Source organism: Halomonas sp. AOP27-A1-41 (assembly GCF_052378605.1).
Taxonomy (GTDB): domain Bacteria; phylum Pseudomonadota; class Gammaproteobacteria; order Pseudomonadales; family Halomonadaceae; genus Vreelandella; species Vreelandella citrativorans.
This window is the reverse complement of the sequence record NZ_JBQSXT010000007.1, coordinates 1-55997: the sequence shown is the minus strand read 5'-3', so window position 1 is coordinate 55997 and position 55997 is coordinate 1. Positions and strand designations below refer to the sequence as shown.

Annotated in this window: 55 protein-coding genes (1 of these 55 running past the window's edge); 34 read left to right on the top strand and 21 right to left on the bottom strand. The window is 56.3% G+C overall.

Annotated features, from left to right (window positions below; genetic code table 11):
- Positions 1–570, top strand: partial view of a DMT family transporter gene (locus ACT3TC_RS06755; protein ID WP_444639560.1) — the 3' portion only. Its footprint begins 318 nt before the window's first position; the window shows 570 of its 888 coding nt (coding positions 319–888); the start codon falls outside the window, past its left edge; its stop codon occupies positions 568–570.
- Positions 571–658: 88 nt separating this feature from the next.
- On the opposite strand, the gene etfB is transcribed toward ACT3TC_RS06755, so the two are convergent.
- The 7 genes from etfB to ACT3TC_RS06720 form a co-directional block, all read right to left on the bottom strand.
- Positions 659–1483 (bottom strand): electron transfer flavoprotein subunit beta, encoded by an 825-nt coding sequence (gene etfB, locus ACT3TC_RS06750; RefSeq protein ID WP_192526875.1) that lies wholly within the window; start codon positions 1481–1483, stop codon positions 659–661.
- On the bottom strand, positions 1473–2750 hold the full coding sequence (gene etfA, locus ACT3TC_RS06745; RefSeq protein WP_444639559.1) for an electron transfer flavoprotein subunit alpha: 1278 nt from the start codon (positions 2748–2750) through the stop codon (positions 1473–1475). The genes etfB and etfA overlap by 11 nt, the downstream gene beginning before the upstream one ends.
- The gene (locus tag ACT3TC_RS06740) at positions 2747–4768 is read right to left on the bottom strand and encodes a (Fe-S)-binding protein (RefSeq protein WP_444639558.1); all 2022 of its coding nucleotides are present in this window, start codon (positions 4766–4768) and stop codon (positions 2747–2749) included. Before ACT3TC_RS06740 ends, etfA begins: the two co-directional genes overlap by 4 nt.
- Before the next feature lie 84 nt (positions 4769–4852).
- The gene (dgcA, locus tag ACT3TC_RS06735) at positions 4853–6925 is read right to left on the bottom strand and encodes a dimethylglycine demethylation protein DgcA (RefSeq protein WP_193054054.1); all 2073 of its coding nucleotides are present in this window, start codon (positions 6923–6925) and stop codon (positions 4853–4855) included.
- 11 nt (positions 6926–6936) lie between these two features.
- Positions 6937–7470, bottom strand: coding sequence for a DUF5943 domain-containing protein (locus ACT3TC_RS06730; RefSeq protein WP_192526879.1), 534 nt, complete (start codon positions 7468–7470; stop codon positions 6937–6939).
- A gap of 96 nt (positions 7471–7566) precedes the next feature.
- Entirely contained in the window at positions 7567–8544 is a 978-nt protein-coding gene (locus ACT3TC_RS06725; RefSeq protein WP_172116829.1) for a dipeptidase, read from the bottom strand.
- Between the two features lie 197 nt (positions 8545–8741).
- A complete protein-coding gene (locus ACT3TC_RS06720; protein WP_444631024.1) occupies positions 8742–9878 on the bottom strand; it encodes a GlxA family transcriptional regulator in 1137 nt (378 codons plus the stop codon).
- A gap of 344 nt (positions 9879–10222) precedes the next feature.
- Between ACT3TC_RS06720 and mscL the strand changes: the two genes are divergently transcribed.
- Positions 10223–10738, top strand: coding sequence for a large-conductance mechanosensitive channel protein MscL (mscL, locus tag ACT3TC_RS06715; RefSeq protein WP_444631023.1), 516 nt, complete (start codon positions 10223–10225; stop codon positions 10736–10738).
- A gap of 78 nt (positions 10739–10816) precedes the next feature.
- Here the strand turns inward: mscL and ACT3TC_RS06710 are convergent, their stop codons facing one another.
- The 4 genes from ACT3TC_RS06710 to hemC are packed head-to-tail and all read right to left on the bottom strand — an operon-like array spanning position 10817 to position 15310.
- Positions 10817–12079 (bottom strand): heme biosynthesis HemY N-terminal domain-containing protein, encoded by a 1263-nt coding sequence (locus tag ACT3TC_RS06710; protein WP_444639557.1) that lies wholly within the window; start codon positions 12077–12079, stop codon positions 10817–10819.
- Positions 12076–13530 (bottom strand): uroporphyrinogen-III C-methyltransferase, encoded by a 1455-nt coding sequence (locus ACT3TC_RS06705; protein ID WP_444639556.1) that lies wholly within the window; start codon positions 13528–13530, stop codon positions 12076–12078. Before ACT3TC_RS06705 ends, ACT3TC_RS06710 begins: the two co-directional genes overlap by 4 nt.
- A gap of 17 nt (positions 13531–13547) precedes the next feature.
- Positions 13548–14369, bottom strand: coding sequence for a uroporphyrinogen-III synthase (locus ACT3TC_RS06700; protein ID WP_444639555.1), 822 nt, complete (start codon positions 14367–14369; stop codon positions 13548–13550).
- Positions 14366–15310, bottom strand: coding sequence for a hydroxymethylbilane synthase (gene hemC / locus ACT3TC_RS06695; protein WP_172116837.1), 945 nt, complete (start codon positions 15308–15310; stop codon positions 14366–14368). The genes ACT3TC_RS06700 and hemC overlap by 4 nt, the downstream gene beginning before the upstream one ends.
- A gap of 294 nt (positions 15311–15604) precedes the next feature.
- Here hemC and argH point away from each other — a divergent pair, with 294 nt between their 5' ends.
- From argH to ACT3TC_RS06660, 7 genes are read left to right on the top strand one after another with little or no spacing between them, the layout of a single operon-like run.
- The gene (argH, locus tag ACT3TC_RS06690) at positions 15605–17008 is read left to right on the top strand and encodes an argininosuccinate lyase (protein WP_444639554.1); all 1404 of its coding nucleotides are present in this window, start codon (positions 15605–15607) and stop codon (positions 17006–17008) included.
- On the top strand, positions 17005–17127 hold the full coding sequence (gene lptM / locus ACT3TC_RS06685; RefSeq protein ID WP_087110450.1) for an LPS translocon maturation chaperone LptM: 123 nt from the start codon (positions 17005–17007) through the stop codon (positions 17125–17127). The genes argH and lptM overlap by 4 nt, the downstream gene beginning before the upstream one ends.
- A gap of 23 nt (positions 17128–17150) precedes the next feature.
- Entirely contained in the window at positions 17151–18422 is a 1272-nt protein-coding gene (lysA, locus tag ACT3TC_RS06680) for a diaminopimelate decarboxylase (protein WP_444639553.1), read from the top strand.
- Positions 18422–19255: a diaminopimelate epimerase gene (dapF, locus tag ACT3TC_RS06675; RefSeq protein WP_193054045.1), complete on the top strand. Its 834-nt coding sequence runs from the start codon at positions 18422–18424 to the stop codon at positions 19253–19255. Before lysA ends, dapF begins: the two co-directional genes overlap by 1 nt.
- 33 nt (positions 19256–19288) lie before the next feature.
- Entirely contained in the window at positions 19289–19999 is a 711-nt protein-coding gene (locus tag ACT3TC_RS06670; protein ID WP_087110456.1) for a DUF484 family protein, read from the top strand.
- Positions 19992–20903: a tyrosine recombinase XerC gene (locus ACT3TC_RS06665; protein WP_444639552.1), complete on the top strand. Its 912-nt coding sequence runs from the start codon at positions 19992–19994 to the stop codon at positions 20901–20903. Before ACT3TC_RS06670 ends, ACT3TC_RS06665 begins: the two co-directional genes overlap by 8 nt.
- Positions 20900–21640 (top strand): HAD family hydrolase, encoded by a 741-nt coding sequence (locus tag ACT3TC_RS06660; RefSeq protein ID WP_444639551.1) that lies wholly within the window; start codon positions 20900–20902, stop codon positions 21638–21640. The genes ACT3TC_RS06665 and ACT3TC_RS06660 overlap by 4 nt, the downstream gene beginning before the upstream one ends.
- Here ACT3TC_RS06660 and yihA read toward each other — a convergent pair.
- Positions 21629–22282, bottom strand: a complete 654-nt coding sequence (gene yihA, locus ACT3TC_RS06655) for a ribosome biogenesis GTP-binding protein YihA/YsxC (RefSeq protein WP_444627356.1) — start codon at positions 22280–22282, stop codon at positions 21629–21631. The genes ACT3TC_RS06660 and yihA overlap by 12 nt on opposite strands.
- Positions 22283–22620: 338 nt before the next feature.
- Between yihA and ACT3TC_RS06650 the strand changes: the two genes are divergently transcribed.
- The 8 genes from ACT3TC_RS06650 to dtd all read left to right on the top strand — a co-directional run bounded on the left by ACT3TC_RS06650 (position 22621) and on the right by dtd (position 29201).
- Entirely contained in the window at positions 22621–23250 is a 630-nt protein-coding gene (locus ACT3TC_RS06650; RefSeq protein WP_444639594.1) for a c-type cytochrome, read from the top strand.
- A gap of 97 nt (positions 23251–23347) precedes the next feature.
- Positions 23348–23980 carry a thiol:disulfide interchange protein DsbA/DsbL gene (locus ACT3TC_RS06645; protein ID WP_172116845.1) on the top strand — a complete coding sequence of 211 codons (633 nt, stop codon included), beginning with the start codon at positions 23348–23350 and terminating at the stop codon, positions 23978–23980.
- A 27-nt stretch (positions 23981–24007) separates the two neighbouring features.
- Complete coding sequence (locus ACT3TC_RS06640) at positions 24008–24832, top strand: endonuclease/exonuclease/phosphatase family protein (RefSeq protein ID WP_444631017.1); 825 nt, start codon at positions 24008–24010, stop codon at positions 24830–24832.
- Between the two features lie 135 nt (positions 24833–24967).
- Positions 24968–25516 carry a TRAP transporter small permease subunit gene (locus ACT3TC_RS06635; protein WP_087110472.1) on the top strand — a complete coding sequence of 183 codons (549 nt, stop codon included), beginning with the start codon at positions 24968–24970 and terminating at the stop codon, positions 25514–25516.
- Positions 25516–26931, top strand: a complete 1416-nt coding sequence (locus ACT3TC_RS06630) for a TRAP transporter large permease (protein ID WP_444639550.1) — start codon at positions 25516–25518, stop codon at positions 26929–26931. The genes ACT3TC_RS06635 and ACT3TC_RS06630 overlap by 1 nt, the downstream gene beginning before the upstream one ends.
- A gap of 8 nt (positions 26932–26939) precedes the next feature.
- Complete coding sequence (gene thiD / locus ACT3TC_RS06625; protein ID WP_444639549.1) at positions 26940–27761, top strand: bifunctional hydroxymethylpyrimidine kinase/phosphomethylpyrimidine kinase; 822 nt, start codon at positions 26940–26942, stop codon at positions 27759–27761.
- A 111-nt stretch (positions 27762–27872) separates the two neighbouring features.
- On the top strand, positions 27873–28718 hold the full coding sequence (locus ACT3TC_RS06620) for a universal stress protein (protein ID WP_444639548.1): 846 nt from the start codon (positions 27873–27875) through the stop codon (positions 28716–28718).
- A 45-nt stretch (positions 28719–28763) separates the two neighbouring features.
- Positions 28764–29201, top strand: coding sequence for a D-aminoacyl-tRNA deacylase (gene dtd, locus ACT3TC_RS06615; RefSeq protein ID WP_172116848.1), 438 nt, complete (start codon positions 28764–28766; stop codon positions 29199–29201).
- A 34-nt stretch (positions 29202–29235) separates the two neighbouring features.
- On the opposite strand, the gene ACT3TC_RS06610 is transcribed toward dtd, so the two are convergent.
- The gene (locus tag ACT3TC_RS06610) at positions 29236–31194 is read right to left on the bottom strand and encodes an ATP-binding cassette domain-containing protein (protein ID WP_444639547.1); all 1959 of its coding nucleotides are present in this window, start codon (positions 31192–31194) and stop codon (positions 29236–29238) included.
- A 30-nt stretch (positions 31195–31224) separates the two neighbouring features.
- Here ACT3TC_RS06610 and ACT3TC_RS06605 point away from each other — a divergent pair, with 30 nt between their 5' ends.
- The 7 genes from ACT3TC_RS06605 (at position 31225) to ACT3TC_RS06575 (ending at position 37594) form a co-directional block, all read left to right on the top strand.
- Positions 31225–31797, top strand: coding sequence for a TIGR02444 family protein (locus ACT3TC_RS06605; RefSeq protein WP_172116850.1), 573 nt, complete (start codon positions 31225–31227; stop codon positions 31795–31797).
- Between the two features lie 168 nt (positions 31798–31965).
- The gene (locus ACT3TC_RS06600; RefSeq protein ID WP_444639546.1) at positions 31966–32979 is read left to right on the top strand and encodes a TRAP transporter substrate-binding protein; all 1014 of its coding nucleotides are present in this window, start codon (positions 31966–31968) and stop codon (positions 32977–32979) included.
- Positions 32980–33261: 282 nt separating this feature from the next.
- Positions 33262–33840: a TRAP transporter small permease gene (locus ACT3TC_RS06595; protein WP_192526888.1), complete on the top strand. Its 579-nt coding sequence runs from the start codon at positions 33262–33264 to the stop codon at positions 33838–33840.
- 30 nt (positions 33841–33870) lie between these two features.
- Positions 33871–35154: a TRAP transporter large permease gene (locus ACT3TC_RS06590; RefSeq protein ID WP_444639545.1), complete on the top strand. Its 1284-nt coding sequence runs from the start codon at positions 33871–33873 to the stop codon at positions 35152–35154.
- A gap of 21 nt (positions 35155–35175) precedes the next feature.
- Entirely contained in the window at positions 35176–35619 is a 444-nt protein-coding gene (locus tag ACT3TC_RS06585) for a universal stress protein (RefSeq protein ID WP_172116854.1), read from the top strand.
- A 220-nt stretch (positions 35620–35839) separates the two neighbouring features.
- On the top strand, positions 35840–36520 hold the full coding sequence (locus tag ACT3TC_RS06580) for an FKBP-type peptidyl-prolyl cis-trans isomerase (RefSeq protein WP_192526890.1): 681 nt from the start codon (positions 35840–35842) through the stop codon (positions 36518–36520).
- Positions 36521–36523: 3 nt separating this feature from the next.
- Positions 36524–37594 (top strand): alpha/beta hydrolase-fold protein, encoded by a 1071-nt coding sequence (locus ACT3TC_RS06575; RefSeq protein ID WP_444639544.1) that lies wholly within the window; start codon positions 36524–36526, stop codon positions 37592–37594.
- A 10-nt stretch (positions 37595–37604) separates the two neighbouring features.
- On the opposite strand, the gene ACT3TC_RS06570 is transcribed toward ACT3TC_RS06575, so the two are convergent.
- Entirely contained in the window at positions 37605–38111 is a 507-nt protein-coding gene (locus tag ACT3TC_RS06570; RefSeq protein ID WP_444639543.1) for a hypothetical protein, read from the bottom strand.
- Between the two features lie 105 nt (positions 38112–38216).
- Between ACT3TC_RS06570 and ACT3TC_RS06565 the strand changes: the two genes are divergently transcribed.
- On the top strand, positions 38217–39131 hold the full coding sequence (locus ACT3TC_RS06565) for an AEC family transporter (protein WP_444639542.1): 915 nt from the start codon (positions 38217–38219) through the stop codon (positions 39129–39131).
- A 276-nt stretch (positions 39132–39407) separates the two neighbouring features.
- Here the strand turns inward: ACT3TC_RS06565 and trmB are convergent, their stop codons facing one another.
- The 3 genes from trmB to thiS form a co-directional block, all read right to left on the bottom strand.
- Positions 39408–40151: a tRNA (guanosine(46)-N7)-methyltransferase TrmB gene (gene trmB / locus ACT3TC_RS06560; RefSeq protein ID WP_444639541.1), complete on the bottom strand. Its 744-nt coding sequence runs from the start codon at positions 40149–40151 to the stop codon at positions 39408–39410.
- An 8-nt stretch (positions 40152–40159) separates the two neighbouring features.
- The gene (locus ACT3TC_RS06555; protein ID WP_087110513.1) at positions 40160–40951 is read right to left on the bottom strand and encodes a thiazole synthase; all 792 of its coding nucleotides are present in this window, start codon (positions 40949–40951) and stop codon (positions 40160–40162) included.
- A gap of 65 nt (positions 40952–41016) precedes the next feature.
- Entirely contained in the window at positions 41017–41217 is a 201-nt protein-coding gene (thiS, locus tag ACT3TC_RS06550; RefSeq protein WP_193054032.1) for a sulfur carrier protein ThiS, read from the bottom strand.
- Between the two features lie 161 nt (positions 41218–41378).
- Between thiS and ACT3TC_RS06545 the strand changes: the two genes are divergently transcribed.
- Positions 41379–41756, top strand: coding sequence for a DUF423 domain-containing protein (locus tag ACT3TC_RS06545; RefSeq protein ID WP_444639540.1), 378 nt, complete (start codon positions 41379–41381; stop codon positions 41754–41756).
- Between the two features lie 22 nt (positions 41757–41778).
- Here the strand turns inward: ACT3TC_RS06545 and ACT3TC_RS06540 are convergent, their stop codons facing one another.
- A complete protein-coding gene (locus ACT3TC_RS06540; RefSeq protein ID WP_444639539.1) occupies positions 41779–42828 on the bottom strand; it encodes a LacI family DNA-binding transcriptional regulator in 1050 nt (349 codons plus the stop codon).
- 378 nt (positions 42829–43206) lie between these two features.
- Here ACT3TC_RS06540 and ACT3TC_RS06535 point away from each other — a divergent pair, with 378 nt between their 5' ends.
- From ACT3TC_RS06535 to ACT3TC_RS06515, 5 genes are all read left to right on the top strand, one after another.
- A complete protein-coding gene (locus ACT3TC_RS06535) occupies positions 43207–44262 on the top strand; it encodes a sugar phosphate isomerase/epimerase family protein (protein WP_444639538.1) in 1056 nt (351 codons plus the stop codon).
- Positions 44263–44284: 22 nt separating this feature from the next.
- The gene (locus ACT3TC_RS06530; RefSeq protein WP_444639537.1) at positions 44285–45463 is read left to right on the top strand and encodes a Gfo/Idh/MocA family protein; all 1179 of its coding nucleotides are present in this window, start codon (positions 44285–44287) and stop codon (positions 45461–45463) included.
- The gene (locus ACT3TC_RS06525) at positions 45460–47001 is read left to right on the top strand and encodes a sugar ABC transporter ATP-binding protein (RefSeq protein WP_444639536.1); all 1542 of its coding nucleotides are present in this window, start codon (positions 45460–45462) and stop codon (positions 46999–47001) included. The genes ACT3TC_RS06530 and ACT3TC_RS06525 overlap by 4 nt, the downstream gene beginning before the upstream one ends.
- The gene (locus ACT3TC_RS06520; protein ID WP_192526899.1) at positions 46985–47977 is read left to right on the top strand and encodes an ABC transporter permease; all 993 of its coding nucleotides are present in this window, start codon (positions 46985–46987) and stop codon (positions 47975–47977) included. Before ACT3TC_RS06525 ends, ACT3TC_RS06520 begins: the two co-directional genes overlap by 17 nt.
- A gap of 120 nt (positions 47978–48097) precedes the next feature.
- Positions 48098–49066 carry a substrate-binding domain-containing protein gene (locus ACT3TC_RS06515; RefSeq protein WP_444639535.1) on the top strand — a complete coding sequence of 323 codons (969 nt, stop codon included), beginning with the start codon at positions 48098–48100 and terminating at the stop codon, positions 49064–49066.
- A gap of 109 nt (positions 49067–49175) precedes the next feature.
- Here ACT3TC_RS06515 and ACT3TC_RS06510 read toward each other — a convergent pair whose 3' ends face one another.
- Positions 49176–49589, bottom strand: a complete 414-nt coding sequence (locus ACT3TC_RS06510) for a PaaI family thioesterase (RefSeq protein ID WP_444639534.1) — start codon at positions 49587–49589, stop codon at positions 49176–49178.
- A 67-nt stretch (positions 49590–49656) separates the two neighbouring features.
- Positions 49657–51831, bottom strand: a complete 2175-nt coding sequence (locus tag ACT3TC_RS06505; protein WP_444639533.1) for a malate synthase G — start codon at positions 51829–51831, stop codon at positions 49657–49659.
- 182 nt (positions 51832–52013) lie between these two features.
- On the opposite strand from ACT3TC_RS06505, the gene ACT3TC_RS06500 reads away from it, so the two are divergent.
- Both ACT3TC_RS06500 and ACT3TC_RS06495 read left to right on the top strand, forming a co-directional pair.
- A complete protein-coding gene (locus ACT3TC_RS06500) occupies positions 52014–53009 on the top strand; it encodes an alpha/beta hydrolase (protein ID WP_444639532.1) in 996 nt (331 codons plus the stop codon).
- 28 nt (positions 53010–53037) lie between these two features.
- Positions 53038–53616: an NADPH-dependent FMN reductase gene (locus ACT3TC_RS06495; protein WP_444639531.1), complete on the top strand. Its 579-nt coding sequence runs from the start codon at positions 53038–53040 to the stop codon at positions 53614–53616.
- Positions 53617–53750: 134 nt separating this feature from the next.
- On the opposite strand, the gene ACT3TC_RS06490 is transcribed toward ACT3TC_RS06495, so the two are convergent.
- The gene (locus ACT3TC_RS06490) at positions 53751–54923 is read right to left on the bottom strand and encodes an MFS transporter (RefSeq protein ID WP_444639530.1); all 1173 of its coding nucleotides are present in this window, start codon (positions 54921–54923) and stop codon (positions 53751–53753) included.
- An 89-nt stretch (positions 54924–55012) separates the two neighbouring features.
- Between ACT3TC_RS06490 and ACT3TC_RS06485 the strand changes: the two genes are divergently transcribed.
- Positions 55013–55924 (top strand): LysR family transcriptional regulator, encoded by a 912-nt coding sequence (locus tag ACT3TC_RS06485; protein ID WP_444639529.1) that lies wholly within the window; start codon positions 55013–55015, stop codon positions 55922–55924.
- The last annotated feature ends 73 nt before the right edge of the window (positions 55925–55997 follow it).

The following is a 55997-nucleotide window of genomic DNA, read 5'->3' as shown; positions in this document are numbered from 1 at the left end:
GCCCTGTTTTCACGGGTGTTTCTCAAAGAGCGTGTCGCTTTGCGCACGTTGGTTGCGATCGCCGTCTGCATGCTGGGCATGAGTTTGGTCTTTATGGGCGAGGGCGCTCACGGCATGCTGGTAGGCAATCTTTATGCGCTGGCGGCGGCAGCGGCGATTGGCGGTAATTTGACGGTGCTGCGCCGCTTTCCGAGCATTGATCGCATCGTGGTGATTGCTGGCGGGGGCTTGCTTTCTGCGGCAATCGCGCTGCCTTTGGCTTCGCCGTTTGCGCTGGATGCCCCACGCTATGGCGTCCTCGCGGTGATGGGGCTTATTCAGATGCCGCTGGCCACCGTGCTGATCAACAGCGCTACCCGCTATCTGCCGTCGACGGAAGTGGCGTTGTTCTATCTGGTTGAAACCGCGCTGGGTACGCTTTGGGTATGGTGGTTGTTGGGCGAACAGCCCACAGCCTCAACGCTTGCGGGCGGGGCAGTGGTGATCAGCGTGCTGATGGTACATGCGGGGATTGGCCTGCATTTGGAAAGGCAGCGCCTGCGGCTATACCCGGGCTTTATGGGGAAGTAGTACGTTTGACGTTTGCCGCTTGTGAACCTGGACTAAAAAGCCCGCCGAGAAGGCGGGCTGACAGTATCGTTATCATGAAGCAGTGCGCCTAACGCAGTACTCCTTCCTCCTTGAGCAGTTTGAAGATCGCTTCGGCACCCTGTTCTGGGGTGACGTCGTTAAGCGTCTGCCCACCACCACCGCCGGACTTGGCAGCGGCGGCTTTGAAACGGTCACGCGCCGATGATGACTTAACGATCTTAAGCCGCTTGGGACGCTTGCGCGCTGGCTGGAACTGCCAAGTGCTTAGTGCTTCATCAAGCTCGCTGGCCGCTTTTTGATGGGCTAACTCGCCGCGCCTGGCGGGGCCAAAGGCACTTTGGCGGGCAGCGGGCGCGCTGCTGTCCACCGTGGCAAGCGCCGGTAGACGAATGCGCAGGCGCCGCCGCTTGCCGCGCGGCAATGCTTGCAGCACCGTGATCACCCCCTGCTCGACCTTTTCTACCGCCGCTAGACCGGTAATGATCGGCCAGCCAAGCGCCTCGGCCAGTAGGTAGGGCGTTACACCCGAGGCTTCGCCGGTTTCGGCGCGAGTACCGGTCAGCACCAACTGCGGGGCGCTGGCGCGTAACGCGTTGGCCAGCGCGGGGATTACATCGGCGTGGGGTTGCTGCTCGATCAAGCCAACAGAGTTGATACCCATGCCGAGATAGCCGCGGATGGCCTCTTCATGATCGCTATTTTGCTGGCCGGCATGTAGCAGGCTGACCGAGGCGTTTTCCAGCGTCAGGGCCATTTCTACCGCTCGGGCATCCTGGTCGGCGCGGCGTGCGCGCGCGGTCAGTGGGTGTTGGCCTACCGAAACCAGTACAGCGACGTTCAGCGCGTTGGCGGTTGATTGCTTGGCACTTTTGTTACTGACATCATGCGGCATCGCGATTCTCCTGCTGTTCAGCGCGGTACTGCTCAACCCGTGTAACAAGGGCAGCGAGTATCTGGCTGGCATCGCCGATCACTGCCAGGTCGGCACGTTTGACCATATCGCAGCCTTCATCGAGGTTGATCGCCACCACCTTCTCGCAGCTCTGAATGCCCTGAAGATGCTGGATAGCGCCGGAAATTCCTACCGCTACATAAACGCGGGCAGAGACCCAGGTGCCGGTGGCGCCCACTTGGCGGTCACGCGGCATAAAGCCGTCATCCACCACCACCCGTGAGGCGCCTTTGGTGGCGCCGAGCACCTCGGCAGCGTGATGATAGCTATCCCAGCTTTTCACGCCATTGCCAGCAGAAAGGATAAATTCTGCTTCCGCGAGCGATACGCTGGCCGGGTCCACCGCGACTTCGCCCATGTCCTCAATGCGGCCGAGTATTTCGGGAAGCCCGTTAGAAAGTGTGATCGGCTCAGCCGCGTGGCGGGTTTCGCTGACCGGGTCGGCGCACTCGGCCAAGGCCAGTACGATACGGGGCAGGACGCGGGTAATGTCGTTTCTACCTGCCGCACCACGTGCGGTACAGCGCCAGCCGGTTGCGCTTTCAGTGTCTGCCTCGACCTGCCAGACCTGAGCGGCCGGGCGCTCGCCAAGCCTTGTGGCGAGGCGCCTGCCGAGCTCACCGCCAACGCTTGAGTCGGGTAGCAGCCAGTAGCGGGGCATCATTTCACGATCTACGCTCTGCAAGGTGGCGACGCTAAGCTCCGGCAGGTAGCCCGAGAAACGCTCGCCTTCCAAGTGTAGTAGCCGGTCAATACCCGCCTCGTCAAAGGTGGTTTCTTTATGCTCGCCAAACACCACGGCCAGTACGGCACCAGGCTGGGCCGGGTCGGCATCGGCTAGCTGGCGGGCAAGCCCTAACAGATCACGGTCGTGGGAGGAAAGGCGCCCACCAGCCATATCCGGTACGACCGCCACCATAAAGGCGGGAGTGTCGATAGTGACCGGCGTCCTCGTATCCTTGGCCTCAACGCTGCGCCCTGGCGCCTGTGCCGCCTGCTGGACGCCGCTACGATCAATGCGCCGAATGCCGTTGGGACCGATGAAGCCGACCGCATGGGGGTTGCGGCGCATCACGCCGTTAGGCCCCATCCATTCGCTGGCTACTGCGCCGCCACCCAGTTCGGCGAGCATCTCAAGATGTTGCGGGTGCAGGCGGTTGCGGGCGATCCACTCTTTTCGAGGGTCACGACGAACAAACTCGCTCATGGCATTACCTCCAGGGTGGCGCGCGGTGATGCTGGCGCGGGCTTACTTTGGGTCGCCTTTTCGTCAGGCGTTGTGATGATCAACGCGTCGGCGACCAGTTCGGCGATATCCTTGATGTCAGCGCGGGGTTCTACCACGCCTTCAAGCATCGCAGTGCACTGTGGGCAGCCTACCGCGACCAGGTCAGCACCGGCTTCGCGAACATCTTCCATACGCATATCGGGAATCCGCTGCTTGCCAGGAATATCGGTGATCGGTGCGCCGCCACCGCCACCGCAGCAGCGCGAGCGATAGCCAGAGCGAGCCATCTCCTTAACCTCAATCCCTAGCGCCTTGAGCACCGCGCGTGGGGCTTCGTATTCACCGTTATAACGGCCCAGGTAGCAGGGGTCGTGATAAGTCACGTTGCCGCCTTTCCAGGCTTTGAACGTGAGCTTGCCGTCGGTGACGAGCTGGTTGATATAGGTGCTGTGATGGAAAACCTCATACCGGGAAGGCATGTCGGCGGTGCTGAGATCGGCGTACTCGTTTTTCAGCACGTGGAAACTGTGCGGGTCACAGGTAACGATGCGTGCGAAGCGGTACTGGCTCAACGTCTTAATGTTGCGCCGCGCCAAACTCTGGAAAGTAGCCTCATCGCCCAGACGGCGGGCGACATCGCCGCTATCACGCTCTTCATTACCCAGTACGGCGAAGTCGATCTCGGCAGCACGCAGCACACTGATAAACGCGCGCAGCGTGCGCTGGTTGCGCATGTCAAACACGCCATCGCCCAGCCACAGCAGCACCTCGGCTTCGCGCTTGTCGGCCATCAGCGGCAGATTGAGGTCTGCCGCCCAGTGCAGGCGTGAGTCAGGTTCGAAGCCGCCGGGGTTGTCGGTCGCAATCAGGTTGTCTAGCACTTCGGCGCCCTTATTGGGCGTATTACCGTGCTCCAGGGTCAGAAAGCGGCGCATATCGACGATGGCATCAACGTGCTCAATCATCATAGGGCACTCTTCAACGCAGGCGCGGCAGGTCGTGCAGGACCACAACGTTTCGGCATCCACCAATGCGCTACCCGTGCGGGCAACAATCGGGTCGTGGGGGCTGCCGCCATGCTCGCCGACCGGCTTGCCGGGGTAGGGCGAGCCTGCATAGTGGGCGTCGGTGCCGCCTGCCATGCCGACCACCATGTCCTGAATCAGCTTCTTGGGGTTGAGCGGCTGGCCGGCGGCAAAGGCCGGGCAGACGGCTTCACAGCGCCCACACTGAACGCAGGCATCAAAGCCTAACAGCTGGTTCCAGGTGAAGTCAGCCGGTACCTCAACGCCGAGCTTGGCACTTTCGTCATCCAGCGCCAACGGTTTGAGCCCGGTTGAGCGGTGCTCTCCGCCAGCGCGCTTGGAAAAACGCTCGGGGCGGCGATGGAAGGCCAGGTGCAGGGCGCCGGCAAAAGCGTGTTTCATCGGCCCGCCCCAGGTCATGCCGAAGAACATCTCGCCAAGGCCCCAAGTGATGACACCGGCCAGCACCAGTGCAGCCAGCCAGCCTGCTCCGCTTTGGAAAAAGCCTTCTGGCAGAATACCGGCAGTGGGCAGCGTCACCACGAACATGCCGATGGAGAACGCCATTAGGCTCTTGGGCAGGCGCATCCACGGCCCTTTGGAAAGCCGTGAGGGTGGCGGGCTGCGCCGCTTGGCAACCACTAAACTACCCAGGAACATGCTCACCGTGGCGGCCAGCAATACCCAGGCCAAGATAGTGCTATCAAGCCCAAAGCCATGCACCACAATCGCCAGTAATGCGGCCAGCACAAAGCCGCTCGCGGTGGCCACGTGGGTATGGGAGATGAGTTTATCCCGCTCGACAACGTGGTGTAGATCCACCAGGTAGCGCCTGGGTACCTGCATCAAGCCGCGGATAATCGGTGCAGGAGAGGGCCGCCCCTGGCGCCACAGACGCACACGGCGCACAGCTCCAATGGCAGCCAGTAACAGCGCAGAAAACAGCAGTATCGGTAGGAGGGTATCAAGCATGGCGTCTCTCCTCTCAGAGACACCGTAAGTACGAAATGTCATGAGCCTGATGGCCCATGACATTCAGCTTACAGCGTTAGTGGGTCAGAAGTCCTTGCATAACCGCAGCGCGTCATAAATGGCGGCATGCGTGTTGCGTGGCGCGGTGCAGTCACCCAGACGGAACAGCACGAAGCCATCGCCGCTTTCAGACAGACAGGGCTGAGGCTTGATCGCGTAGAGCGCTTCGATATCGGTCTGGCCCTTGTTACGCGACTGCTCCTTGAGGCTGTAGTAGAGGGCTTCATCCGGGCGCACGCCGTTTTCCACCACCACCTGATCCACCACCCGCTCTTCTAACGCGCCGGAGTACTCGTTTTCAAGCACCGCCACCAGTGAGTCGCCTTCGCGATATACCTTATGCAGGGCGAGATCCGAGGTCATGATCACCTCTTTCTCGTACAGGCTGCGGTAGTAGGTCGGGAAGGTGGTGCCACCCACCGCGGCACCCGGCTTGATATCGTCGGTAACGATCTCGACCTTTGATCCCTTGTCTGCCAAGTAGTCGGCCGCTGAAACGCCGGAGAACTCGCAGATAGTGTCGTAGACTAGTACATTCTTGCCCGGCGCTACGCTGCCGCTAAGAATGTCCCAAGTGCTGACCACCAGGCTCTTGCCCAGGTCGCTGTCGTAACCCCACTCCGGTACCTGGGAGAGGAACGGCTGCCCTCCGGTGGCCAGAATTACTATGTCCGGGCGCAGATCAGCAATGGTCGCTTCGTCGGCACGGGTATTCAGGCGCAGGTCGATCTCAAGGCGTGCCAGCTCCAGCTGGTACCAGCGAGTGATGCCAGCAATCTGATCGCGCTGGGGGGCTTTCGAGGCCAGAGTGATCTGACCACCGAGCTGATCCTGGGCTTCAAACAGGGTGACATCATGACCGCGCTTGGCGCATACGTGTGCCGCTTCCATGCCCCCCGGGCCACCGCCCACGATGACTATCTTGCGTTTGGGGCCTTCGCTTTTCTCGACAATATGCGGCAGCCCCATGTATTCACGTGCGGTCGCGGCGTTCTGAATACACAGCACGTCGAGTCCTTGGTACTGCCGGTCGATGCAGTAGTTGGCACCTACGCACTGTTTAATCTGGTCGATCTGGCCCATCTTGATTTTGGCGATGATGTGCGGGTCGGCAATATGAGCACGGGTCATGCCTACCAGGTCCACGTAGCCACCTTCAAGAATACGCTGGGCCTGATTGGGGTCCTTGATGTTCTGGGCATGGATGACCGGCACATTGACCACTTCCTTGATGCCTGAGGCCAGGTGCAGGAAGGGCTCCGGCGGAAACGACATGTTCGGAATGACGTTGGCCAGGGTGTTGTGGGTATCACAGCCAGAGCCTATCACGCCGAAGTAGTCGATCATGCCGGTGGCGTCATGATAGGCCGCGATGCGCTTCATTTCCTCGTGGTCGAGGCCATCGGGGTGGAACTCGTCCCCGGTAATGCGCAGGCCCACCACGAAGTCATTGCCCACCTCGGCGCGCACCGCCTTGATCACTTCCATGCCAAAACGCATGCGATTTTCGAAGCTGCCGCCCCACTCATCGGTGCGCTTGTTGACGCGCGGGCTCCAGAACTGATCAATCAGGTGCTGGTGTACGGCAGAGAGCTCAACGCCGTCGAGACCGCCTTCCTTCGCCCGGCGCGCGGCCTGGGCGAAGTCACCGATAATGCGCCAGATCTCTTCTACTTCGATCGTCTTGCAGGTCGAGCGATGCACTGGCTCGCGAATGCCCGACGGCGATACCAGCGTCGACCAGTCGAAGCCATCCCAGCGTGAGCGACGGCCCATGTGGGTGATCTGGATCATGATCTTGCCGCCATGCTTGTGCACGGCATCGGCCAGGTTCTGAAAGTACGGGATGATGCGGTCGGTCGAGAGATTGACCGAACTCCACCAGCCCTGGGGGCTGTCGATGGAAACAATCGACGAGCCGCCGCAGATGCACAGGCCGCAGCCGCCCTTGGCCTTCTCTTCGTAGTATTTGACGTAGCGGTCTGTGGTCATGCCGCCGTCGGTGGCGTGCACCTCGGCGTGGGCCGTACTGACCACACGGTTACGAATGGTTTGGTTGCCGATTTGGATCGGCTTGAACAGTGCCTCAAATGCCATGGCAGCGATCCTCAGTTCTTGGGCGTGACAACAAACAGGCCGTACTCACAGCCCTTTTCGGCGCCGCTTTGGGTCTGTTCGGCAACCGTGCGCAGCGAGCTTCCACGCGCACTCAGAATCTGGTCCATGGCACCGGCAAACCAGCCGGTGAACATGTACTCGATTTTACGGTCCACTTTGCCCATCTGATACACGAAGGCGCTGTGTTCAAGGCGCACGCGGGCCGTGCCTGCATTCAGGTCAATCTCTTCAGTCACGAAGATGCCCCAGCCGCGCTGCGAAAGACGCTTCATGTAGTGCTCGAACACGTCCACGCCTTCCATACCGTGGAGTTCGGCCTCTTTTTCACACCAGTGCCAAGCGCTTTTATAGCCCGCTTGGTAGAGGATGTCGGCGTATTTTTCAGCACCTAGGGCCTCTTCAATGGCGACGTGGTTGTTGACGAAGAAGTGGCGCGGGACATACAGCATCGGCAGCGCGTCGGTTGTCCAGATACCGGTTTCGCTGTCGACGTCAATCGGGAGCTCGGGGGCGGTTTTGGTCACGGTTGTATTCCTTACACTTATATTTATTCAAAAGACATTGAGTTATTCAGTGGCTTCCAGGATCTCGTCGAACGGCAGTACAGGCTGTGCATGTACTTATTCGCCCCACACATCCTTCAAGGTTCTAACCCAGTTCTCGCCCATGATTTTTCTGACCTGAGATTCGCTCAGGCCGCGCTTGAGAAGCGCCTCTGTCAAGTTGGGGAATTCGCCGATAGTACGGATACCTTCGGGATTAATGATCTTGCCGAAGCTGGTCAGGCGGCGGGCATAGCCCTTGTCGTGGGTCAGCCACTCAAAGAAGTTCTGGTCATGGCCTTGGGTGAAATCGGTGCCGATACCGATGGCGTCTTCACCCACGATGTTCATGATGTACTCAATCGCTTCGCAGTAATCGTCGATGGTCGAATCAACGCCCTTCTTGAGGAACGGGGTGAACATGGTGACGCCGACAAAGCCGCCGTGGTCGGCGATGAACTTGAGCTCTGCATCCGACTTGTTGCGCGGGTGTTCCTTGAGTCCGGAGGGCAGGCAGTGGGAGTAGCACACCGGCTTTTTGGACTCAAGAATGACTTCTTCAGAGGTCTTGGCGCCTACGTGGGAAAGATCGCACAGCATACCCACACGGTTCATTTCGGCAACGATCTCGCGGCCAAAGCCGGACAGCCCGCCGTCACGCTCGTAGCAGCCAGTACCGACCAGGTTTTGGGTGTTGTAGCACATCTGCACAATGCCTACGCCGAGCTGTTTGAAGATCTCGACATAGCCGATCTGATCTTCAAAGGCGTGCGCATTCTGGAAACCAAAGATGATTCCGGTCTTGCCCTCTTCCTTGGCGCGCATGATGTCGGCGGTGGTACGCACCGGGCGAACCAGGTCGCTGCACTCTTCCATCAGTTTGTTGGAGGCGACAATATTGTCCACCGTTGCCTTGAACCCCTCCCAAACCGAGACAGTGCAGTTGGCTGCCGTCAGGCCGCCACGGCGCATGTCTTCCAGCAGTTCGCGATTCCATTTGGCAATGATTAGGCCGTCAATGACGATGGCGTCCTGGTGTAATTCGGCAGGGTTCATAACGTGGCTCCTGAATTGTTTATGTAGGGAGCATAGCGCTGAGGTGGTGCCTATCTGCTCTTGGAAACGACGATGGAAATTCCAAAAGCGTCATCATGAGAAATGCAGGCACAGGAAGCCTGGTGAATAAGCAGAAAACACGGTACAAAAAAAAGAGCCGCCTTGCGGCAGCTCTAGTTCAGCGGTGGTACACCCGTTTAGCCAAGCGGAACGCTGGCAAAGGTGGGTTCGCCTTGGGCATAGGCCAGAGCCAGCAGCGCGCTTGATGCCGGCTCGTTGCTGACAGGTTCTGCTCCCCAGCGCTTCAGCAGAGGAGGAATTTTTTCCGGCGCTTTTTGGCGTGTATGGATGCCCAGGCGCTCATCGCGTGGCGGAATACCAAAACATTCCCGATAGCACTTGGAAAAATGCGGGGTAGAAACAAAGCCGCATACCGAGGCAATCTCAATGATCGAGAGAGGCGTTTGTTTGAGCAGTTGGCGCGCCCTGACCAGGCGCAGCTTTAGGTAATACCTGGAAGGCGAACAGTGTAAGTAACGCTGGAACAGTCGCTCCAGCTGGCGGCGGGAAACATCGACATAGCTTGCCAACTCATCAAGCTCAAGCGGCTCTTCAAGGTTGGATTCCATCAACGCGACGATTTCCAGCAACTTGGGCTGCGTCGTACCCAGCACGTGTTTTAACGGCACACGCTGCTGATCCTGCTCGTTACGCATACGCTCATAGACGAACATTTCGGAAATACCGGCGGAAAGCTCCTTGCCGTGATCGTGAGCGATCAGGTTGAGCATCATATCCAGCGGCGCCGTGCCGCCCGAGGCAGTGAAACGGTTACGGTCAATGGAAAACAGCCGCGTCGTCAGGACGATTTTCGGAAAGGCTTCCTGAAGAGAGGCCAGGCACTCCCAATGAATGCTGATTTCATAATGATCCAGTAAGCCCGCCTGACCCAGCGCCCAGCTACCGGTACAGATAGCACCCAAGCGTCGCAGCTGGCGCGACTGAGCCTGTAGCCATTGAATATGCTCACGGCTAACGCTGTGCTGAGGAGCGACCCCGCCACATACGACTACCCAATCAAGTGAGAGCGGCGCATGGATAGAGGCGTCCGGCGTCACATTAAGGCCGTCGCTGGCGCGCACCGGTGCACCGTCCTGAGTCAAGGTATACCAGCGGTAAAGCTCTCGCCCCGCCAACTGGTTTGCCATACGCAGTGGTTCAATCGCTGACGCCAGCGAAATGAGGGTGAAGTTGTCCAGCAGCAGAAAACCGAGCGTTTGCGGTATGTGCGAGTGACCTACTGGCATGGTTTTTTGGGATTGATCGGTGGTCATGGTCTTTACCTCTATCACCTAACATCATTGATGTTCTTTTTATTATCGTTCTATGTCGCTGGTGTCTTGTTGTGAGCCCCTGCGCTAGATACGTGCTGCTTGCCTGCATATTGGCACGAATGACGCTTATACTGACAAAGCAATCTGAAAGGCAACTCAACGGGTGTCGCAAATAGAATGCTTGAGGTCGTTTTAAAGGCGGTAAATACCGATACTAAGCGGGTGTCAGTGATTAGCGAAACGTTTTTTCAACATTCAGTGTCGTTTTAATAAGTCATTGAACCCAAAGGCTTTGCACGAAAAATCGCTATAAGCTCATAACCTGAATACGCAAGGAGGCATCAATGGCCAGGTTTTTCAAGGAGTTCCGCGAGTTCGCCGTTAAAGGCAATGTGGTAGACATGGCGGTGGGCATCATTATCGGCGGCGCGTTTACACTGATTGTGCAGAGCCTGGTAAAAGATGTCATGAATCCGGTGATCGGCCTGTTGGTCGGCGGTATCGACTTCTCTAACCTGTTTGTCGTGCTTCGAGAGGGAGCAACGTCAGCGCCGTACCCCACACTTGCGGCGGCTCAGGAAGATGGTGCGGTGACCCTCAACCTTGGCCTGTTTATCAATGCGGTCGTCAGTTTTACGATTGTTGCCTTTGTGGTCTTCATGCTGGTGAGGACTATCAACCGCTTAAAGCGTGAAGAGGTAGAGGCGCCCAAAAGTCCGGTCGAAAAGCCCTGCCCCTACTGCTATATGACGGTGCCTATCAAAGCGACCCGCTGCGGACACTGTACGTCAGAGCTGCCCGTACCCACGCAAGCTGAAGAGCAGTCTCTAAAAGAGGCAACGTCTCCACCGCAGGCGTGACGGGAAACGCTATTCAGGACGACTCAATGGCATAAAAAAGGGGCGCCTCGCAGGGCGCCCCTTTTTTCGTCGCGTACCTTAAGCGCGTTTTTTGGCCGCTTTCGTATCCGATTTTTGGCTGTCGCTGGCATCGCTGGGTTGGGGGAGCGAAGGCAGTGACTGCGCTAGCATTTCTACGCTGTGGCGGTAGTAAAGCTGGCTTTTATTGTGTTCGCCAAGGCTTGCGTAGAGACGCGCAAGCTCGGCGCACACCTCTCCATTGGGACGCTGGCGCTGGCTGGCCTCAAAGTACTCCAGGGCTTTTTCCCACTTGCCGGTACGCAGGGAGAGGCGGCCACAGGTTAGCAGTAGCTCGGGGTCATTGGGGCGCTCTTGCAGCCACTTTTCAGCTTTTGTCAGTTGGCGCGCCGCATGCACGTTAAGCAGGCCATAACGCTTCACCAACCGGGCATCCCAGTGATGATCCAGCGAGTGGTTTAGCAGACGCTCGGCGATGCTCTCTTCGTTCGACTGGACCAGCGCATCGGTATACAGCACGACCAGTTCGGTGTTGCCGCGCAGGTACTCGGGCATGTCTGCCCAGAGGCCGCGAACACGCTCGATATTACCGGGATTTTTAGCTTCAAACAGAATCAGCTCACGGTACGCCTTGAATTCAAGCTGCTCGCGCTCCTGCTGGGCAATCAGCTTTTGGGCAGCCAGGCGTGGCAGCAGCCAGCGCAAGCCCTCCCAGTCGTTGACGCTCAGGTGTACCTGCTTGAGCAGTTTCAGTACCTGCGGGTGGTCGCTTAGTTTTCTGTCCAGGCGATTCAGAATTGCCAGCGCCTCTTCAGGCTGCTGTCGATCAATCATCAGCTGCGCCTGCATCAAGCCAATGGCCGTGTCGGCGCCTTCGGTGGTGAGCTGGGCCTGGTTCAGGTGCTCTTGAGATTTAGTGTGGTTACCCTGGTAGTGTGCTGCCAGGGCGGCCGACAGGTAGTTAACTAGCGGCGTGCTGGAGTCATTGGCGGCGTGGACCAGGGTTTTTTCGGCTTTTTTCCAGCGGCCTTCCGTCAAGGCGACCAAACCACGCACGGTACGCTTCATGGCACGGCGATTACGCGCACGGCTGTTCCAGGTACGGAAACGGCCCACAGGACGAAGGATGCCGGTCAGCAGCCGCAGTGCAAAATGCACCACAATAAATGCGGCCAGCAGCAGAATCAGGCCAAACCAGAACGAGGTCTGGACGGACGTATCACCCACCCGAATTAACCAATAACCAGGTACTGACATCATCAGGTGCCCAAACAGGGCACCGACAGCTAGGCCCGCGACCAGCAGGAGAATAAGTTTTCTCATGCATCACCTCCCTCTTCGCCATTTTGCTGGCGCGTCCTGAAGCGGTTTTCAATAAAGTGGGTCATGGCCTGCTGGGAGGCGCTGATATCCGGCAGTTCGGGCTCAATATCCGCTTGCTTAAGCTCCTGAAGGCTTGAGATCACGCTTTGCGTGGCCTCGCTGTCCAGGTCGTAGTAGCCGTTAAGTAATTCCAGCGCTTTATCGATACTGGCTTCATACAGCGGCTGCTCCTCTTTCAACAGGGCAAGCTGGGCCTGCTCAAGAATCAAGCGCAGGCTTTGGCGCAGGTACGACTCTTGCTCGGGAGTGACCAGCATTTCCATCGGTTCGTCGTGATGACGAATCACGACCAGGTCTTTAAGCTCTTCACCAAAACGTGCCAGCTGACGCTGGAAGTTGCCGGTAGGCGGCTGCTCAATGCCGGAGGTGACGGCGCTTTCTTCCACTTCCTGCGAAAGACGCAGGCTGGAAACGCGTTCTTGCAGCGCATTAAGCGCTAGATAGAGTCCCGTACGATCCACACGCGGCACGCCATCCAGTTCGGCAAGCTCGTTAGCAATATCACGACGCACGGCGGTTAGCGCCGGGTTGTCAGCATCCGCCAGGCGGGCGTCGGCGGTACGCAGCAGCGCAGCAGCACCGTCAACATCGCCTTCAAGCTGGAGGCGCTGATTTGCCAGGCGCAGCAGATAGGCCGCTTCTGCATGTAGCCAATCGCGGTCGTCGGTGTCTTGCGTCTGGGAAAGCTGGTTCAGCACGTTATCCAGCGTGCTGTTGACGTCGCTGCGGTAGCTATCAAGCTCGCTGCGTAACTCTTCCAGCGTGCCATCAAGGGCCTGGGTACGTTCGCGTTCGCTGCTTTCAATGCGTGATTCAAGGTCGCTCACGGATTGCTGAGTCGCGCTGCTGTCGGTCTGTTGGCTTAACGCATTGATGCGCTGTTGCTGGCTATCAAGGCGTTGCCAGCCCTGCCAAGTCACCACAATAAGCGCCACGCCCAGCACCAGTACCAACACCAAGGCTAACAGGCCGCCTTTGCGGCCTTTATGCTGCTCACCTCCACTTGGGGGAGGCGGCGTTGTGCCTTTTCCACCGTTACCGGAGGGGCGATTGGGCGTTGCCGTATTGCCATCGGGCTCTTTCTTAGCCGTGGCAGGTTCTGTAACGCTGGCTGTCGGTTTTTCGCTGTTAGGCGTCGTACTGGGAGGGGGGGCGGTGGCAGAGGCCGCGTCAGGTTTGCCGCTGTTTTTGCCACGCCGACGAGAGCTAGCATTTTTAGGCGCGTTGCTTGATGGTTCGGCAGCCGAGCTTGAGGGTGGGCCGCTTTCAACCGCGCTTGATGGCGAGGGAGTTGAGGTAGACGCGGCAGTTTCGCCCGGCGTGGCGCTTTTTTGAGGCGCGTCGGCGGACGCTTTTTGTACGTCTTCCTGGTCGTTTGGTTGTTTGCTCATCTGTCGCTAGCCCTTAATTAAGTTCCTTGATCGACATCGGCACCCATAGGATTACAGGACCTGCCCAACGCAGCTGCAAGGGCAGCTGGCGTTGCTCCCGACGCCACCTTGAGGTCACAAAAACCCAGTGTACCGGCCAGTGTAGCTAAACGCTGACTGGAAACGATTAGCGGTTGGTTCAACGCTGTTTGATCACACCATTTTGCCAGATGTTCGAGCAGTTCGCTGCTGGTGACGATGAGTGCTCGAAAATCTCCCGTAGCAAGGCGGGCCTGGAGTGAGGCCGAAGGCGGCTGAAAAATGCGCCGATACACAGCGACCCGGGTCATCTGAGCACCGCGTTCTGTCAGCGTCTCGGCCAGTAGCGTTCGGCCACCTTCTCCCGCCACCAGTAATATCCGCTGATGTGCGACATTCTTCAGTGAGGCGAGCGCTAAAAGTGCCTCGCTGGTGTTATCGCCGCGCTCATTTCCAGCCTTTTGTTGGTCAGCACCGGGTCTGTCAGCCGCTGCTGATGGGATGCGTACCCGTACGCCCAACTGGTCAAACAGTGCCTCTGCCGTAGCGCTCCCCACGCCATAATAAGCAATGCCAGTGGGTAGCTGTGGCCAGTAGCGATCCAGCGCGTTACCTAAACACAGGGCCGCGAAGGGGCTAACCACTATTACCTTGTCGTACTGGTCAATATCCAGCCAGACACGGCGCATCAGCGGGTCTTCTGGTAGCGCTTGAAGGCTCATCACCGCCATTGACTCTACCCAAGCGCCCGTTGCGCGCAGCGTATTGGCAAGCACTTCACCGCGCTTGCCTGGTCGGCAGATCAGCACTGGCTGTGTCATACGTGATTGCCGTAGACCTCGGCCAAAATATCGCCTGCACCCTGGTCAAGCAGCTCTTCGGCAATGCGAATGCCCAGTGCTTCAGGCTCGTACATTGAGCCGCGGCCTTCAGCACGCAATACTTCGGTGCCCTCAGGGTTGCCCACCAGCCCGCGCAGCCACATCGTCTCATTGGCCTTGTCGAGCACCGCGAAACCGGCAATCGGTACTTGGCAGCCGCCTTCCAGGCGCGTATTCATGGCGCGTTCGGCACGTACGCGGGTGGCGGTGTCCGGGTCATCCAGCGGAGCCAGCAGGCCGATCAGTTCCGGGTCATGCAGGCGGCACTCAATACCCAGCGCGCCTTGGCCGCAGGCAGGCAGGCAAACTTCTGGCGGCAGTGCCTGGGCAATACGCTCTTCAAGGCCCAGGCGTTTTAAGCCAGAGGTCGCCAGGATAATGGCATCGAATTCACCATCGTCCAGTTTGGCCAGTCGGGTTTGCACGTTGCCGCGCAGGCTGAGAATTTGCAGGTCAGGGCGAGCTTCACGAAGTTGGAGTCCGCGACGCAGGCTGGCGGTGCCTATTTTGGCCCCTTCAGGCAATTCATCGATGCTTTTATAATGGTTGGATACAAACGCATCGGTAGGGTCTGAGCCCTCTAAAATAACCGAAAGCCCTAAGCCTTCGGGGAAAAGCATGGGGACATCCTTCATCGAGTGGACGGCAATATCTGCGCGGCCATCCAGCATGGCGTCTTCCAGCTCTTTAACAAATAGCCCCTTGCCGCCAATTTTAGACAGAGGGGTGTCGAGAATTTTGTCGCCTTTAGTAGAGAGCGCGACCAACTCAACCTCAAGGCCCTCATGGGCAGCCATCAAGCGGTCACGGACGTGCTCGGCTTGCCACATGGCCAACTGACTTTTCCGCGTAGCAATACGCAGTTTGGTGATGGATGACACGTTATTCTCCCTTTGCCGCTGACGCGGCGCGTCAAGCTATGATGTGTCTCATCATAAAGCACCCGGGCGCACAGTAAAAATAACTGGCTGTTTTTAAGAAGCTGTTTTAAGCCACTGTCTTCAAAAGCTGTCTCCAAGAGCAGTCTTAAAGAATTGCCTTAAAGATAAGTGCTCGGCGGGCCAAACGCCATTATTCTGCAAATGTGGGCGGCCCGAACTCAAGCCATAAGCGCAATGACTCTGTTACACTTTCCGCCATCGACTCTTTTGTTTTGTCAGCAGGATATACCTCCGATGAGCCAAGCTACGAATCAGTCCTGGGGCGGTCGCTTCAGCGAGCCTACCGATGCCTTTGTTGCGCGTTTTACCGCGTCTGTCACCTTTGACCAGCGCCTTGCGCGCCAGGATATTCAGGGCTCTATTGCCCACGCCACCATGCTTAGCCGCGTAGGCGTGCTGACCGACGAAGAACGCGACGCGATTATTAACGGTTTGACCGAAATTCAAGGTGAAATCGAGCGCGGCGAATTTAACTGGTCGGTGCCGCTTGAAGACGTGCACATGAATATCGAAGCACGCCTGACCGACAAGATCGGTATCACTGGCAAGAAGCTTCACACCGGTCGTTCGCGTAATGATCAGGTAGCGACCGACATCCGCCTGTTTATGCGCGACGAGATTGACGTCATTGAGGTGGAATTAAAGCGCCTGCGCGAAGGCATGATCGAGCTTGCCGACCGCGAAGCCGATACCATCATGCCCGGCTTTACCCACCTGCAAACCGCCCAGCCGGTCACCTTTGGTCATCATCTGCTGGCCTGGCAGGAAATGCTCGCCCGTGACCATGAGCGCCTGCTGGATTGCCGTAAACGCGTTAACGTACTGCCGCTGGGCGCCGCTGCGCTGGCGGGGACTACGTACCCGATTGACCGCCACGTCACCGCTGAGCTGCTGGGCTTTGAGCGTCCGGCAGAAAACTCGCTGGATGCCGTATCGGATCGCGACTTCGCGATTGAATTCACCAGCTTTGCCAGCATCTTAATGATGCACTTGTCGCGCATGAGCGAGGAACTGGTGCTGTGGACCAGTGCCCAGTTTGACTTTATCGACCTGCCTGACCGCTTCTGCACCGGCTCTTCCATCATGCCGCAGAAGAAAAACCCTGACGTGCCGGAGCTGGTACGCGGTAAAACAGGCCGCGTATATGGTTATTTGATGGGCCTGCTGACGCTGATGAAGTCGCAGCCGCTGGCCTACAACAAGGATAATCAGGAAGATAAAGAGCCGCTGTTTGACGCGGTGGATACGGTGCGCGACTGCTTGAAAGCGTTCGCGGATATGGTGCCTGCCATTGAGCCGAAAAAAGACAGCATGTATGAAGCGGCGCGGCGTGGGTTCTCTACCGCCACCGACCTTGCCGACTATCTGGTCCGTAAAGGCGTTGCCTTCCGCGATGCCCATGAAATCGTCGGCCAGTCGGTTGCTTACGGCCTGAAAACCCAAAAAGATCTCTCGGAAATGAGTCTGGAAGAGCTTCAACAGTTCTCCTCTATCATCGAGCAGGATGTTTTTGACGTACTGACGCTGGAAGGCTCGGTAGCCGCGCGTAATCACATTGGCGGTACGGCGCCCAATCAGGTGCGTGCCGCAGCACAGCGCGCCCGCGAGGCGCTCTCGTTACTGCAGGGTCAGGCATGAAAACATTAGCGCTTATCGCGATCATCGCTTTATTCGTCGCGGGTTGCGGTCAGAAGGGACCGCTTTACCTGCCCGACGATAACTCACCCGATAACGGTGTGGCCGAACAGGCTGGGTAAGCGGCTGCAGGAGAGACGACATTATGGATCATTTTAACTATCGCGACGGCGTGCTTTACGCCGAAGATGTGCCGCTTTCGCAGATTGCCGCAGAGCACGGCACGCCCTGTTACGTTTATTCCAAGGCAACATTTGAGCGCCACTTTCGCGCTTACACCGAAGCGCTTGGCGATCACCCGCATTTGATCTGCTACGCCGTTAAAGCCAACTCTAACCTGGCGGTGTTGGGCCTGCTTGCAAGGCTAGGCGCCGGGTTTGATATTGTCTCCATTGGTGAGCTTGAGCGCGTGCTGGCAGCCGGAGGAGACCCTGAAAAAGTGGTGTTCTCAGGTGTTGCCAAGCAGCCCCACGAAATGGCCCGTGCGCTTGAAGTCGGCATCAAGTGTTTTAACGTTGAATCTCGCCCTGAGCTGGAGCGCTTAAACGCTGTAGCGGGGGAGCTGGGTAACGTTGCCCCGGTTTCGCTGCGCGTTAACCCGGACGTGGACGCGGGCACTCATCCGTATATTTCCACCGGGCTCAAGGACAACAAGTTTGGCATCGCGGTCGATGACGCGCTTGAGGTTTACGAGCTGGCGGCCAGCCTGCCGAATCTTGAGGTGAAGGGGCTGGATTGCCATATTGGTTCGCAGTTGACCGAAACCGCTCCGTTTTTGGACGCGTTGGATCGGCTATTGATGCTGATGGAGCGCCTGCGCGAACGGGGTATCGAGATTGATCATTTGGATTTGGGCGGCGGCTTGGGCGTGCCTTACCGGGATGAAACGCCCCCGCAGCCGTTTGATTATGCAAGCCAGCTGTTAGCTCGCCTGTCGCGCTGGGAAGGTGGCGAAAATCTGACGCTGCTGTTTGAACCAGGCCGCTCTATTGCCGCCAATGCAGGCGTCATGCTGACGCGGGTTGAATTCCTGAAGCCCGGCGAAACCAAGAACTTCGCCATTGTTGATGCGGCCATGAACGACCTGATTCGCCCGGCGCTGTATCAGGCGTGGCAGGCTATCGTGCCGGTGGACACTCGTGAAACTCGCCCAAGTGCGGTGTATGACGTGGTCGGCCCGGTGTGCGAAACCGGCGACTTTCTGGGTAAAGAGCGTGAGCTTGCGATTGCCGAAGGCGATCTTCTGGCGGTGCGTTCAGCGGGTGCTTACGGCTTTGTTATGGCGTCCAACTACAACAGCCGTCCGCGCCCTGCCGAGCTAATGGTCGATGGCGATACGTGTCACGTGGTACGGCGCCGTGAAACGGTCGAAAGCCTTTGGGCGGGCGAAGCGCTGCTGCCTGAAGGAGCGCACTAATGCTTCTGCATTTCACCAAAATGCACGGCCTGGGCAACGACTTTATGGTCGTTGACCTGGTAACCCAGCGTGCCCGGCTGCGTGAGGAGCATATCCAACAGCTGGCTGATCGTCGCTTTGGGATTGGTTTTGATCAGTTGCTGGTGGTTGAGCCGCCCCGCAACCCCGAGATGGACTTTCGCTACCGTATTTTCAATGCCGACGGAAGTGAAGTGGAGAACTGTGGCAACGGCGCTCGCTGCTTTGCGCGCTTTGTGCGCGACCAGCGCTTGACCCACAAGCATGAGATTCACGTAGAAACAGCCGGTGGCCCGCTGGTGTTGCACGTACAGCACGATGGCCTTGTGCGTGTCGATATGGGGCGGCCGCGCTTTAGCCCGGCAGCACTGCCCTTTGAGGCCCCAGGTGACCAACCATTACACGAACTTGAGGTCGACGGTGAAACGCTTCACATTGGTGTGGTATCCATGGGTAATCCCCACGCGGTATTGCAAGTGGAAAGCGTTGAGCGCGCCCAGGTTGAGCGTTTTGGGCCGTTGATGGAAGCGCACCCTCGCTTCCCCAAGCGTGTTAACGTGGGCTTTATGCAGGTTCTTTCGGCTAACCAGATTCGTCTGCGGGTATTTGAGCGGGGCAGTGGCGAAACGCTTGCTTGTGGTACCGGTGCGTGCGCCGCCGTTGCTAGCGGAATCCGCCAAGGCATCCTGAAAAGCCCGGTGAGCGTTCACCTGCCCGGCGGCGAGCTGACGATCGAGTGGCCCGACCCGGAAGCGTCGCTGATTATGGTCGGTCCGGCTACACGCGTTTTTGATGGTCGCGTAGCACTTAATTGATAGTGACGCGTAACGGATACAAGGAGAACGGTGATGTCTCAAGCCCCTGAACCGCGCAAGACGCTCGATCCAGACCAGGTAGCATTTTGGCTTGCCCGGCATCCCGATTTTTTTGTAGGCCGTGAAGGGTTGTTGCAGCAGCTTAAAGTACCGCACCCGCATATTGATGGTGCGGTATCGCTGCTTGAGAGGCTGGTGCTGGACTTGCGTCAGCGGGCGGAAAAGGCCGAAGATCGCCTGGAGCACTTACTGGAAACTGCTCGGCACAACGAAGCTCAGTATCGGCGCCTACGGGAAACCCTGATGGCGCTGGTCGAAGCGGATAGCCGTGACGCCTTGGCGCAAGCTCTGGCGACTCAGCTAAACGAGCGCTTTGATACGCCCGCGATGGCGCTTTGGTGCCCGGCGTCGTTAAGCGATAGCGAACCCACCATGCCCCAGCCTCCACGCCATGTGCTGGACCAGCACGCCAGTACACGTTTGGCCGCGTTACTGGACGGTAAAACCAGCCGCTGTGCCAAGTTAAGCGTTAGCGACTGGAAGTGCCTATTGCCGCATACTAAAGCGCCACGTAAAGCGGGCTCCTGCGCTATCTCGCGCCTCTCGGCGGGCGAGTCGCTGGGATACCTGCTACTGGCAAGCCCCAACCCTGACTGCTATCGCGCCAGCATGGATACGCTGTTTACCGAGTATCTTGGGGATATCGTGGCACGGCTTTTAATTCGCTTGGAAACGTATGGCTGAGTCGCTTCTTGCCGCAGCGGTGGCACGCTATATCGGCGCGCTAGGCCAACATGCAAGCCCGGCAACCGTCGCCGCCTATCAGCAGGATTTAAGCGCCCTGTGCCGGTTTGCCGAGCAGCGCGAAATACAGGACCCAGCGCTGCTGGATACGGCGCTGCTGCGCACTTTTCTAGGCACAGAGCGCAGCCGCGGGCTTGGCGCACGCAGCCTTGCACGGCGCCGAGCGGCGCTTTCGCGCTTTGCCGATGACCTGGTCAAGCAGGGGATTCTTGCCGATAACCCGGTCGCGCTACTGCGCACGCCTAAGCAACCCAGCCACTTGCCGCGCCCGGTCGATGTGGATGCATTGGCCCATTTTCTGGATAGCCCGCATGATGGTTCGCCCCTGGCCGTACGCGACCAGGCCATGTTGGAGCTTTTTTACTCCAGTGGTTTGCGCCTGGCAGAACTTGCCGCGCTGGACCTTCACGATCTGCAGACCAGCCGCGTACGTGTGATAGGCAAAGGCAGTAAACCACGCCAGGTGCCTGTCGGGCAGCGCGCCCAGCACACCTTGGTGGAGTGGATTGCCTGCCGGGCAACCATGGCACCAGAGGGTGAAACGGCGCTTTTTGTGGGCCAGCGTGGGGCGCGGCTGGGGCATCGAGCCATTCAAAAACGTCTTGCCCAACTCTCTGTTAGCCGGGGCTTGCCCGAGCACTTGCATCCTCACCGGTTGCGCCACTCGTTTGCCAGCCATTTGCTTGAATCAAGCCAGGATCTGCGTGCGGTTCAGGAGTTGTTAGGCCACGCAAACCTCTCCACCACCCAGGTATATACTCGGCTCGACTGGCAGCATTTGGCGACCAGCTATGACGCCGCCCACCCACGCGCCAAGCGCCGCCCTTCTGGAAACACACCATGACCGCACTAGCAGCTATCACGTTTGATTTAGACGATACGCTTTGGGATAACCAGGGCGTGATGCTACGCACGGAGGAGGGGCACTACGGCTGGTTACTTGAGGCGCTGAGTATCTGGCGCGCTACGCGTCACGAGGCGCCGCTGTCGCTGGATTATGAGGCGGGCGTGGAGGACTATTTACAGCGCCGCCAGCAGTTCGCTAAAGATGTGCCCGAGCGGCGCGGCGACTTTACCTGGCTACGCCTGCGCGCTCTGGAGGCGCAGTTGGAAGCCGAGGGCCTGCCCCGGAGTGCGGCCATTTTGTGGGCGGCAGCGGCCATGAACGAGTTTCATCGCCTGCGTATCCAGGTTTCTCCGCATCCGGAAGCGGCGGGTCTGCTTTCCGCGTTAGGCGAGCGCTACCAGCTGGCGGCCATTACCAACGGCAATATTCATTTAAAGCGTCAGCCGTTGGCGGCGTATTTCCCGGTGGCGATTGCTGCAGGCGAGCTTCTGGCACCCAAGCCGGAACACACGCCTTTTCTAACGGCGCTTTCACGGCTTAATGTCACGCCCGAGTGCGCGATGCACGTCGGCGACTCGTGGGAAGAGGATATTTTACCGGCTCAGCAGCTGGGCATGCATGCGGTGTGGGTCTCAACCGACCAGAGCCAGGCGCTGCCGCCCAGGGTACACCGCATCGCACATATTAAAGAGCTGCCGGGTATATTGGATAAGCTGGACGGTTCAGTGGCCTGAGGTGTCTTCCGGTGGCGTATGCAGCCACTGGTCAAGCTTTTGCGAAAGTGTATCGACGCCCTGGCGCTTGAGCGATGAGAAAAGCTGAACTGACACCAGGTCTTCCCACTCTTTTAAGCGAGAACGGACTTTTTGCAGCGAGGCACTTGCCGGGCCTTTTTTCAGCTTGTCGGCCTTGGTTAGCAGGATATGTACCGGCATATTGCGCTGGTCGGCGAAGCTCAGCATCATCTGGTCAAACTCGGTCAGCGGGTGGCGAACGTCCATCAGCAGCACCAGCCCGCGCAGGCTAAACCGACCCCGCAAGTAGTCGGACAAATGCTGCTGCCACTCGATTTTGACGGCTTCTGGCACTTTCGCATAACCGTAGCCTGGAAGGTCAACCAGACGCCGCGCCTCGTCGTTCATGACGCTGAAAAAGTTGATCAGCTGCGTGCGCCCTGGCGTGCGCGAAGTGCGGGCGAGGCCGTTCTGTTGCGTGAGCGCGTTGATAGCGCTCGATTTTCCCGCGTTAGAGCGTCCTGCAAACGCCACTTCCGCACCCGTATCGTCAGGGCAGGTAGCCAGTGTCGGGGCGCTGATAACAAATTTGGCGGTAGGGTAGTTCAACCGAGCGACGGGGCTATCTTGAGGGGTGGACATGGAATGAATCCTGAAAATCGAACCTATAAAACAGTCTGCGTTAACCACGCGTATAATGACATGGCACGCCGCACTGCGACGAATTGCCCCGTCAGTCAGGTCAAGCATTGTGCTAAAAAGCGGTGATACCTGTGACCTGGGGCGTTAGTGTACCACTGGGCTTAAGCCAACAGCGACTAATCGGTAGGTTGAGCACCCTATTTGACATGCCAGATAGCGCCCACCGTTATGAATAGCGTAGCCCTTGAATCGCATAGTGAGTCGTTATTAGAACCGTCCTTAGAGTCATCATGAGCGTCGTTATGAACGTCTTTACGAAAATCTTTACGAACATCTGTGTGAGAGCAACGCTGGCAAGCTTGGCGGCTGTTTTAAGTGCCCCAGCTAGTGTTTATGCGCAGCCTGCTGACCCGCAAGCAACGGATATCACCGCCGGTCAACAGCGCGCGCAAACGTGTGCGGCTTGTCATGGGCAAACGGGTATCAGTCCGGCCAGTGCGTTTCCGCATTTAGCGGGGCAGCAAGCCTCTTACCTGGCCAAACAGATTAGAGATATTCGTGATGGCGAGCGGGTGGTTGTGCAAATGACAGGCATGGTTGACGACTTTTCTGACCAGGATGCCTGGAACGTTGCCGCCTATTATGCCGCCCAGGAGGCTAATCTGGGCCATGCCAATGCGGAAGACGAGGCGCTATTGGCACGCGGAGAAGAGATTTATCGCGCAGGGGTGCGCTCGCGTGGTGTGCCTGCCTGCAGCGCATGCCATACGCCCACGGGTGGCGGTATTGGCAGCGCCGTTTACCCGGCGATTGCTGGTCAGTACCCCGCCTATACGATGACGGCGTTACACGCGTTTGCTAGCGGTGAACGAACGAACGACCCAAGCGGTAGCATGCACGATATTGCGACTCGGCTAAGCGAGGAGGATATGCAGGCCGTGGCTAACTACCTCTTTGGTTTACACTAAGTGGTATCCTGAAAATGAATGCTCTTTCCTATCGGTGAGGGAACCTGATAGCGTTAGAGATAGTCCTATCTTCGCTTATCCCTTGGAGAATTGTCGCATGTTCAAAACGTTATTGGTTGCCCTGACCGGTTTAGGCCTTTCAGCATCTGTCAGCGCTCAGGAATTGGTAGAAGGTAAAGACTATACGCTGCTTGATTCACCGGTCGCGACTCAGGTCGATGAGGATCACATCGAAGTGACCGAAGTGTTCTGGTTCGGCTGCCCTCACTGCAACCGCCTTCAAGCACCAATCACTGAATGGTACGAAACACTGGATGATGACGTAAGTATTGTGCATATGCCCGCTGTCATGGGCGGAAACTCCAATGTTCACGCGACGGCTTTTTATGCTGCCGAGTCGCTAGGCATTGAAGACGATTTGCATGCTGATTTCTTTACGGCGATTCACCAGGATGACCGCGCGTTAACGGATGCTGACGATATTGCCGACTTTTTTGCCGATTATGGTGTCAGTGAAGACGATGCCAAAAAATCCTTAACTTCGTTTGGCGTACGCAGCGAAGTTAACAACGCCCACGGTCGTATTCGTGAAATGCGCTTGATGGGTGTGCCCGCGCTGGTGGTTGATGGCCGTTACGTTATTACCCCCAGCACCGCAGGCAGCCTTGAGAATATGCCGCAAGTGGCAGAAGCACTCATCGAGCGCGTGCGTACTGAGCGCGCGCAGTAAGGTGTAAGGGCATGGGGTGATAAGCAGATGGTCAATCTGACAACAGTGAATCAGCCGGGCAAATTATCGTCTCTGTTTGAAACGGGGCACCTTCGCTTGCTGACGTTTAATTTGCAGGTGGGCATCCAAACGTCTGCTTATCATCACTACTTTACCCGCAGTTGGCAGCACTTCTTGCCGAACCCTCAGCGCGTTAAACGTCTGGATATTATGGGCGATGTGTTGAGCCAGTTTGATGTGGTGGGACTTCAGGAGGCCGATGGCGGCAGTTTTCGCTCCAGTCGTATCAATCAGGTGGAGTACCTGGCCGCTCAGGCCGGGTTTCCGCATCACTTTAAACAGTTAAACCGTAATCTGGGGCGTATCGCCCAGCACAGTAACGGCCTGCTTTCGCGTCTGACACCTACGAAAATTGAAGAGCACCGTTTGCCCGGTACGTTACCTGGTCGCGGGGCCATTCACGTACGTTTTGGCAACGGACCGGATGCGTTACATATTTTTATTGCTCACTTGGCGCTTAGCCAGCGTGGGCGTGGGCGTCAGCTTGACTACTTGAGTGAAATTATTGAGCCGCTACATCACGTGGTGGTGATGGGCGATCTCAACTGCACGCCGGATCAGTTGCACGCCCATCAGCGGTTTAGCGCTTCGCTGCCGCTTCATCCGGTTAAACCGCTATTGAGCTATCCTTCGTGGCAGCCACGACGTGCGCTGGACCATATTCTGCTTTCGCAAACGCTGGAGGCCGCCGAGGTGCGGGTAATGGATCATCTGTTCTCTGATCACCTGCCTATTGCCGTTGATCTACCGTTACCTAACGCCTGTCTATTGGCGATTGAAAACGCCAACTAACGCTTAAGGCCGTCAAACGGGCGAATATGTGCGTTTTAAGCCGCTTTAACCGGTAGATAATTGCCTGTTTAGGGATGACGTTCGGCCTGGAATCAGCGATGATTCCAGGCCGTTTCTTTGTGTAGGACATTTAACATGCACGCCAATGCTCATGAGCCGCGGTTGCTCCGCTGGCTCGACTGCGTGACGGAGAGAGTCGGCCGGGCCATTGCCTGGCTGGTTGTGATCATGATGCTGGTTCAGTTCGCCATCGTTGTCATGCGTTACGCCTTCGGTATGAACAGTATCGTGATGGAAGAGTCGGTAATGTATATGCATGCCGCCGTATTTATGCTGTGCGCTGGCTGGACGCTGCGTCACGAGGGCCATGTGCGGGTGGATATCTTTTATCGGCGCATGTCCGACCGCGGCCGTGCCTGGATCGATCTTCTCGGTACGCTGTTTTTACTGATCCCGGTGATGCTATTTATTGCGATCACTAGCTTTCACTACGTTTACAGCAGCTGGTCGATCATGGAGCGCTCCGCCAATGGCGGTATTCCTGCCGTATTTCTACTCAAGTCAATGATCCTGGCGATGGTGGCGCTGATGCTTCTCCAGGCGGTGGCCCAGTTAATCCGCAAAATATTGATCATTCGCGGCAAACTGCCTGCGCCTATTTCTGAGCATGAGGAGATCATCTAGTGCTGGCGACTCTATTGGAAGGTATGCCGCTGATACTATTCGCCACGGTTTGCGTTGTTTTAATGCTGGGGTATCCGGTGGCGCTGTCGCTGGCGGGCACTGCGCTGGCATTTGCCGGGTTGGGATGGTTGCTTCAGTCGATGGGCGTTGCTGTGCCGTTTGAAGCGCGCTGGATGAACTCCATGCCCAACCGAATTTACGGCATCATGACCAATAGCACCCTGCTGGCGGTGCCTTTATTTGTGCTGATGGGCGTTCTGCTTGAGAAGTCCAGGGTCGCTGAAACACTGTTAGACGCGATGACCATGGCGTTTGGCGCTCTACGTGGGGGGTTGGGCATTGCCGTGGTGTTGGTCGGTATGTTGCTGGCCGCGTCTACCGGTATTGTGGGGGCCACGGTGGTCACCATGGGCCTGCTCTCGCTACCTACGATGCTAAAGCGTGGCTACTCGCCTGCGCTTGCGACCGGGACTATTTGTGCGACCGGAACGCTTGGTCAGATTATTCCACCGTCCATTGCGCTGGTGTTACTGGGCGACGTGCTCAACAACGCCTACCAACAGGCCCAGCTTGCCATGGGCGCCTGGAGCCCGAAAACGCTTTCCGTAGGGGATCTGTTTGTTGGCGCGCTGGTGCCCGGCCTGATACTGGTGGTTGCGTATATCATCTACTTACTGATGGTGGCGTGGCTTAAGCCGGGCGCCGCTCCTGCCGCTGATCGTCAGGCATTGATGCAAGAGCTTGGGCATACCGGCAGTATCTGGCCGTTACTCATAAAAGGGCTTTTACCCCCGATACTGCTGATCGTTGCCGTGCTGGGGTCTATTTTGGGTGGCATTGCGACGCCCACCGAGGCATCCGCCGTGGGCGCGTTTGGTGCCTTGCTGCTGGCCGCTTTTAATCGCCAACTGAGTGTTCCCATGCTGCGCGAGGTGGTGTACTCCACGGCTAAAGTCACCAGCATGGTGTTTTTAATCCTGATTGGGGCGGCGCTGTTTTCGCTGGTTTTCCGTGCCTTCGGCGGTGAAGAGCTGGTGACCCACCTGTTTGAAGCGATGCCGGGCGGCGTTGTAGGCGCCACGATCGTGGTTATGCTGGTGATCTTCCTGCTTGGGTTTATCCTCGACTTTATCGAAATTACCTTTGTTGTGGTGCCAATTGTCGGCCCGGTTCTGCTGGCCATGGGCGTTGACCCCATTTGGCTAGGTATTATGATCGCCGTTAACCTGCAAACCTCGTTTTTAACGCCGCCGTTTGGGTTTGCGCTCTTTTACCTGCGGGGCGTAACGCCACAAAGTGTGCCGACCTCCGCCATCTACCGAGGCGTCATTCCGTTTATTCTCCTGCAACTGGGAATGCTATTGGCGCTGGCGCTGTTCCCTGAGCTTGCTACGTGGCTACCGTCGGTTATTTAGGAAACCCCATGACACGAAATGTAAATGTACTGACGATTGCAGGCTCTGATCCCTCCGGTGGCGCAGGGCTGCAGGGTGATTTAAAGACGTTCTCGGCGCTGGGCGTCTATGGCACCAATGTGATTACGGCGGTGATTGCGCAAAATACTTGCGGCGTTTCCTCGGTCTATCCGGTATCCCCCCAGGCGATCCGTGAGCAGTTGGAAACCCTGTTGGACGATGTGGAGCTGGATGCCGTCAAAATTGGCATGGTCGCAAGCCAGGATGTCGCTGATGTGATTGCTGATGTACTGCGCAAGCGCCGCCCACGCTGGATCGTGCTTGATCCGGTGATGGTCGCCAAAAGTGGCGATATTCTGGTAGACGATGTGGGGATTCGGGCGGTACGCGACATTCTGGTGCCGCTGGCCGATGTGATCACACCTAACCTGCCAGAAGCCGCCGTGCTGCTTGATACCGCCTCACCTACGAGCCTGGACGCCATGGAAGCCATGCTGCCTGGCTTAGCCCAACTGGGCGCGCCTTATGTCGTGTTAAAGGGGGGGCACCTGCGTGGCGAGACATGCCCTGACTTGCTGGCAACGCCGGATGGTCACAAGTGGCTACCTGCGTCACGTATCCAAACAGATAATTTACACGGCACCGGCTGCGCCTTGTCATCCGCTATTGCGGCCTGCCTGGCAAAGCTGCCCATGGATGCGCCTGCCCAGGCCCCCGCTGCGGCTATTAGCGATGCTAAACGGTGGCTGCATGCTGCTCTTGAGGCCAGCGTTCAACTAAGCGTTGGTAAAGGGCGCGGGCCGGTGCACCATTTTCATGCCTGGTGGTAACGCGCTACACGCTAAAATGAATCGTTAGCTTGCGGGATATGGCTTCGCCCACCATGCTGAAGGGTGTCTGTGAAACGACTGCCTGGATGCTTGTCTGAGGAGCGTTATGCCATGACCCGCACGTTTGTGTTTGCCACTGACCTCTCTGCTGAAAATCGCGCTGGCTTTGCGCGCGCCTTGCGCCTTGCTTATACGCACAACGCCCATCTGGATGTTCTGCATGTGCTGGACCCCCATCTGCCGCATCGGCTACTGCAAACAGTAGAGCAAGCGATCAATGAAGATATTGGCGCCACGTTGACCGATATTCGTGAAGACTACGCGCTGGAAGCCCCCAAGACCGTGGTGCAAACCGTTACCGGCGAACCCCATGTTGAAATTGCACGCAAGGCCCATGAAGAGCAGGCTAGGCTGATTGTACTGGGGATGCACCGCAAGCGCGGCCAGAAAGCGCTGTTGGCGGGCACCACGCTAATGCGCGTCGTACGCAATGCGCCATGTCCTGTGGTGATTACCCAGTACACGCCCACCCAGCCCTGGCAGCATATTGTGATACCCGTTGATGCCTGTTTGAGTGCCCGCCACATGCTAAAACAGACGCTAAGCCACTTTCCCGATGCAAAACTAACACTGCTGCATGCCTGGACAGTGCCCGGTGAAGAGGCACTGGGTTCTGAGGTCACTTTTGCTCAGTGGCGTGAGCAGGAAGTGGCGCGCCTGCGGGAGGCATTAAAACACCAGATTGATGATCTGGTGCGCGAGCTCGACGATGCCCCCGATATTGAGCTGGTGCTTGAACCCGGCACGCCGTGCGAGGTGACCCAGGACTATATCAGGTACCATTCGCCTGACCTGGCGGTGATGAGTAGCCGTAGCCAGCCTTTTCACTCCAGCCAGCTAACGCAAGCGCTGCTCAGCGAACCCCACTGCGACCTGATGTTATGCCGCGCCTGGTGACGTGAATAGGTACACTAGACGCTGATATCGTCAGGAGAAGTGCAAGTGAAAGTACTGATACAGCGTGTGAGCCAGGCAAGCGTCAGTGTCGAGGGGCAAACGGTGGGTGCTATTGAGCAAGGGTTATTGGCACTGGTGGGCGTTGAGAAGGGCGACACTGACGCCGCCGTTGAGAAAATACTTCACCGACTTTTGCACTACCGTGTCTTTAGCGACGCCGAGGGCAAAATGAACCTCAATCTTCAGCAGGTAGACGGTGGCTTGCTGCTGGTGTCGCAGTTTACCCTGGCCGCTGAAACCCATAAGGGCCTGCGCCCGGGCTTTTCCAGCGCCGCACCCCCTGCCGAAGGTGAACGGCTGTTTAATGCGCTGGTCAGCCAGGCCCAGTCGGCCTGGCCGAAGGTGGCCACCGGCCAGTTTGGTGCCGATATGCAGGTGGCGCTGGTTAACGATGGCCCGGTGACGTTTTTGCTGGAAAGCTAGCTATTTGGTTTCGCAGAGTACAAACAACTAGGTACTAAGCGTTTTCACTGGCCAACAGTTCGGCTTCCATGGCTTCCAGCGACTCTTCCGCTGCTAGCCATTGCTGCTCGGAACTGTCCAGGCGGGCCTTGATAGTGGCTTGCTGGGCCAGCGCATCGGTAAGCTCGGCCTTACGGCTACTGTCGGTATAAAGCTCGGGGTCGGCCAGCACAGACTCTACGTCTTCCAGCTCGGCTTGGGCTTTTTCCATGGCTTTTTCAGCCTGGTCGCGCTCCTTTTTCAGCGGGCGCAGTTTTTCGCGCAGTTCGGCGGCCGCCTTGCGCGAGGCTTTGCGCGCCTCGCGGCTATCGCCACTGGGCTGCTGGTTCTGGCGCTCGGCTTTTTCGCTACGCGAATCGCGGCGACTCTCTTCAAGGCGCGCTTTTAACCACGCGCGATAATCCTCAAGGTCGCCATCAAACGGCTCTACACGGTTGTCCGCCACGCACCAGAACTCATCGACCGTAGCGCGTAGCAGGTGGCGGTCATGAGAGACCAGAATCACCGTGCCCTCAAAGCCTGCTAGCGCTTCGGTCAGCGCTTCGCGCATTTCCAGGTCCAGGTGGTTGGTGGGCTCATCCAGCAGTAGCAAATTGGGCTTTTGCCAAGCGACCAGCGCTAGTGCCAAACGGGCTTTTTCACCGCCTGAGAAAGTAGCCACTTTGCCAAAGGCGTCATCGCCTTTAAAACCAAAGCCGCCCAGAAAGTTGCGAATCTCCTGGTCGCTGGCTCTAGGTGAAAGACGCTGGACATGCACAAACGGGGTAGAGGTGACATCCAACCCTTCCAACTGGTGCTGGGCAAAGTAACCAATTGCCAAGTGTTCACCGGGAACGCGCTTGCCGTTTAGCAGCTCAAGCTCGCCGGTCAAGGACTTGATCAGCGTTGATTTACCCGCCCCGTTAGGCCCCAGCAGGCCAATACGGCTGCCCGGCAGCAGGGTGATATTGACCTTGTCGAGCTGAACGGTGTCACGCTCTTTACCCCGATAGCCCAGCTGGGCCTGATCAAGTACCAGCAGCGGGTGCGAGGTTTTATCGGCGGCCGGCAGCGTGAAGTGAAAGGGCGAATCGACGTGGGCAATGGCAATATCTTCCATACGCTCCAGCATTTTTACCCGGCTTTGCGCCTGCTTCGCTTTGGTTGCCTGAGCTTTGAAGCGTGCAATAAAGCGCTCAATCTCTTCGCGGCGGGCCTGCTGCTTGGCGGCTTCGGCTTGTTGCAAGGCTAGCTTCTCGGCTCGCGTTCGCTCAAAGAGGGAGTAGTTGCCCCGATAAAGTTCAAGCGTCTGGTGGTGCATGTGCACTATATGGTCACATACTGCATCCAGAAAATCGCGGTCGTGGGAAATCAGCAGCAGGGTGCCCGGGTAGCGGCTTAGCCACTGCTCCAGCCACAGCAGCGCGTCGAGGTCCAGGTGGTTGGTGGGCTCATCCAGCAGCAATAAGTCAGAGGGCATAAACAGCGTACGCGCCAGGTTAACGCGCATTCGCCAGCCGCCTGAAAAGTCGGAAAGCGGACGGGAAAGATCTGGCTGGAAAAAGCCAAGCCCAACCAGTAACTGGGCGGCGCGAGACTCTGCACGGTAGCCATCCAGGGTTTCGATTAGCCCGTGAAGCTCGGCTTCGCGGTGCGCTTCGCCCGCCTCCTGGGCGGCGAGCAGTTCGGCTTCAGCTTGGCGCAGGGCCTTATCGCCATCCAGCACATATTCGATAATTGGCCGATCAAGCGCTTCAACTTCCTGGGCCATATGAGCGATGCGTTGCCCACCGCTCATTTCAACATCGCCCTGGTCGGGGCCTAATTCACCCAGCAGGAGCTTGAAAAGGCTCGATTTACCAGCGCCGTTTGCCCCGATAATACCCGCCTTGATACCGTCGTGCAGGGTCAAGTCGGCGTTCTCGAGTAGCGTTTGCGTGCCGCGTTGCAGGGCGACTTGGCGCAGTGCGATCATGCTCTCTCCCAATGAAAAGTGGGTAAACCAATGCTCGATTCTAACCGATTGCGCCGCCTGGAGCAGATGCCATTATGGGATTTTGCTCTCTCGTTTTATAAAGCCCCCGGCGTTGAAGACGCCTGTCTGACGCTACAGGACACATTAGGCGTCGATGTGTGCGAACTGTTATTTCACGGCTGGCTGTTTGTGAATGGGCTTGAAGCACGCCCAGAAGCGCTGGCGTCACAGCGTGAGCAGCGTCAGCTATGGCAGCGTGAGACCACAGAAGTGCTGCGTCATTTACGCCGCACGTTAAAGCCCCAGGCACTACACAGCGCCTCTGTTTCCGCTCTGCGTAAAACGATTCAGCAGGCTGAGCTGCAGGCCGAACGTGAAAACCTTCAACGTTGGCAAAGGTGGGCGATCGAAAATTCTGGCAGCGACCAGCGATTAACAAACTGCGCGTTGTTTTCGAACGATAGCGAAAAATGGCTGCAAGATAAGCTGTTTTTTGCCGAACTTGACAAGGGTTGCCAGGGTGAGCCAAGCGCGCGCGAAAGCGTAGTTAACGCTTGGCAAACCCTGGCAGCCCGGCTTGACCACTTCGAGTCACCGCGCTAGCCTGAAAATAAGCTGCTTTTGAATAATCTTTCGTTATGCGTCCGCTGACCCACAGCAATGGATAACGTTTTTGCGTGTCAGCGAATGTTAAAAAGCGAATGTAAAAAAACAAAGGCAGAATTTTTGCGCACTCGTACGGCGCGCTAACCACTGCAAGGGGAACATCGCATGAAGGCAAGCAAGTTAGTAACGACGGCTAGCGTTGGCGCACTGTTGCTGGGCATGACCGCGGCTGCCCAGGCAGACAACTGGCGCTACGCTCACGAAGAGTACGAAGGTGATGTACAGGATGTGTTCGCCTACGCATTCAAAGAGTATATCGAAGATAATTCCGACCACACCGTTCAGGTTTATCGCTTTGGCGAACTGGGCGAGTCTGACGACATCATGGAGCAGACTCAAAACGGCATTCTCCAGTTTGTTAACCAGTCACCGGGCTTTACCGGCGCGCTGATTCCAGAAGCTCAGATTTTCTTTATTCCTTACCTTCTGCCTACCGATCAAGATACGGTGCTAACGTTCTTCGACGAAAGCGAAGCGATTAACGAGATGTTCCCCGAGCTTTACGCTGAGCAGGGTCTTGAACTTCTTAAGATGTACCCAGAAGGCGAAATGGTGATTACCACCGATGAGCCGGTCAGCTCGCCCGAGGATCTGCAGAATAAGAAAATCCGTACCATGACCAACCCGCTGTTGTCAGAAACCTACAGCGCGTTTGGTGCAACACCCACGCCACTGCCGTGGGGTGAAGTGTACGGTGGTCTGCAAACCGGGATTTTGGACGGCCAGGAAAACCCGATCTTCTGGATCGAGTCGGGCGGTCTCTATGAAGTCTCTCCGCACCTGACGTTTACCGGCCATGGCTGGTTCACCACCGCCATGATGGCGAACCAGGACTTCTATTCAGATCTTTCTGAAGAAGACCAGCAGCTGGTTCAAGATGCCTCTGAAGCTGCTTATGACCAAACCATGGAGCACATCCAGGGCTTGGCCGACGAAGCGCTGGAGAAAATCCAGGCGGCTTCTAGCGATGTGACCGTTACGCGTCTGAACGAAGAGCAGATTCAGATGTTCCGTGAACGGGCGCCGCAAGTGGAAGAAGCCTTCCTCGAAATGACGGGTGAGGGTGGCGCTGAACTGCTGGAGCAGTTCAAAGCCGACCTGGAAGCCACAAACCAGTAATGTTGAGTTGCCGTTTAAGGCAGAAAGGGTGACTCATATCAGGGGCAGCCACGGCTGCCCCTTTTCTATTGTTTATCGATACCTTTAAGGGGAGCAACGTGGTGGATAGTAGCCCCATACAAAAGGCGAAAGGCTTGAGTACCCCCTACGCTAAACGTATGTCGGTACTGCTCTCTCACCCTTCAACTTTGAACGTGGAATAACCTTGATGACTAGCATGTTATTGGCCGTTGCTAGCCATCGTCATGCCGCTAAACATGCCGTTAAAAAAGGAGCCCGGCCATGACCGATGAAGAATCCGAAAAGAGCTATCATTCTGGTTTACCCGGCGTGTTGGGAGTGATCGACACTGCAATTAGCAAAATCGAGTCAGTGATATTGGCGCTAGGGGTTTTGCTAATGGCGCTGAATACGGTCACCAATGTGATTGCCCGCTTTGTATTTGGCAATAGCATCATGTTCTCCGGTGAATTAAACCGCATTTTGATCATCATGATTACGTTTGCCGGTATTGGCTATGCGGCGCGCCATGGGCGTCATATACGCATGTCGGCAATTTACGATGCTTTACCGGTGGGTGGGCGTAAAGCGTTGATGATCTGCATTTCGCTCGTCACCTCTTTCATTATGTTCTTCCTGTTTTACTACTCGATCGTTTATATCCTCGACTTGTATAGCAAAGGACGCGTGCTGCCTTCGTTAAGTTTGCCGGTCTGGATAATTTACCTATGGGTGCCGATGGGCTTTTTCATCACTGGTATTCAGTACCTGCTAACCGCCATTAAAAACCTCACGAGTCGGGATGTGTATCTCTCAACGGGTGTGGTCGATGGTTATAAAGATACCGAAACTGAAGTTTGACGCAGGGTATCGTATCCTGAGGAAAGAGCTATGACGACAATAATGATAGTCACCATGATTGCCCTGCTACTGCTGGGCTTTCCCATGATGGTGCCGCTCATTGCAGCGGCGATCATCGGTTTTTACATGATGTTTAACGGCTTCGGCCAGATGGATACGCTGATTCAGCAAATGATGGCAGGCATACGACCAGCCTCGCTGATCGCGGTACCCATGTTCATTTTAGCGGCCGATATTATGACCCGCGGCCAATCGGCTAACCGTTTGATCGCGATGGTAATGTCGTTTATCGGCCATATTAAGGGCGGGCTTGCGGTCAGTACGGCGGCCTCTTGTACGTTGTTTGGCGCTGTTTCAGGTTCAACCCAGGCAACCGTGGTCGCGGTGGGTTCGCCGTTGCGGCCCAAAATGCTTAAAGCCGGCTACTCCGACTCCTTTACGCTGGCGCTGATTATTAATGCCAGCGATATCGCTTTTTTGATTCCGCCGAGTATTGGCATGATCATCTACGGGGTCGTGTCAGGCACATCGATTGGTGAGCTGTTTATCGCCGGTATTGGCCCCGGTCTTCTGATTCTGTTGATGTTTTCAGCCTACTGTATTACCTACGCCATCGTTAAGGATGTACCGACCGAGGCGAAAGCCAGCTGGAGAGAGCGTGGCGTTGCGGTTCAAAAAGCGCTCTGGCCGCTGGGTTTCCCGGTTATTATTGTCGGCGGTATTTATGGCGGTATTTTTAGCCCTACGGAGGCTGCCGCAGCGTGTGTGCTGTATGCGGTGCTGCTGGAATTTGTGGTGTTTCGGTCCCTCAAGATGGTCGATATCTACACGATTGCCAAATCTACCGGCTTGATTACTGCTGTGGTGTTTATCCTGGTAGCCGTCGGTAATAGCTTCTCCTGGATTATTTCCTTCGCTCAAATTCCCCAAACGATCCTGGAAGCCGTAGGCGTGAATGATGCCGGGCCGACTGGCGTCTTGATCGCGATTTGTATCTCCTTCTTTATCGCCTGCATGTTCGTTGACCCTATCGTGGTTATCCTCGTGCTTACGCCTATCTTTGCCCCTGCCATTGCCACAACAGGACTCGACCCGGTACTGGTCGGCATCTTGATTACCCTGCAGGTGGCGATTGGCTCGGCCACACCACCGTTTGGCTGCGACATCTTTACCGCGATTGCGATCTTTAAGCGGCCTTACTGGGAAGTTATTAAAGGCACGCCGCCGTTTATCTTTATGCTCATTCTGGCGGCCGCGCTTCTAATCATGTTCCCGCAGATTGCGCTGTTTCTACGCGACCTGGCGTTCCGCTAGCCTTCCATTAAGGAGAATTGCATGTTTAACCGCATTTTAGTCCCAGTGGATGGCTCGAAAGGTGCCATTAAGGCGCTCGATAAAGCAGTAGGGTTACATCTGCTAACGGGCGCTGAGCTCTATTTCTTGTGCGTATTCAAGCACCACAGCCTGCTTGAGGCGTCACTTTCCATGGTACGCCCCAATCAGTTGGATATTCCCGACGATGCGTTAAAAGAGTACGCCACCGAGATCGCTATACACGCGAAAAACCATGCCATTGAGCAAGGCGCGGACAGCACAAGCGTGCGTGCTTTTGTTAAAGGTGGTCGGCCTTCACGTACCATTGCACGCTTCGCCTGGAAGCGAGAGTGCGATTTGATCGTGATTGGTGCTCAAGGCACTAACGGCGAAAAGAGCATGCTGCTGGGCAGTGTATCTCAACGGGTGGCCGGTGCGGCGCATTGTCCCACCTTGGTGGTGTAGCTTCGTTGTAGGCACCACGATTGACGTAAGCATTGCTTCACAAGGTTAAACCTCTTGGTAAAAGCGAGGTCGTAACAGGCGTAGCTACAGTCTTAACTACGGTTTTAACTACAGTCGTAACAACAGCGCCCGTTTCAGGTAGATACACCCTGAAGCGGGTGTTAGGCTTTGAAGCACTTAATATCTGGCGTATTGCGCCGTCGAATAAGGTTACTTTTTTATGAAAACACTGCTCTCCTCAACGGCTCTGACAGGTCTGCTTTTAGTGGCACCGTTTGTTGCTGCGGCCCCTGAAACTGACGATCAGCGCCTTGCCTACAGCCTTGGGGTTACGCTGGGTGAAAGCATGAAAGCGGATATCGGCGACCTTGACCTGGATGCGTTTAACGACGGCATGCGCGATGTGTTCGAGGACAATGAGTTGGCGCTCGACGAAGAGCAAATGGTTGAGGCCATTATGGCCTTCCAGGAGCGCTCGTTGGAGGCGCGTGAACAGGAAGCCGCTGAGATCGGCCAGGCAAACCTCGAGGAAGGCGAAGAGTTCCTGGCAGAAAACGCCGAGCGTGAGGGCGTAGAGGTGACGGATTCTGGCCTGCAGTACGAAGTGCTTGAGTCGGGCGATGGCGCAACGCCCGGGCCTGAGGACACTGTTGAGGTGAATTACGAAGGCATGCTGCTGGATGGTACGATATTCGACAGCTCGTTTGAGCGCGGCGAGTCGGTTAGCTTCCAGGTCAATCAAGTTATTGAAGGCTGGCAGGAAGGCCTGCAGATGATGAGCGTTGGCGATAGCTGGATGCTGTATATCCCTGCTGACCTGGCTTACGGCGAAAACGGCCAAGGCCCAATTGGCCCCAATGAAATGCTCACGTTCCGGGTTGAACTGTTAGGCGTTGAATAATCCATGCCTATGGCCCTGCGGGTAGCTCACACGCTAAGTGCGTTGTTGTTGCTAAGCGGCCCGCTGGCAGCCAGTGCAATGGCTGAAACGCCTGAGCGCTTGCCCGCGCTAAATGCCATGTCAGAGCAGGCAAGCGTCGTCGGCGTTTCATCAGGCGGTTATATGGCAACCCAGCTAGCGGTTGCTTGGCCTGAGCGCTTTAGCGGTGTAGGCGTGCTGGCGGCAGGGCCTTGGGGCTGTTCGGAGGGCTCCTTAAATCTTGCGCTTAATCAATGCATGCAAACCCGTGTAGGCCAGCCAGCCTTGGACAGGCTAGACGCACGTTGGGCGGGTTATGAAAGGCATGACCGGGTCGGTGCTCGTGAAGACCTGGCTCAGCTCCGTGCCTTTATCTGGTATGGCGATGCCGATGATGTCGTACAGCCCGAGCTGGCTGAGCTATTGGCCAAGCAGTGGTTGGGCTGGCTGACATCGCCTGAGCAGCTGCAACGGGTACGTAGTCAGGCAGCGGGGCATGGCTGGCCAGTCCAGCTACGCGAGGAGGAAGCTGTTGGTCCGCAGGAGTTGGGCAACTGCCGCCAGGGCGGTGGTAGCCATGTGCTGGCCTGTGATGAAGATGTTGCGCAAGAAATGCTTGCCTGGTTATATCCCGAACGCGACGCTTCTACTTCCGCAACGGGAGAGCTGGTTGCTTTCGATCAGTCGGAGTTTGCGGTTAAAGGGCTCGCGGACACGGGGTATGTATTTATTCCCGCAGCATGTGAAGAGGGAGCATGCCCGGTCACTATTGCACTGCACGGCTGCCAAATGAGCGCTAGCGCTATTGGTGATACCTTTGTTAGCCATAGCGGTTTGAATCGTTGGGCCGCCAGCCACCAGCAGATAGTGCTTTACCCACAAGCTGACAGCAGCTTGTCGAACCCGCAAGGGTGCTGGGATTGGTGGGGGTATGCAGAAAGCCTCTGGCAGAAAAATCCGCTGCACGATACCCGTGAAGGCGTCCAGGCGAGCGCGCTCATGCGTATGCTTGACCGTTTGGAAGCCGCGCCGGTTATGCCGGTTCTGTCTGACTAGTTCTGCCTGGCTAGCTCTTCTTTACCACTTCAAAGTCAAACCAGCTCCCCACATCTCCCTCCGGTGTTTCAAGAATCACGCGTGCCCGCCAGGGCGTAGCAGTTTGCACCTCTTTATCCACTTGGCCTTGACCACGAAAACGGCTTGGCGTGATGGCATCCAGCACAAAGCGCTCAATCCTCGAATCTCGATAGCGGTCAACCAAATCCACGTTGACCTGATGGGCTGGAATGCCTTGAATATCGACTTCCAACGGTAAAGCAGCGTGCGCTTCTATAGGGCCGTTGACATCAATATGAAAGGTCAACTGGCGCCCACTGCCCAGTGCGACTGAACAAGGGTGAGCATGGACATCGCAACTGGCGGCGGAAGGGAACCAGGTAACGTGGCTGTTATCGTGATATTGATGAAAAAATACGTACCATGTAGACATCGCCAGTGCTAAACCGGTGACTAAAATCAGCACCTTGAGTCCCTGTAAACCTGAAAAACCAGCAGTTTTAGGTAGTATCTTCATGGCAGAATACCGCTACGCAGGCCGTGAGGCGGGGTGTCGTTTCATGGTAACAGTAAACGTGTCGATGTCGTTGTGCTGTGATGTCGCAGTCACTAAGGAAAACCCATGGAGAGTATTACCACTGCGTTAGGGCCCCTGTTCCTACTAATTCTATTAGGAGCGGGCATGGGCTACTGGCGCTGGCCCGGTGCAGATTTTTGGCCGCAAATGGAGCGGCTAATTTACTTTGTGCTTTTCCCGGCCATGCTGGTGGGAACGCTGGCCACCGCCGATGTCAGCCAGGTACCGGTAGGGCGCTTGGCCCTGGTGCTATTAGGCGCCATTGCGTTTTTTGGGCTGCTGATCTGGTGGTTTCGCCATTGGCTACAGCTAACGCCAGCAGCGTTTACCTCGGTGTTTCAAGGCGCGGTGCGCTTTAACACCTATGTAGGCGTAGCGGGGGCCGCGGCATTGCATGGTGAGTTAGGTGCAACCACGGCAGCGGTTGCCGTAGCGCTGATGGTGCCCGTGGTGAACATCATGTGTGTGGCAAGTTTTGTGGCTGCCGGCACATTAGGCAGTGCGAGCATGGGGAAAAGCGTCATGGCGTTGGTGAAAAACCCGCTGATCCTCGCCTGCCTGGCAGGAATAGGATTAAACCTGAGCGGCATTGGCCTGCCAGGGTGGAGTGAGGACACCGTCGGCCTGCTAGGGCGTGCCGCGCTACCACTAGGGCTGGTTGCCGTGGGGGTGGCACTACGCCCGGCCGCGCTGTTACGCATTGACCGTGGCCTGTTAGCGACCAACAGCGTCAAATTGTTACTAATGCCAGCGCTGGTATTGGTGCTGGCGTGGGCGCTAGGCCTGGATACCGTTAGCCGGGACGTGGCGCTGCTGTTTGCAGCACTTCCCACGGCAACCTCGGCCTATATTCTGGCCCGCCAGTTAGGTGGTGACGCTGAGCTAATGGCAGCCATTATCACCGGTCAAACGCTACTCGCCATGCTCACGCTTCCGCTCTGGTTACAGCTTGCAGGGTAAGATGTAAAAATAAATAAAAAGTATTCGCATTTGTATTGACGGGTTAAATGATAATGATTATATTGTGCTTGTAGCGTTTAATGAGTCGCTACAGACCACGACAGCGAGCCGCCAGTTCGTTGTCATGGTTTCTCCCTCTCATTGCTAGTCACGGTCTTTTGCCACTCCTTTGGAGTGGCTTTCTTTTTTTGTGCACCTTTAAAAGACTGAGCCCACTGTGAATGACCGCCAGCGAGAGCTTTACGCTGACGGCCTTTGCTTGAAAGTGGTGGTAACTTACGCCTCGCGCCGATAAATCAGATCCCACACGCCGTGGCCCAACTTCTCGCCACGGGCTTCAAACTTGGTCAGCGGGCGGAAGGCGGGGCGGGGTACATAGGGCGCCGTGTCGGCATCGGCTGTGTTGGCGTAGCCGGAGGCGGCTTCCATTACCTCGGCCATCCACTCGGCATAGGCTTCCCAGTCGGTCGCCATGTGGAAGGTGCCGCCGGGTTTCAGGCGTGTGCGAATCAGCTCGACAAACGCGGGCTGTACAATGCGCCGTTTGTGGTGCTTTTTCTTCGGCCAGGGGTCGGGGAAAAACAGCTGCACGGTGTCGATTGAGCCTTCCGGCAGGCACTTCTCCAGTACGGCCAGGGCGTCTTCTTTATAGATACGCAGGTTGGTCAGGCCGCGCTTGTCCACTTCATCCAGCAGCTTGCCGACGCCCGGCGAATGCACTTCGATACCGATAAAGTCGGTGTCCGGGTGGGTTTCTGCCTGCTCGATCAGCGAGTTACCCATGCCGAAGCCGATTTCAACCACGCGGGGCGCTTCCCGGCCAAACAGTGCCGTCAGGTCCTGCAGACCATCGGCAATCGTCAGGCCAAAGCGCGGCCATACATCTTCAAGGCCCCGGTTCTGGGCTTGAGTCATGCGCCCAGCACGGATTACATAGCTTTTAATACCGCGACGATGCAGTGGCGCTTCAGCGCTTTCCGGCCCGGTTGAGGACTCGTCGGTACTTTTAATATCAGTCATAAAATCTCTTAACCGTTAATGCGGCCAGCAAAAGGTGATGAAGGGTCTGCCGTTTGGCGGCGCGGCATGCGCCCGGCCAGGAAAGCATCGCGCCCGGCTTCTACGGCGCTCTTCATGGCGCGCGCCATGCGCAGCGGTTCACGAGCGTGGGCAATGGCGGTATTCAACAGCACGCCATCACAACCCAGTTCCATGGCCATGGCCGCGTCGGACGCCGTGCCGATACCGGCATCCACCAGCACCGGTACGCTGCTTTGTTCCACAATCAGGCGCACGTTGTGTGGGTTCTGAATGCCGTGGCCTGAACCAATCAGCGAGCCCAGCGGCATGATGGCGCAGCAACCCATGGCTTCAAGTTCGCGTGCCACAATGGGGTCGTCGCTGGTGTACACCATGACGTCAAAGCCATCGGCCAACAGCGTCTCGGCGGCTTTCAGGGTTTCGACGACATTGGGGTAGAGCGTGGTCTCATCGCCCAGCACTTCCAGTTTGACCAACTTGTGGCCATCCAGCAGTTCGCGGGCCAAGCGACAAGTGCGTACAGCGTCTTTGGCGGTGTAGCAGCCTGCCGTATTAGGCAGCAGGGTATAGCGCGACGGCGAAATCACGTCGAGCAGGTTGGGTCCGGCTTCCTGGCCCAGGTTGGTACGGCGTACGGCAAAGGTGACAATCTCGGCGCCACTTTCGGCAATCGCCGCACCGGTCTCGTCGAAGTCTTTATATTTGCCGGTGCCGACCAGCAGGCGAGAACTAAAGTTACGTCCGGCGATAGTAAACGGCGCATCGTTTTGAAGTGTCATAGCGAATCCTGGATAAAGCGCGAGAAATAGGGCGTAGCCAGTAAAAAAGGCATGCGAGCTGCGGGCTAGCCACCGCCAATGGCGTGCACCACTTCGACCTGGTCATCCTCGGCCAGGGGAGTGATCGCTAGCTGGCTGCGTGGCACAATCTCTTCGTTGATCTCTACCGCGACCCGCCGACCCGTAAGCGCCAATTGATCGATTAGATCCGCAGCCGTCAGGCCCGCTTCCAGCGCGTAAGGCTCGCCATTGAGTTGAATTTGCATAAGGGCGTCTCGTCTATCGAGGCATAGGGTCTATAAGAGTTAGGGCTAACCCTAGCGAAATACCAAAAAGTGCCTCTATTGTAGCGGTTTCCTGCGGCGCAAGGTATGCCGAGTCGTACGCGTGCTTACACGGGCGCGCTAACACCTTGAAAGGAGCAATAATGCAACGTAGCGAACGAATCATTTGGTGCCTGGTAGCGCTCTCTGGAGCTATCACGGTCATGGTGGGCGCGTATGCTGCTCATGGTCTGGCCGCGCGAGTATCGGCGGAGTTGGTGCACGCGGCCGAAACCGGCGTGCGCTACCAGGCCTGGCACACGCTAGCGATAATGGCGGTACTGGTCGGTCAGCGCGTGCTTGGTTTCAAGGGCTGGCAGTGGCCAGTTGCACTGTGGGGATTGGGCATGGTGGCTTTCTCCGGCTCGCTTTATGCCATGGCGATGGCCGATTTAAATGCAGGCATCGTCACGCCGATAGGTGGCGCTCTGCTGATTGCCGGGTGGCTGATGCTAGCCGTGGCGGTGATCAGAAGCCCTTAACCAAGAAGCCCTGGTAGACTTTTTACGGTTGACCTTTAAGCCGCCCGGTGCTTTTACGCACGATCAGATGGCTACTTAGCGTCTGATGCCGAATGGGCTGCTCGCCGCGCAAAAGGTGGAGCAGCAACTGCATGGCCTGCTGGCCGATTTCATTGCGCGGCTGGCTAATGGTCGTCAGTTCCGGGTCGCAGTATTCGCTCAGGCCGATATTATCAAAGCCGACAACCGACAACTGGTCGGGCACGCTTATGCCTAACTGGCGGGCGGCTTTCAGCACGCCAACCGCCATTTCGTCACTATGACAAAAAATCGCGGTAGGCCGGGGCGTTTTCCCCTCCAGCAGTGCTAGCCCCTGCTGATAGCCGGAGCGAAAGCCAAAGTTACCCTCTGCAATACGCGCTTCATTGCTCAATTGATGCACCGCGAGCGTATCGCGGTAGCCGCGATTTCTTTCCTGGCAAATAGGATTGTTCGCCGGGCCGGAAAGCGTGGCAATACGTCGGTGGCCGAGCGACACCAGGTAATCAATCGCCTGACAGCTGGCTTGATGGTTGTCGATAGCAATTAACGGCAGGTCGATATCGCTAAAAAATTCACACGCCATGACCAACGGAAAGTCCGCTTGATTATCCGCTTGCTTGACCAGCGCCTTGGGAATCTCGGAGGTCAACAGCACAATGCCATCGGCCTGATTGGTGGAAAGCAGCCGAAAGTAGGCCTCTGCGCGCGCAGGGTCGTGTTCGCAGTCGCCAATCAGTATCTGGTAGCCCGCCTGATGGGCAACATCCTCCATGCCGCTAATAATTTCGGAGAAGAACGGATTCGAAATATCCGGCAAGAGCGCCACGATGGTTTTGGACTCCGCGCGGCGCAAGTTGCGTGCGGCAATGTTGGGCGAATAGCCCACCTGAGCAATTGCCTGATTCACCCGCTTTCGGGTGGCATCGCTGACTTTTTCAGGCGTTGCCAGGGCGCGTGACACGGTCGCTGTCGAACAGCCCGCCGCTTTCGCCACGTCTTTAATCGTCGGCACGCTATGCGGCTGTTTGCTCGTTACCTGGGTGTTAAGCATTGAACGATGGTCCTGAAAAAAACGCGCCTGAAAGCGGGCGGTTAAAGACAATGTTGGCGCGCTACTAACTAAAATGTAAATGTTTACATCCAAATTCTAGCAGTGTTAACCACAATATATAAACGCATCTTTACTATTAGCGCGTTAATTATGCGGCTATTTATTCCCTCTTTTTATTTATTCTTTAGTCTAAAATATAAGCGCTTACCGAGAGGTTTAAGATTTAAAGCCCTTTTACAGCAGTGCGTTATCCATTTTATATCTCCCTTTTTGACGCGCTTGACCGATGTGCGTTGCTCTGCTGAAATGTAATCCATTACATTGAGTCTTTCAGCACTGATTGCTGACGCTAAAACAACAAAACAAATGAGGTCGATGATGAAGACCCTTAAAGGGCCCGCGCTCTTTCTAGCCCAATACATTGGTGACGAGCCGCCTTTCGATAGCCTGGAGAATATTGCTCGCTGGGCATCGGAGCTGGGCTTTAAAGCGTTGCAAATGCCCACGCTGGATAAGCGGTTTTTTGATCTGGAGCGAGCAGCAGAAAGCCAAGCGTATTGCCAGGAAGTCCAAGCGCTTCTAGCGCAATATGACTTGGAAATTTGCGAGCTTTCGACGCATTTGCAGGGCCAATTGGTGGCCGTGCATCCGGTTTATGACAGCCTGTTTGATGGCTTCGCCCCGGCTGAACTGCACGGCGACCCGGTCGCGCGCCAAGCCTGGGCTGTCGAACAGCTAAAGCTTGCTGCCCAGGCCAGCGCCAATCTGGGTTTGAAGGCCCATGCCACGTTCTCCGGCTCGCTGCTTTGGCCGTTTCTTTACCCTTGGCCGCAGCGCCCCGCAGGGCTGGTTGAAGATGGTTTTGCCGAGCTTGCCAAACGCTGGCGCCCTATTCTGGATGCCTTCGATGCGGCGGGTGTGGACTTATGTTTTGAGATACATCCCGGTGAAGACCTGCACGATGGCGCGACCTTTGAGCGTTTTTTAGCCGCCGTGGACCATCACCCGCGCTGCTGCATGCTGTATGACCCTTCGCATTTGGTGCTCCAGCAGCTTGATCACCTTGCCTTTCTTGACCGCTATCACCCGTATATCCGCATGTTTCATGTCAAGGATGCCGAGTTTCATCCCACTGCCCAGCAAGGCGTTTATGGCGGCTACACTTCTTGGATCGAGCGGGCAGGCCGCTTTCGCTCCTTGGGCGACGGGCAGGTGGATTTCAAAGCGGTGTTCTCGAAACTGGCGCAGTACGATTTTGATGGCTGGGCAGTCATCGAGTGGGAGTGCGCGATCAAACATCCTGAGCAGGGCGCGGCGGAAGGCGTCACGTTCGTGAACGAGCACATCATTCAGGTGACCGACCGCGCGTTTGATGATTTTGCCGATGCCGGAACGGATCGCCAGGCCAACCGCACGCTGCTGGGCCTCGGTTAAATTAACGCTCAGGGATTACTTCATGACAATAATCAATAACACGCCGCGCAGACTTCGCCTCGCCATGATAGGCGGCGGCCAGGGGGCTTTTATCGGCGGTGTGCACCGCATGGCGGCGCGCCTGGATGACCGCTTTGAGCTGGTGGCCGGGGCTTTTTCTTCCCAGGCCGAGCGCAACCTGGCGACCGCCAATGAGTTAGGTATTGATGGCCAGCGTTGCTATACCGACTACGCCGCGCTGTTGGCAGGCGAAGCCGCTCGTGAAGATGGTGCGCAGGTCGTGGCGATTGTGACGCCCAACCATCTGCATTACCCGGCGGCGCTGGCAAGCCTGAAAGTGGGCTTTCACGTGGTGTGTGAAAAACCCATGACGCTCAGTGTTGAGGAAGCCGAGCAGCTGGCGCAGGCGGCTGAGAAAAGCGCTCGCCACTTTGTATTAATGCACAACTATGCGGGTTATCCACTGGTTCAGCATGCCCGTGAACTGATTGCCGAAGGCGCGCTGGGGCAGCTTCGCCATGTACAGGTCGAATATATTCAAGAGTGGTTAAGTGAACCCCCTGAAGCCGATAACCGCCAAGCTGCTTGGCGGTTGGATCCTACTCAGGCGGGGGCTGCTGGCTGCCTGGGGGATATCGGCGTGCATGCGTTTCAGCTGGCCCAGTTTATTAGCGGCCAGCGCGTCAGTGAGGTCAGCGCTGATTTGGTGACGGCCGTGCCGGGGCGGGCGCTTGATGATAACGTTCAGGCGTTGTTGCGTTTCGATGGCGGCGCGCGAGGCATGCTGTGGGCAAGCCAGACGGCCGCCGGTTATGAGAACGCGCTAACCATTCGCGTCATCGGCGAGAAGGCCAGCCTGCAATGGGCCCAGGAGCAGCCCAACGAGCTGTGGCTGAAACCGCTTAATGGGCCAAGCCAGCGCTTAACGCGGCGCGATGACTGGCTAAGTGCGAACATTGCTCAAGGCGTGCGCGTGCCGGGCGGGCATCCGGAAGGCTACATTGAAGCCTTTGCCAACCTGTATCAGGCGTTGGCCGATGGTCACGCGGCTGGTGAGTATCCCGCTTGGCTGCCCGGCATTGAAGACGGTGTGGATGGCATGCGCTTTATTGCCGCGGCGATTACCTCACACCAGGCGGCAGGCAGTTGGACGCCGCTGCATCTGAGTAAAGCGCCAGACGCTTCCGGGGGCGCCCCATGAGCGAGCCTATTTTAAAGCTTGAAGGGATCGGTAAAGCCTTCGGCCCCGTTCAAGTACTGAATGATATTTCCCTTTCTGTTATGCCGGGCGAAGTGCTGGGTATTCTGGGGGAAAATGGCGCCGGAAAATCCACGCTGTTAAAGATCATCAGCGGTATTTACACGCCAACGGTGGGTGCGATTCACCTGAATGGCCAGATATTCAGCGCATTGGACCCGATTACGGCGCGTTCTCACGGCGTGGCGATGATTCCCCAGGAGTTCAATTTAATCCCCACGCTGCGTGTTTACGAAAATGTCTTTTTGGGCCAGGAAGTGCGCCGTCATGGTTTTCTTGACCACGCCGGCATGCGTAAGCGCACCCAGCAACTGCTCAGCTCGCTTGAAGTGGACCTAGACCCTGAACTTCCCATCGAGCGGCTAAGCGTTGCCCAAAAGCAGATGGTTGAAGTGGCCAGGGTGCTGGTTAACGACGCGCGATTGCTGATTCTGGATGAGCCCACCACGGTGCTGACCGACCGCGAAGTTGCGGTGCTGTTTAACGTGGTGCGCGCGCTGGTCGCCAAGGGCGTCACGATTCTGTTTATTTCTCACAAGCTAAAAGAGGTCAAAGATCTCTGTGATCGGCTGCTGATTTTACGTGACGGCCAGCAAGTAGAACTGTGCGAGACCGCGACGCTTAATGAAGAGGGCATGGCGCGCAAAATGGTCGGGCGTGAGCTGTCACAAATTTACCCTGAGAAGCTTGCGCAACGTGCTGATAACACGCCGCCCGCGCTGCGGGTGCGGGGCTTGAGCCTTAAAGGCAAGCTCAAGGACATCAACCTTGAAGTACGCCGCGGTGAAGTGTTGGGGCTTGCCGGGCTGGTAGGTGCGGGGCGCACCGAAATTGCTGAAACTATCATGGGGCTGCACCGCAAAGAGCAGGGCGAGATATTTATTGATGGCGAGCTTGTTGATCTTCGGTCACCCAACGAAGCCCACGCCCACGGCTTGGCGTATCTGTCGGAAGACCGCCAGGGCAAGGGGCTGATTCTCTCGTTTAACGTCATGCAGAACATTACCGCCCTTAGCCTGAAGCGCTATGTGCGCGGGTTTATCAAGCATCGCGCTGAACGACGTCAAGCCGAACATTACCAGCAGCGCCTGGCCATCAAGGCATCCAACCTGGCGGCGCCGGTGAGCCTGTTGAGCGGTGGCAACCAGCAGAAGGTTTACTTCTCGAAGCTACTCGATATTGAGCCCGATATCCTGATGCTCGATGAGCCCACCCGCGGCATCGACATCAGCGCCAAACAGCAGATTTACCGGTTGATTCGCGACTTTACCGAACAAAATAAAGCTGTTGTCGTGATCTCCTCTGAGCTTGAAGAGGTCATTGGTATTGCGGATCGGGTGTTAGTGATTCGCGAGGGACAAATAGCCGTTGAGCTTAACGGTGACGAGATCAATGAAGAACAAATAATGCTGTATGCCGCTGGCGCACGGCAGCACGCCAACCGTGAACAAGTGGGGAATCAAGATGGCTCAACCGCCTAATACCAAGACAATGGGGAGCGTTGCACGCCAAGGCCTGCGCAGGCTGCCCCTTAACGCGACGATTCTGGCCCCGCTGGTGGCGCTGATTTTGCTGTTCGTGGTGTCGTCCATCGCCAGCGAATATTTTCTTAATACGCGCAATATTTCCAACGTAATGCGCCAGGTCTCCTATACCGGCATTATCGCTATCGGCATGACCTTTGTGATTATCGCCGGCGGGATCGATCTGTCGGTGGGGTCGATGGTGGCGCTGGTGGGCGTGGTTATCCTGTATATCGTCAATAGCATTAGTGACCCCATTCAGGCGGTGCTTCTCGGCCTGTTGGCCGCTATCGCTGCGGGCGGGTTGTTAGGGCTATTCAACGGCCTGTTAGTCACCCGAGGGCGCATAGCGGCCTTTGTGGTAACGCTTGCCAGTATGTCGATTTTTCGTTCGCTGGCGCTCTACTTCACCGATGCAGCAGTGGTTTCTACCCCCAATCCGCACTTCTCAAGCGTGGGCGGCGGCTTTTTGCTGGGCATTCCGGTTCCGGTGATCGTGTTCTTTGGTTTGGCGATCATCGCTCATGTGTTGCTGTTTCATACCCCTTACGGGCGGCATGTGTGCGCGGTGGGCGCTAATCCTCAGGTAGCACGCTATTCGGGCATTCGGGTTGAGCGCATTGTGCTCTCCACCTTTGTGATTGCGGGCATTTGCGTGGGGCTTTCGGCCATCATGCTGACCTCGCGGCTCAACTCGGTAAGCCCGAGTGATGCGGGCTACTTTTATGAACTGGATGCTATTGCCGCCGTCGTCATAGGAGGCACGGCGCTTTCCGGTGGGCGCGGCTCGATATGGGGCACGGTCATCGGCGCGCTGATTCTGGGTATTATCAACAACATGCTTAACCTGACCGGCGTTTCCCCTTATTTACAGGGGCTGGTCAAGGGCGGCGTCATTTTGCTGGCGGTACTGCTGCAGTACAAGCGTGCCTGACTGTAAAAGCGGACGTTAAAAACGGTCTTTTCGGTCGCTATGCCCAAACAGGGCCGACGATCACACTGGGCGGGGTTGGCTCGCCCATTCACGATGTACGTTAGAAAGGGAGCAATAACAATGACACTATCACGCCTTTTCAAGACTGCCGCGCTGGCAACGGCCATAGCGGGTACGTCCAGCCTGGCGCTGGCCGACGACTACCATATTGGCGTCACCGTACCCTCCGCTGACCATGGCTGGACCGCAGGCCTTTTATGGTGGGCACAGCAAGCTGCCGACGACCTGAGTGAGCAGTATCCGGATGTGAGCTTTACCGTGCTTTCCGCCAACTCCGGCACGGCTCAGGTCTCTAACGTAGAAGATCTGATGATCCGCAACCTGGATGCGCTGGTCATTCTTCCCCACGACCCGGCAACGCTTCAGGCAGTTATTTCAGAAGCTTACGATGAAGGCATCTATACCGTTGTGGTGGACCGCGAGCTTGAAACGCCTGCGCAAAACGTCTTTATTGCGGGCGATAACCCAGGCTTAGGCGAGCACGCCGCGCGTTATATCGCTGAAGAGTTGGGCGGCGAGGGCAATATTCTGGTGCTGGAAGGCCCGCCCATCCCCATCAACAGCCAGCGTGTCGATGCCTTTAACCGGGTGATGGAAAACTATCCCGATATCAATATTCTGGCCTCTCAAACGACCAACTGGAACCCACAGCAGGCGCTTAGCGTAACGGAAGACCTGCTGGGCAGTAACCCGGAAGTGGATGCCATTTGGGCGGGTGACGATGACGTATTGATCTCGGCGCTTCAGGCGGTGGATGAAAACAACCGCGACGATATCCAACTGATTGTGGGCGGTGGCGGTTCTCAGCGTGTGATTGAAATGATCCGTAACGAGCACCCGATGGTCAAAGGCACCGTTACCTATCCGCCGAACATGATTGCCTCTGCCATGGCGCTAGCGGTACACGGCGTTAAAGGCGAGCATCTGGGCGATATGTACCACGGCGTGCCTTCACGGCTCATCCTTAACGCTGATCTAATCACCCTCGACAATGTAGAAGAGTACTACGAGCCAGAAGCCGCTTACTAAGCTACCTGGCCGCTAAACGCCCCGGGCCCTGGCTTCTTGATAGCCAGGGCCCGGGGCGTTTTTTTGCAAGCCATTCTCTACGATCGCTGCTTACCCTGTTTGTCGGCTGCTACGTAGCGGGCAAGGCATAGCTTGCGGTGACGTGCACAACTGGGCGGTGTTCATCGGCTGCGGAGAATATCTGTACTTCACCCACCGCTAAACGGCGGCCCAGCTTGATCAGTTTGGCGCGGGCGATAATGTCGTGTTCGCCTGAAGCGGCGCGCAGGAAGTGGCAGTTTAAGTCACTGGTCACCGCCATGGGTTCAGGGCCGATTTGGGCCAGAATCGCCACATACAGCGCCACATCGGCAAAGCCCATCATCGTCGGGCCAGAAACCCGGGGGCCGGGGCGTAGATGTTCATACCCTACCGTTAAGCGCATCGTGGCACACATCTCGCCTACGCTCTCAACTCTGCCCATTCGCTGGGGAAACACCTCATCCAGAAAGTGCTCGATCTGTTCGACAGTCATGACGGTCATTGTTGTTATCCTGTATAAAAAAGCCCCAAGGCATATGCCTTGGGGCTAGTTGTACCATAAAACGAATTTACTTCGCCTTATGCACCTGACGCCATTCGTGAAGTAGCGGTTCGGTGTAGCCTGACGGCTGCACGCGACCCTTGAAGATCAAATCTGAGGCGGCCTTGAACGCGGTGGAGTCCTCAAAGTGACTGCTCATCGCGGTGTAAGTGGGGTCGCCTGCGTTTTGCTCATCGACCACTTTCGCCATGCGTTTGAGGGTTTCCTCTACGCGCGGCGCATCGACAATGCCGTGATGCAGCCAGTTGGCAATATGCTGGCTGGAAATACGCAGCGTGGCGCGGTCTTCCATCAGGCCTACATCGTGAATATCCGGCACTTTGGAGCAGCCCACGCCGTGCTCTACCCAGCGCACCACGTAACCCAGAATGCCTTGGCAGTTGTTATCCAGCTCCTGCTGAATCTCGTCATCTGACCAGTTAGGGTTTTCCGCCACTGGGACGCTGAGTAAGTCGTCGAGGAAGTCGGGCTCGCCCAGTGCTTCAAGCTCGCGCTGAACGTCGGTGACATTCACCTGATGATAGTGCAACGCATGTAGGGTAGCGGCCGTGGGCGAAGGTACCCAAGCGGTGTTGGCACCGGCTTTTGGATGGCCGATTTTCTGTTCCAGCATGTTGTGCATTAAATCGGGCATGGCCCACATGCCTTTACCGATCTGGGCGCGACCGCGTAGACCGCAAGCAAGGCCTACTTGTACGTTGCTCTTCTCGTAGGCGGTAATCCACGCGGCGGATTTCATGTCGCCTTTGCGGACCATGGGGCCTGCTTCCATGGCGGTGTGCATCTCATCGCCGGTGCGGTCCAGGAAGCCGGTGTTGATGAACGCCACGCGTGAAGAAGCCTCGGCAATACACGCCTTGAGGTTGACCGTGGTGCGGCGCTCTTCGTCCATGATGCCCATCTTTAAGGTGTCGCGGCTCATGCCAAGGATGTCTTCCACGCGGCCAAACAGCTCGTTGGCGAACGCGGCTTCGGCAGGGCCGTGCATCTTCGGTTTGACGATATATACCGAGCCGGTGCGCGAGTTGCGTGGCTGGTCGGCATCTTTTTTAAGATCGTGCAGGGCCAGTAGCGAGGTCACCACAGCATCGAGAATACCTTCCGGCAACTCGTTGCCCTCCTCATCCAGAATCGCTGGCGTGGTCATCAAGTGGCCCACGTTACGCACGAACATCAGCGAACGACCGGGTAGGGTCACCTTGCCGCCTTCGGTGGTGTTCCAGGTGCGGTCAGCGTGCAGCTTACGGGCGAAGGTTTTACCGCCCTTGTCGATGTTCTCTTCCAGATCACCCTTCATCAGACCGAGCCAGTTGCTATAAACGCCTACCTTGTCTTCGGCATCCACGGCGGCTACGGAGTCTTCGCAGTCCATAATGGTGGTGAGTGCGGCTTCAACGACGACGTCTTTTACGCCCGCCGGGTCGGTTTTACCAATGGCGTGACTGGCATCGATCTGGATTTCCAGGTGCAGGCCATTATTGGCTAGCAGAATCGTCTCAGGAGCGGACGTTTCACCGGTAAAGCCAATCAGCTTGCCGGAATCTTTTAGGCCAGTTTCCCGGCCGCCTTCCAGCGTAACGACCAAATGGCCGTCACGAATTGTGTAGTTAACCGCGTCGCGGTGGGAGCCTGTGGCCAGCGGCGCGGCACGGTCCAGAACGCCTCGCGCATAGGCAATGACTTTAGCGCCGCGCTTGGGGTTAAAGCTTGTGCCTTTTTCCGCGCCGTCTTCCTCGGAAATAGCGTCGGTGCCATAGAGCGCGTCATAAAGACTGCCCCAGCGCGCATTCGCCGCATTCAGGGCGTAGCGGGCGTTACTTACCGGCACCACCAACTGTGGACCTGCCTGTATGGCAACTTCGCGGTCGACATTGGCGGTGGTCGCCTTTACGTTGGAAGGCAGGTCGGCCAGGTAGCCGATCTCTTTCAAAAAGGCCCGGTAGGCTGGCATGTCGCTAACGGGGCCGGGGTTCTCACGATGCCATGCATCAATTTTTTCTTGCAGCGCATTACGCTCTGCTAGCAATTGTTTATTTTTTGGGGTCAGATCATGGAACAGGGCATCGACACCGGCCCAGAAGGCGCTTTCATCAACGCCCGTGCCAGGTAGTGCCTGCTCGTTAATAAAGCGGTCCAGCTCGGTGGCCACCTGCAAACGGTGGCGCGTGATACGCTCGCTCATGGGGTTTCTCCTGTGAAGGTGCCCGTGGGTGGTGAATGGCCACGGCCAGAGTAAAATAAGCGCAAAATACATTTATGGAAAATACTTCCACAACTGTGCAGGCATGTAAACAGCGTAGACGTTAAAGCGGCACAATGCTCGACCAAATGATAAGAAAGCAGGGCGCTCATAGAGAGGTTTGGATGCAGGATTTCCAACAGATGGAAAGTTTGTTTCGGCAAACGGCAGGCGAATCAGTCTTTTCCCGATTAGTGCCGGGTGAAGCGCTGTGGGACGTCGTGAAGGGCTATTTTCTGCATTATGGTCTGGAAGCACTCTTTGAAAGCACCGATGAGGTACATGCAGGCTTTATCGATACCGGCCGCTTTGCCTTGTGGTGCCAGGTATGGAGCCCACCCAATCCATCAGGCACAGCCTTTGTGGTGCACGGTTACTTTGACCATTTAGGCCTTTATCGTCACCTGTTAACGCACCTGTTGGCCAAGGGCTGGCGGGTAGTGCTATGGGACCTGCCGGGTCATGGGCTTTCGAGTGGCCCGCGCGCAGAGATTGAAGATTTTGACGACTATCAGCACTGCCTCACCTACATGCAAAACACCCTGATCACGCTAGGCATAGCTTCCAGGCCGTGGTTGGGTGTTGGGCAGAGTACCGGGGGGGCGATTCTTGCAACCGACGCACTCACCCGGCGCGAAGAGGCCGGTTGGGATGGCCTGGTGCTGCTCGCGCCGTTGGTACGCCCTTGGCGGTGGACTCAGGCGAGTTGGATGCACCTTATCGCTAGCCCGTTCTTGAAGGATATTCCGCGTAAATTTCGGCCCAACTCAACCGACGAAGCGTTTACCGAATTTCTGCGTGATCACGACCCACTGCAGCCCGAGCGCTTAAGTGTGGCGTGGGTAAGTGCCATGCGGCGCTGGATGCCACGCCTGCTCGCGCTTGAGCCTGTCGACGTGCCAACATTGATTTTGCAGGGTGAGCAGGATTTAACGGTTGATTGGCAGTGGAACCTGACCGTTTTAGCACAAAAATTTACCGCCGCCGAGATTCACTACCATCCGGAAGCACGCCACCATTTAGTTAACGAAGCAGAACCGATTCGCGAGACCTTGTTTAGCGCTATCAACACGTTTATTGACCAGATGCCTGGCGGGCCGCATGAGCCTGTCGAACCCTAAATAGCCTGTTATTAAGGAGTCCAATCGAATGAGCGTAGTACCCAAGGTATTAGTATTTGCCGGAAGCAGCCGCCAAGATTCACACAACAAACAGTTGGCGCGGCTGGTTGCCAAGCGCATTGAGGCGTTAGGCGGCGTGGCCACGTTTGTGGATTTGAAAGACTACCCGTGCCCTCTGTTTGATGAAGATATTGAAACCCAAGGTGTTCCGGAGAACGTGCTTAAACTGCGCGAACTGCTGGCTGATCACCAGGCGCTGTTTATCGCCTCGCCGGAATACAACGGCTTTATCACCCCGCTTTTGAAGAACACGCTGGACTGGTTATCACGCCCTTATGACGACACGCCGGGCCTGGCGCTTTACTCAGGCAAATGGGCTGCGCTGGTGTCGGCTTCCCCTGGTGGGTTAGGCGGTATTCGCGCGATGCCGCTGGCCCAACAGTTGCTCGCCAATCTAGGCTTGATCGTACTGCCGCAGCCGATGTCGCTCTCCAAAGCGCACACCGCTTTTGATGAAGCAGGCACGTTTATCGAAGAAGCCAATAGCAAAAAACTGGATGCGCTCTGCCAGCGGCTGGTGGATATGCTGGCGTGTACGCGTCTTTAAAACTGCATCGCGAAGCGCCTTAAGGGACACTTTGATGGCGGGGCCTGGCGTGAGGCCGTTGCGTCACGCCAGGCCCCATCTGTGCTACATTGCCCGTGTATTCCTATACTCGACTGATATTGTTTGAACGGATATTAATGCGATATGGTGCAGGGCTTCTTTTTATTGAAAGCGACTGTTAACCATAGTAATAGTGCCAATATTAAGGCGTGAACCATCATAATAGCGATTGTTACCCCCGCCCAGCCCCCGGCGCTATAAAGCGTCGCGGAACATATTGCCCCTAGCGTTCCTCCTCCGTAGTAAAAGAAAAGGTATACACCGCTGGCAAAGTTGACCGGTACTTTACGCACTTGGCTTAGCATTGCCGTCGTTAAAGCTTGCAATAGATAGGTAGCAATTGAGAAGAGAAGTACACTAAAAATGACCAGGTAATAATTCTTCGTCATTAGAAGCATAGAACCCCAAAGCAATGCCAGTAAAATGATGAAGAGCAGCGGTTCGTTTTTAGATGTATACATCGTTGGTACGGTGATAACTGCAATTATTGCAGGTAAACAGGCTAGATAGATAAGCCCTATTTCTCCAGCCGTTTTACTGTAGGGGGGGTAAGATAGTGCGATGCCTAAAGCAGTAAAGACCGAGCTTTGTGTAAATAAAATCCCGAAGCCTATGCTGTAGATCATTATAAGCGTTTTATCAGACAGTGCGTGCCTAAGTTGTGTTAAATAAAATATTTTTTCGTCATCATTGTTAGTCGTTGCGGTAATGGTGTTAACGTGTTTTTCATGCGCCATGATGAGCAAGGCTAAAAGTAGTAGCCCTGCACAGGATATAAAGCCCCACTGCCAGCCCATAGTGTCGATAGCGAAGGCAGGATAAAATCGGCTCAATGTGCTGCCCATGATTGTTCCAGTAACATAGCAGCCAATCCACTTAGTGCGCTTTTCCTTACATTGCGCCTGACCTATTATCGTCATTCCAGACGTCAGAATGCAGGGCAATATGATACCTTGGAAAAAGCGTATGAGAAAAAGAGTTTCCAGCGTTGTACTTATAGCTATACATGTATTAAGGGTTATTAATGTATAGAGTCCAAAGATGATTGTTTTTCTGGGAGGCAACTTATAGGTTAGTTTGCTGGCAAAGGGGGCGCATAGCATCATGCCAAAGAGACTAGCCATGCTTAGCCATCCCGCTTGGGATATTTCTACAGCATATCGAGCTGCCAGCCAAGGATAAATAGCTTGAGTTTGGTATAAGTTAAAGAATGCGCTAAATGATGCTAATGTTATAAAAATGCGCATAATTTAAAGCTCTGTTTAGGAGTTCTATTAAGCTATATAAGTTTTTGTTTAGATGGAATGTCTTTTTTTATCTCACGGTGAGTGGTTTTATGTTTGAGCTTAAACAGTTACGTTATTTTGTGGCAGTAGCAGAGGAGCTTAACTTTAGACGGGCGGCCGAGCGTTTACACATAACTCAGTCACCACTTAGTCAAACAATAAAAAATTTAGAAGAGGTGCTAGATGTAAAGCTATTTTTAAGAAATACGCATGGGGTACAGCTAACGCGTGCAGGTGAGGTTTTCTTGATAGAGGCGATTAATCTTTTATCATCGGCAAGGCAAAGCCTGAGCCTTGTTCGACAAGCTGATGCCGGTGAAGCCGGTTCTCTCCACGTAGGTTACTCTGCGAGCGCTATTTTTTCGCCAGTGTTTACCACAGCGCTGGCCACAGTGCTTGAAAAAAGGCCTCATCTTACACTTCAGCTTCATTACGGAAATGCGCTTGACCACCTTTCCTCGCTGCGTTCGGGCCATCTGGATGCGGCTGTTTTAAGAGCAGATATACCTGAAACTGCTACCAAGGGCTTGAGAAAACATCTCTTGGGAGAAGAGCCACTTTATGTCCTCATCCATCCAGACCACCATCTTGCCCAAACCCATCGACTCTTTCTTAAAGACTTGAGTAACGAGCGATTACTTTTACAACCTGCCACCCAGCAAACCTTTCTTCGACGTCAGATCGAATGCTTGTCAGAGAGTGCCGGGCTATCATTGGCGAATGCTTTAGAGGTGCCTGATATTTCAAGCATGCTTTGCTTCGCCATGGCCAGGATTGGCATAGCCGTGCTGCCTAAGAGTGTGGCTGAAATTTCGCCCAGTTTAGTCGCAGTCCCCTTGGCAGATATTGCATCCAATTGCCCGCTTATCCTTGTTACCGCTTCTGAAAGCCCTGTTGTAGTAGCACTGGAAACGTTGATTGATAAGAAGTGCCCGGATTTTTCGCTGCCAGGTAAGCAATGACATACCTATAATTTGATGACCTGACAGGTAATGCCTAATTCAGAGAACTATATACGCTGCTCAGCCACTTCAT

What these genes read in the sequence shown, in the direction of transcription:
- ACT3TC_RS06670 (WP_087110456.1), top strand. Translation starts at nt 19,289, where the DNA reads ATGTCTCAAGCCCCTGAACCGCGCAAGACGCTCGATCCAGACCAGGTA.
- mscL (WP_444631023.1), top strand. Translation starts at nt 10,223, where the DNA reads ATGGCCAGGTTTTTCAAGGAGTTCCGCGAGTTCGCCGTTAAAGGCAAT.
- thiS (WP_193054032.1), bottom strand. Translation starts at nt 41,217, where the DNA reads ATGCAAATTCAACTCAATGGCGAGCCTTACGCGCTGGAAGCGGGCCTG.
- ACT3TC_RS06575 (WP_444639544.1), top strand. Translation starts at nt 36,524, where the DNA reads ATGCCTATGGCCCTGCGGGTAGCTCACACGCTAAGTGCGTTGTTGTTG.
- ACT3TC_RS06705 (WP_444639556.1), bottom strand. Translation starts at nt 13,530, where the DNA reads ATGAGCAAACAACCAAACGACCAGGAAGACGTACAAAAAGCGTCCGCC.
- etfB (WP_192526875.1), bottom strand. Translation starts at nt 1,483, where the DNA reads ATGCCGCATGATGTCAGTAACAAAAGTGCCAAGCAATCAACCGCCAAC.
- ACT3TC_RS06535 (WP_444639538.1), top strand. Translation starts at nt 43,207, where the DNA reads ATGAAGACCCTTAAAGGGCCCGCGCTCTTTCTAGCCCAATACATTGGT.
- etfA (WP_444639559.1), bottom strand. Translation starts at nt 2,750, where the DNA reads ATGAGCGAGTTTGTTCGTCGTGACCCTCGAAAAGAGTGGATCGCCCGC.
- ACT3TC_RS06610 (WP_444639547.1), bottom strand. Translation starts at nt 31,194, where the DNA reads ATGATCGCACTGCGCCAAGTCGCCCTGCAACGCGGCACGCAAACGCTA.
- ACT3TC_RS06665 (WP_444639552.1), top strand. Translation starts at nt 19,992, where the DNA reads ATGGCTGAGTCGCTTCTTGCCGCAGCGGTGGCACGCTATATCGGCGCG.
- ACT3TC_RS06635 (WP_087110472.1), top strand. Translation starts at nt 24,968, where the DNA reads ATGCACGCCAATGCTCATGAGCCGCGGTTGCTCCGCTGGCTCGACTGC.
- lysA (WP_444639553.1), top strand. Translation starts at nt 17,151, where the DNA reads ATGGATCATTTTAACTATCGCGACGGCGTGCTTTACGCCGAAGATGTG.
- ACT3TC_RS06505 (WP_444639533.1), bottom strand. Translation starts at nt 51,831, where the DNA reads ATGAGCGAGCGTATCACGCGCCACCGTTTGCAGGTGGCCACCGAGCTG.
- ACT3TC_RS06740 (WP_444639558.1), bottom strand. Translation starts at nt 4,768, where the DNA reads ATGCTTGATACCCTCCTACCGATACTGCTGTTTTCTGCGCTGTTACTG.
- ACT3TC_RS06725 (WP_172116829.1), bottom strand. Translation starts at nt 8,544, where the DNA reads ATGAACCCTGCCGAATTACACCAGGACGCCATCGTCATTGACGGCCTA.
- yihA (WP_444627356.1), bottom strand. Translation starts at nt 22,282, where the DNA reads ATGTCCACCCCTCAAGATAGCCCCGTCGCTCGGTTGAACTACCCTACC.
- ACT3TC_RS06720 (WP_444631024.1), bottom strand. Translation starts at nt 9,878, where the DNA reads ATGACCACCGATCAATCCCAAAAAACCATGCCAGTAGGTCACTCGCAC.
- ACT3TC_RS06510 (WP_444639534.1), bottom strand. Translation starts at nt 49,589, where the DNA reads ATGACCGTCATGACTGTCGAACAGATCGAGCACTTTCTGGATGAGGTG.
- ACT3TC_RS06620 (WP_444639548.1), top strand. Translation starts at nt 27,873, where the DNA reads ATGACCCGCACGTTTGTGTTTGCCACTGACCTCTCTGCTGAAAATCGC.
- ACT3TC_RS06570 (WP_444639543.1), bottom strand. Translation starts at nt 38,111, where the DNA reads ATGAAGATACTACCTAAAACTGCTGGTTTTTCAGGTTTACAGGGACTC.
- lptM (WP_087110450.1), top strand. Translation starts at nt 17,005, where the DNA reads ATGAAAACATTAGCGCTTATCGCGATCATCGCTTTATTCGTCGCGGGT.
- ACT3TC_RS06495 (WP_444639531.1), top strand. Translation starts at nt 53,038, where the DNA reads ATGAGCGTAGTACCCAAGGTATTAGTATTTGCCGGAAGCAGCCGCCAA.
- ACT3TC_RS06485 (WP_444639529.1), top strand. Translation starts at nt 55,013, where the DNA reads ATGTTTGAGCTTAAACAGTTACGTTATTTTGTGGCAGTAGCAGAGGAG.
- ACT3TC_RS06520 (WP_192526899.1), top strand. Translation starts at nt 46,985, where the DNA reads ATGGCTCAACCGCCTAATACCAAGACAATGGGGAGCGTTGCACGCCAA.
- dgcA (WP_193054054.1), bottom strand. Translation starts at nt 6,925, where the DNA reads ATGGCATTTGAGGCACTGTTCAAGCCGATCCAAATCGGCAACCAAACC.
- thiD (WP_444639549.1), top strand. Translation starts at nt 26,940, where the DNA reads ATGACACGAAATGTAAATGTACTGACGATTGCAGGCTCTGATCCCTCC.
- argH (WP_444639554.1), top strand. Translation starts at nt 15,605, where the DNA reads ATGAGCCAAGCTACGAATCAGTCCTGGGGCGGTCGCTTCAGCGAGCCT.
- dapF (WP_193054045.1), top strand. Translation starts at nt 18,422, where the DNA reads ATGCTTCTGCATTTCACCAAAATGCACGGCCTGGGCAACGACTTTATG.
- ACT3TC_RS06645 (WP_172116845.1), top strand. Translation starts at nt 23,348, where the DNA reads ATGTTCAAAACGTTATTGGTTGCCCTGACCGGTTTAGGCCTTTCAGCA.
- ACT3TC_RS06710 (WP_444639557.1), bottom strand. Translation starts at nt 12,079, where the DNA reads ATGAGAAAACTTATTCTCCTGCTGGTCGCGGGCCTAGCTGTCGGTGCC.
- trmB (WP_444639541.1), bottom strand. Translation starts at nt 40,151, where the DNA reads ATGACTGATATTAAAAGTACCGACGAGTCCTCAACCGGGCCGGAAAGC.
- ACT3TC_RS06540 (WP_444639539.1), bottom strand. Translation starts at nt 42,828, where the DNA reads ATGCTTAACACCCAGGTAACGAGCAAACAGCCGCATAGCGTGCCGACG.
- ACT3TC_RS06555 (WP_087110513.1), bottom strand. Translation starts at nt 40,951, where the DNA reads ATGACACTTCAAAACGATGCGCCGTTTACTATCGCCGGACGTAACTTT.
- ACT3TC_RS06500 (WP_444639532.1), top strand. Translation starts at nt 52,014, where the DNA reads ATGCAGGATTTCCAACAGATGGAAAGTTTGTTTCGGCAAACGGCAGGC.
- ACT3TC_RS06700 (WP_444639555.1), bottom strand. Translation starts at nt 14,369, where the DNA reads ATGACACAGCCAGTGCTGATCTGCCGACCAGGCAAGCGCGGTGAAGTG.
- ACT3TC_RS06595 (WP_192526888.1), top strand. Translation starts at nt 33,262, where the DNA reads ATGACCGATGAAGAATCCGAAAAGAGCTATCATTCTGGTTTACCCGGC.
- ACT3TC_RS06525 (WP_444639536.1), top strand. Translation starts at nt 45,460, where the DNA reads ATGAGCGAGCCTATTTTAAAGCTTGAAGGGATCGGTAAAGCCTTCGGC.
- ACT3TC_RS06640 (WP_444631017.1), top strand. Translation starts at nt 24,008, where the DNA reads ATGGTCAATCTGACAACAGTGAATCAGCCGGGCAAATTATCGTCTCTG.
- ACT3TC_RS06590 (WP_444639545.1), top strand. Translation starts at nt 33,871, where the DNA reads ATGACGACAATAATGATAGTCACCATGATTGCCCTGCTACTGCTGGGC.
- ACT3TC_RS06580 (WP_192526890.1), top strand. Translation starts at nt 35,840, where the DNA reads ATGAAAACACTGCTCTCCTCAACGGCTCTGACAGGTCTGCTTTTAGTG.
- ACT3TC_RS06515 (WP_444639535.1), top strand. Translation starts at nt 48,098, where the DNA reads ATGACACTATCACGCCTTTTCAAGACTGCCGCGCTGGCAACGGCCATA.
- ACT3TC_RS06600 (WP_444639546.1), top strand. Translation starts at nt 31,966, where the DNA reads ATGAAGGCAAGCAAGTTAGTAACGACGGCTAGCGTTGGCGCACTGTTG.
- ACT3TC_RS06660 (WP_444639551.1), top strand. Translation starts at nt 20,900, where the DNA reads ATGACCGCACTAGCAGCTATCACGTTTGATTTAGACGATACGCTTTGG.
- ACT3TC_RS06490 (WP_444639530.1), bottom strand. Translation starts at nt 54,923, where the DNA reads ATGCGCATTTTTATAACATTAGCATCATTTAGCGCATTCTTTAACTTA.
- ACT3TC_RS06530 (WP_444639537.1), top strand. Translation starts at nt 44,285, where the DNA reads ATGACAATAATCAATAACACGCCGCGCAGACTTCGCCTCGCCATGATA.
- ACT3TC_RS06585 (WP_172116854.1), top strand. Translation starts at nt 35,176, where the DNA reads ATGTTTAACCGCATTTTAGTCCCAGTGGATGGCTCGAAAGGTGCCATT.
- ACT3TC_RS06565 (WP_444639542.1), top strand. Translation starts at nt 38,217, where the DNA reads ATGGAGAGTATTACCACTGCGTTAGGGCCCCTGTTCCTACTAATTCTA.
- ACT3TC_RS06605 (WP_172116850.1), top strand. Translation starts at nt 31,225, where the DNA reads ATGCTCGATTCTAACCGATTGCGCCGCCTGGAGCAGATGCCATTATGG.
- ACT3TC_RS06545 (WP_444639540.1), top strand. Translation starts at nt 41,379, where the DNA reads ATGCAACGTAGCGAACGAATCATTTGGTGCCTGGTAGCGCTCTCTGGA.